Source organism: Streptomyces sp. NPDC002156 (assembly GCF_053593675.1).
In genome coordinates, this window is sequence record NZ_JBSFDA010000054.1 from 1 (window position 1) to 56,493 (window position 56,493).

General features: G+C 70.2%; 49 protein-coding genes and 6 pseudogenes (1 of these 55 only partly in view). 25 read left to right on the forward strand and 30 right to left on the reverse strand.

The genetic code is table 11. From position 1 onward, the window contains the following. A partial coding sequence (locus tag ACWCRB_RS22285) for a 2-oxo acid dehydrogenase subunit E2 (RefSeq protein WP_450997696.1) occupies window positions 1-1,119 on the forward strand: 1,119 nt, incomplete at its 5' end. A gap of 26 nt (window positions 1,120-1,145) precedes the next feature. Here the strand turns inward: ACWCRB_RS22285 and ACWCRB_RS22290 are convergent. Further along, window positions 1,146-1,760, reverse strand: a complete 615-nt coding sequence (locus ACWCRB_RS22290; RefSeq protein ID WP_450997697.1) for a TetR/AcrR family transcriptional regulator — start codon at window positions 1,758-1,760, stop codon at window positions 1,146-1,148. A 145-nt stretch (window positions 1,761-1,905) separates the two neighbouring features. Between ACWCRB_RS22290 and ACWCRB_RS22295 the strand changes: the two genes are divergently transcribed. After that, window positions 1,906-2,604, forward strand: coding sequence for a TetR/AcrR family transcriptional regulator (locus tag ACWCRB_RS22295; protein WP_450997698.1), 699 nt, complete (start codon window positions 1,906-1,908; stop codon window positions 2,602-2,604). A gap of 6 nt (window positions 2,605-2,610) precedes the next feature. Here the strand turns inward: ACWCRB_RS22295 and ACWCRB_RS22300 are convergent, their stop codons facing one another. The 7 genes from ACWCRB_RS22300 to ACWCRB_RS22330 all read right to left on the reverse strand — a co-directional run bounded on the left by ACWCRB_RS22300 (window position 2,611) and on the right by ACWCRB_RS22330 (window position 10,236). Further along, on the reverse strand, window positions 2,611-3,315 hold the full coding sequence (locus ACWCRB_RS22300; protein ID WP_450997699.1) for an SDR family NAD(P)-dependent oxidoreductase: 705 nt from the start codon (window positions 3,313-3,315) through the stop codon (window positions 2,611-2,613). A gap of 17 nt (window positions 3,316-3,332) precedes the next feature. Next, window positions 3,333-4,487 carry a thiolase family protein gene (locus tag ACWCRB_RS22305; RefSeq protein ID WP_450997700.1) on the reverse strand — a complete coding sequence of 385 codons (1,155 nt, stop codon included), beginning with the start codon at window positions 4,485-4,487 and terminating at the stop codon, window positions 3,333-3,335. Beyond that, on the reverse strand, window positions 4,484-4,918 hold the full coding sequence (locus ACWCRB_RS22310) for a Zn-ribbon domain-containing OB-fold protein (protein ID WP_450997701.1): 435 nt from the start codon (window positions 4,916-4,918) through the stop codon (window positions 4,484-4,486). The genes ACWCRB_RS22305 and ACWCRB_RS22310 overlap by 4 nt, the downstream gene beginning before the upstream one ends. 24 nt (window positions 4,919-4,942) lie before the next feature. Beyond that, a complete protein-coding gene (locus ACWCRB_RS22315; protein ID WP_450997702.1) occupies window positions 4,943-6,061 on the reverse strand; it encodes an acyl-CoA dehydrogenase family protein in 1,119 nt (372 codons plus the stop codon). Then, on the reverse strand, window positions 6,058-8,679 hold the full coding sequence (locus ACWCRB_RS22320; protein ID WP_450997703.1) for a putative PEP-binding protein: 2,622 nt from the start codon (window positions 8,677-8,679) through the stop codon (window positions 6,058-6,060). The genes ACWCRB_RS22315 and ACWCRB_RS22320 overlap by 4 nt, the downstream gene beginning before the upstream one ends. Next, window positions 8,676-9,308, reverse strand: coding sequence for a hypothetical protein (locus tag ACWCRB_RS22325; protein WP_450997704.1), 633 nt, complete (start codon window positions 9,306-9,308; stop codon window positions 8,676-8,678). Before ACWCRB_RS22325 ends, ACWCRB_RS22320 begins: the two co-directional genes overlap by 4 nt. Window positions 9,309-9,402: 94 nt before the next feature. Beyond that, on the reverse strand, window positions 9,403-10,236 hold the full coding sequence (locus ACWCRB_RS22330) for an enoyl-CoA hydratase/isomerase family protein (RefSeq protein ID WP_450997705.1): 834 nt from the start codon (window positions 10,234-10,236) through the stop codon (window positions 9,403-9,405). A gap of 137 nt (window positions 10,237-10,373) precedes the next feature. Here ACWCRB_RS22330 and ACWCRB_RS22335 point away from each other — a divergent pair, with 137 nt between their 5' ends. The 3 genes and pseudogenes from ACWCRB_RS22335 (at window position 10,374) to ACWCRB_RS22345 (ending at window position 12,465) form a co-directional block, all read left to right on the forward strand. Further along, entirely contained in the window at window positions 10,374-11,591 is a 1,218-nt protein-coding gene (locus ACWCRB_RS22335; RefSeq protein ID WP_450997706.1) for an acyl-CoA dehydrogenase family protein, read from the forward strand. 155 nt (window positions 11,592-11,746) lie between these two features. Then, entirely contained in the window at window positions 11,747-12,193 is a 447-nt protein-coding gene (locus ACWCRB_RS22340) for a nitroreductase family deazaflavin-dependent oxidoreductase (protein WP_450997707.1), read from the forward strand. Between the two features lie 199 nt (window positions 12,194-12,392). Continuing rightward, window positions 12,393-12,465: pseudogene (locus ACWCRB_RS22345) on the forward strand. Here ACWCRB_RS22345 and ACWCRB_RS22350 read toward each other — a convergent pair. The 5 genes from ACWCRB_RS22350 to ACWCRB_RS22370 all read right to left on the reverse strand — a co-directional run bounded on the left by ACWCRB_RS22350 (window position 12,447) and on the right by ACWCRB_RS22370 (window position 18,610). After that, window positions 12,447-13,694: a cation:proton antiporter gene (locus ACWCRB_RS22350; RefSeq protein WP_450997742.1), complete on the reverse strand. Its 1,248-nt coding sequence runs from the start codon at window positions 13,692-13,694 to the stop codon at window positions 12,447-12,449. The pseudogene ACWCRB_RS22345 and the gene ACWCRB_RS22350 overlap by 19 nt on opposite strands. Window positions 13,695-13,771: 77 nt before the next feature. Further along, entirely contained in the window at window positions 13,772-14,047 is a 276-nt protein-coding gene (locus tag ACWCRB_RS22355; RefSeq protein ID WP_450997708.1) for a phosphopantetheine-binding protein, read from the reverse strand. After that, a complete protein-coding gene (locus tag ACWCRB_RS22360; protein ID WP_450997709.1) occupies window positions 14,044-15,609 on the reverse strand; it encodes a tryptophan 7-halogenase in 1,566 nt (521 codons plus the stop codon). Before ACWCRB_RS22360 ends, ACWCRB_RS22355 begins: the two co-directional genes overlap by 4 nt. A gap of 152 nt (window positions 15,610-15,761) precedes the next feature. Further along, complete coding sequence (locus tag ACWCRB_RS22365) at window positions 15,762-17,381, reverse strand: (2,3-dihydroxybenzoyl)adenylate synthase (protein ID WP_450997710.1); 1,620 nt, start codon at window positions 17,379-17,381, stop codon at window positions 15,762-15,764. Between the two features lie 140 nt (window positions 17,382-17,521). Continuing rightward, window positions 17,522-18,610: a methyltransferase gene (locus ACWCRB_RS22370; protein ID WP_450997711.1), complete on the reverse strand. Its 1,089-nt coding sequence runs from the start codon at window positions 18,608-18,610 to the stop codon at window positions 17,522-17,524. Between the two features lie 238 nt (window positions 18,611-18,848). On the opposite strand from ACWCRB_RS22370, the gene ACWCRB_RS22375 reads away from it, so the two are divergent. Further along, the gene (locus tag ACWCRB_RS22375) at window positions 18,849-20,297 is read left to right on the forward strand and encodes an MFS transporter (RefSeq protein WP_450997712.1); all 1,449 of its coding nucleotides are present in this window, start codon (window positions 18,849-18,851) and stop codon (window positions 20,295-20,297) included. A 54-nt stretch (window positions 20,298-20,351) separates the two neighbouring features. On the opposite strand, the gene ACWCRB_RS22380 is transcribed toward ACWCRB_RS22375, so the two are convergent. Continuing rightward, entirely contained in the window at window positions 20,352-21,110 is a 759-nt protein-coding gene (locus tag ACWCRB_RS22380) for a TetR/AcrR family transcriptional regulator (RefSeq protein ID WP_450997713.1), read from the reverse strand. A gap of 540 nt (window positions 21,111-21,650) precedes the next feature. Here ACWCRB_RS22380 and ACWCRB_RS22385 point away from each other — a divergent pair. The 8 genes from ACWCRB_RS22385 (at window position 21,651) to ACWCRB_RS22420 (ending at window position 31,583) form a co-directional block, all read left to right on the forward strand. Further along, the gene (locus tag ACWCRB_RS22385; RefSeq protein WP_450997714.1) at window positions 21,651-26,279 is read left to right on the forward strand and encodes an amino acid adenylation domain-containing protein; all 4,629 of its coding nucleotides are present in this window, start codon (window positions 21,651-21,653) and stop codon (window positions 26,277-26,279) included. Continuing rightward, window positions 26,276-27,043, forward strand: a complete 768-nt coding sequence (locus ACWCRB_RS22390; protein WP_450997715.1) for a thioesterase II family protein — start codon at window positions 26,276-26,278, stop codon at window positions 27,041-27,043. Before ACWCRB_RS22385 ends, ACWCRB_RS22390 begins: the two co-directional genes overlap by 4 nt. Further along, window positions 27,040-27,852 carry a 2,3-dihydro-2,3-dihydroxybenzoate dehydrogenase gene (locus tag ACWCRB_RS22395; RefSeq protein WP_450997716.1) on the forward strand — a complete coding sequence of 271 codons (813 nt, stop codon included), beginning with the start codon at window positions 27,040-27,042 and terminating at the stop codon, window positions 27,850-27,852. Before ACWCRB_RS22390 ends, ACWCRB_RS22395 begins: the two co-directional genes overlap by 4 nt. Before the next feature lie 72 nt (window positions 27,853-27,924). Beyond that, window positions 27,925-29,148: an isochorismate synthase gene (locus ACWCRB_RS22400; RefSeq protein ID WP_450997717.1), complete on the forward strand. Its 1,224-nt coding sequence runs from the start codon at window positions 27,925-27,927 to the stop codon at window positions 29,146-29,148. Between the two features lie 32 nt (window positions 29,149-29,180). After that, a complete protein-coding gene (locus ACWCRB_RS22405) occupies window positions 29,181-29,789 on the forward strand; it encodes an isochorismatase family protein (protein WP_450997743.1) in 609 nt (202 codons plus the stop codon). A gap of 104 nt (window positions 29,790-29,893) precedes the next feature. Further along, window positions 29,894-30,313, forward strand: a complete 420-nt coding sequence (locus ACWCRB_RS22410; protein WP_450997718.1) for a hypothetical protein — start codon at window positions 29,894-29,896, stop codon at window positions 30,311-30,313. A 624-nt stretch (window positions 30,314-30,937) separates the two neighbouring features. Further along, a complete protein-coding gene (locus ACWCRB_RS22415) occupies window positions 30,938-31,150 on the forward strand; it encodes an aldehyde dehydrogenase family protein (RefSeq protein ID WP_450997719.1) in 213 nt (70 codons plus the stop codon). A 13-nt stretch (window positions 31,151-31,163) separates the two neighbouring features. Continuing rightward, on the forward strand, window positions 31,164-31,583 hold the full coding sequence (locus tag ACWCRB_RS22420) for a carotenoid oxygenase family protein (RefSeq protein ID WP_450997720.1): 420 nt from the start codon (window positions 31,164-31,166) through the stop codon (window positions 31,581-31,583). 128 nt (window positions 31,584-31,711) lie between these two features. On the opposite strand, the gene ACWCRB_RS22425 is transcribed toward ACWCRB_RS22420, so the two are convergent. From ACWCRB_RS22425 to ACWCRB_RS22435, 3 genes and pseudogenes are all read right to left on the reverse strand, one after another. After that, the gene (locus ACWCRB_RS22425) at window positions 31,712-31,834 is read right to left on the reverse strand and encodes a hypothetical protein (protein ID WP_450997721.1); all 123 of its coding nucleotides are present in this window, start codon (window positions 31,832-31,834) and stop codon (window positions 31,712-31,714) included. Between the two features lie 32 nt (window positions 31,835-31,866). Continuing rightward, window positions 31,867-32,562, reverse strand: a complete 696-nt coding sequence (locus tag ACWCRB_RS22430) for an alpha/beta fold hydrolase (protein WP_450997722.1) — start codon at window positions 32,560-32,562, stop codon at window positions 31,867-31,869. 44 nt (window positions 32,563-32,606) lie between these two features. Further along, window positions 32,607-32,847, reverse strand: a pseudogene (locus ACWCRB_RS22435) (hypothetical protein); the annotation flags it as partial. 425 nt (window positions 32,848-33,272) lie between these two features. Between ACWCRB_RS22435 and ACWCRB_RS22440 the strand changes: the two are divergent. Further along, complete coding sequence (locus ACWCRB_RS22440; protein ID WP_450997723.1) at window positions 33,273-33,683, forward strand: hypothetical protein; 411 nt, start codon at window positions 33,273-33,275, stop codon at window positions 33,681-33,683. A gap of 27 nt (window positions 33,684-33,710) precedes the next feature. Here ACWCRB_RS22440 and ACWCRB_RS22445 read toward each other — a convergent pair. The 3 genes and pseudogenes from ACWCRB_RS22445 to ACWCRB_RS22455 form a co-directional block, all read right to left on the reverse strand. Beyond that, window positions 33,711-34,037 (reverse strand): annotated as a pseudogene (locus ACWCRB_RS22445) (hypothetical protein); the annotation flags it as partial. 314 nt (window positions 34,038-34,351) lie between these two features. Continuing rightward, complete coding sequence (locus ACWCRB_RS22450; protein WP_450997724.1) at window positions 34,352-34,744, reverse strand: hypothetical protein; 393 nt, start codon at window positions 34,742-34,744, stop codon at window positions 34,352-34,354. 143 nt (window positions 34,745-34,887) lie between these two features. Then, complete coding sequence (locus tag ACWCRB_RS22455; RefSeq protein WP_450997725.1) at window positions 34,888-35,067, reverse strand: hypothetical protein; 180 nt, start codon at window positions 35,065-35,067, stop codon at window positions 34,888-34,890. A 29-nt stretch (window positions 35,068-35,096) separates the two neighbouring features. Between ACWCRB_RS22455 and ACWCRB_RS22460 the strand changes: the two genes are divergently transcribed. The 5 genes from ACWCRB_RS22460 to ACWCRB_RS22480 all read left to right on the forward strand — a co-directional run bounded on the left by ACWCRB_RS22460 (window position 35,097) and on the right by ACWCRB_RS22480 (window position 42,351). Next, window positions 35,097-35,294, forward strand: a complete 198-nt coding sequence (locus tag ACWCRB_RS22460; RefSeq protein ID WP_450997726.1) for a hypothetical protein — start codon at window positions 35,097-35,099, stop codon at window positions 35,292-35,294. Window positions 35,295-35,465: 171 nt separating this feature from the next. After that, window positions 35,466-38,210 (forward strand): AAA family ATPase, encoded by a 2,745-nt coding sequence (locus ACWCRB_RS22465; protein ID WP_450997727.1) that lies wholly within the window; start codon window positions 35,466-35,468, stop codon window positions 38,208-38,210. Between the two features lie 111 nt (window positions 38,211-38,321). Continuing rightward, window positions 38,322-39,182 carry a hypothetical protein gene (locus ACWCRB_RS22470; RefSeq protein ID WP_450997728.1) on the forward strand — a complete coding sequence of 287 codons (861 nt, stop codon included), beginning with the start codon at window positions 38,322-38,324 and terminating at the stop codon, window positions 39,180-39,182. Between the two features lie 39 nt (window positions 39,183-39,221). Continuing rightward, window positions 39,222-41,312 (forward strand): patatin-like phospholipase family protein, encoded by a 2,091-nt coding sequence (locus ACWCRB_RS22475; RefSeq protein WP_450997729.1) that lies wholly within the window; start codon window positions 39,222-39,224, stop codon window positions 41,310-41,312. A gap of 538 nt (window positions 41,313-41,850) precedes the next feature. Beyond that, window positions 41,851-42,351, forward strand: coding sequence for a peptidylprolyl isomerase (locus tag ACWCRB_RS22480; protein ID WP_450997730.1), 501 nt, complete (start codon window positions 41,851-41,853; stop codon window positions 42,349-42,351). A 669-nt stretch (window positions 42,352-43,020) separates the two neighbouring features. Here ACWCRB_RS22480 and ACWCRB_RS22485 read toward each other — a convergent pair. Next, on the reverse strand, window positions 43,021-44,139 hold the full coding sequence (locus ACWCRB_RS22485; RefSeq protein WP_450997731.1) for a fatty acid desaturase family protein: 1,119 nt from the start codon (window positions 44,137-44,139) through the stop codon (window positions 43,021-43,023). 7 nt (window positions 44,140-44,146) lie between these two features. After that, complete coding sequence (locus ACWCRB_RS22490; RefSeq protein ID WP_450997732.1) at window positions 44,147-45,202, reverse strand: ferredoxin reductase; 1,056 nt, start codon at window positions 45,200-45,202, stop codon at window positions 44,147-44,149. Between the two features lie 87 nt (window positions 45,203-45,289). Between ACWCRB_RS22490 and ACWCRB_RS22495 the strand changes: the two genes are divergently transcribed. Both ACWCRB_RS22495 and ACWCRB_RS22500 read left to right on the forward strand, forming a co-directional pair. Continuing rightward, window positions 45,290-46,429, forward strand: coding sequence for a PucR family transcriptional regulator (locus ACWCRB_RS22495; RefSeq protein ID WP_450997733.1), 1,140 nt, complete (start codon window positions 45,290-45,292; stop codon window positions 46,427-46,429). Window positions 46,430-46,834: 405 nt separating this feature from the next. Continuing rightward, a complete protein-coding gene (locus ACWCRB_RS22500; protein ID WP_450997744.1) occupies window positions 46,835-47,173 on the forward strand; it encodes a thioredoxin family protein in 339 nt (112 codons plus the stop codon). 36 nt (window positions 47,174-47,209) lie between these two features. On the opposite strand, the pseudogene ACWCRB_RS22505 reads toward ACWCRB_RS22500, so the two are convergent. After that, window positions 47,210-47,479: pseudogene (locus ACWCRB_RS22505) on the reverse strand (transposase); the annotation flags it as partial. A gap of 100 nt (window positions 47,480-47,579) precedes the next feature. Beyond that, on the reverse strand, window positions 47,580-48,305 hold the full coding sequence (locus tag ACWCRB_RS22510) for an SDR family NAD(P)-dependent oxidoreductase (RefSeq protein WP_450997734.1): 726 nt from the start codon (window positions 48,303-48,305) through the stop codon (window positions 47,580-47,582). A gap of 45 nt (window positions 48,306-48,350) precedes the next feature. Here ACWCRB_RS22510 and ACWCRB_RS22515 point away from each other — a divergent pair, with 45 nt between their 5' ends. Beyond that, window positions 48,351-48,878: a MarR family winged helix-turn-helix transcriptional regulator gene (locus ACWCRB_RS22515; RefSeq protein WP_450997735.1), complete on the forward strand. Its 528-nt coding sequence runs from the start codon at window positions 48,351-48,353 to the stop codon at window positions 48,876-48,878. On the opposite strand, the gene ACWCRB_RS22520 is transcribed toward ACWCRB_RS22515, so the two are convergent. Continuing rightward, window positions 48,850-49,398 (reverse strand): hypothetical protein, encoded by a 549-nt coding sequence (locus ACWCRB_RS22520; protein WP_450997736.1) that lies wholly within the window; start codon window positions 49,396-49,398, stop codon window positions 48,850-48,852. The genes ACWCRB_RS22515 and ACWCRB_RS22520 overlap by 29 nt on opposite strands. 135 nt (window positions 49,399-49,533) lie before the next feature. Next, entirely contained in the window at window positions 49,534-51,210 is a 1,677-nt protein-coding gene (locus tag ACWCRB_RS22525; protein WP_450997745.1) for a RecQ family ATP-dependent DNA helicase, read from the reverse strand. Window positions 51,211-51,641: 431 nt separating this feature from the next. Between ACWCRB_RS22525 and ACWCRB_RS22530 the strand changes: the two are divergent. Further along, window positions 51,642-51,952: pseudogene (locus ACWCRB_RS22530) on the forward strand (transposase); the annotation flags it as partial. A gap of 418 nt (window positions 51,953-52,370) precedes the next feature. After that, window positions 52,371-52,877: an ATP-grasp domain-containing protein gene (locus ACWCRB_RS22535; protein ID WP_450997746.1), complete on the forward strand. Its 507-nt coding sequence runs from the start codon at window positions 52,371-52,373 to the stop codon at window positions 52,875-52,877. Between the two features lie 1,241 nt (window positions 52,878-54,118). Here the strand turns inward: ACWCRB_RS22535 and ACWCRB_RS22540 are convergent. The 4 genes and pseudogenes from ACWCRB_RS22540 to ACWCRB_RS22555 all read right to left on the reverse strand — a co-directional run. Beyond that, window positions 54,119-54,532 carry a hypothetical protein gene (locus ACWCRB_RS22540; protein WP_450997737.1) on the reverse strand — a complete coding sequence of 138 codons (414 nt, stop codon included), beginning with the start codon at window positions 54,530-54,532 and terminating at the stop codon, window positions 54,119-54,121. A 475-nt stretch (window positions 54,533-55,007) separates the two neighbouring features. Beyond that, window positions 55,008-55,492, reverse strand: a pseudogene (locus tag ACWCRB_RS22545) (TrmO family methyltransferase domain-containing protein). A gap of 75 nt (window positions 55,493-55,567) precedes the next feature. Beyond that, a complete protein-coding gene (locus ACWCRB_RS22550) occupies window positions 55,568-55,795 on the reverse strand; it encodes a hypothetical protein (protein WP_450997738.1) in 228 nt (75 codons plus the stop codon). Further along, window positions 55,792-56,493, reverse strand: the 3' portion of a protein-coding gene (locus ACWCRB_RS22555) for a Tat pathway signal protein (RefSeq protein WP_450997739.1). The gene runs 462 nt beyond the window's last position; the window shows 702 of its 1,164 coding nt (coding positions 463-1,164); its start codon lies off the right edge, out of view — the gene reads right to left on this strand; the stop codon is at window positions 55,792-55,794. Before ACWCRB_RS22555 ends, ACWCRB_RS22550 begins: the two co-directional genes overlap by 4 nt.

Consider the following 56,493-nt stretch of genomic DNA (forward strand, 5'->3'; position numbering starts at 1 on the left):
GCCCCCGGCGGCGGTGCGGGTGCGGGCGTCCCGCCGACCCTCACCGGCACCGGTGCGGCCCCCGGCATCGGCGGTGTCGGCGCGGCGTCCTTCGTCAACGGCATCGGTGGCCGGCTGCTGTCCTCGCCCAACGCCCGGCGCGTCGCCGTGGCCGCCGACGTCGACCTCACCGCCGTACGCGGGACGGGGCCGGGCGGGCGGATCGTCTCCGAGGACGTGGAGGAGTTCCTCGCGGCTGTCCCCGACAACTTGGTCGCGGCGGCCCCACAGGGCGGTACCTCCTACTCGCCGCTGGTCCGCAAGCTGGCCAAGGAACGGGACATCGACCTCTCCGAGGTGAACGGCACCGGGCCGGGCGGCCGGATCCGCCGGTCCGACCTCGACGCCGTCACGCCTGCGCCTGTTCGCCGGAACGCGGCGCCTCCGCAGGCCGGCGACGTCCTTCCGCTCACCGGAATGCGCGGCACCATCGCCCGCAGGATGCACGCCAGCCTCCAGGAGATGGCACAGCTGACGCACGGCTACGAGGTGCGGATGGACGCCGTGGTCTCCCTGCGGGACCGGCTCAAGGAGGAGTGGGCCGACAGCGAACTGCCGGTGCCCAGCCTCAACGACTTCCTGCTGAAGGCCGCTGCCCTGGCCCTGCGCGAGCACCCGCTGCTCAACGCGACGGTGCGGGAGGACGGCGTCCATCTGCTCGAAGGCGTTCACCTGGGCTTCGCGGTGGCCGTTCCGGGCGGCCTCATGGTCCCGGTGATCGAGGACGCGGTGGCGCTGCCGCTGCCCGAGATCGCCCGCCGGTCGAGGGCCCTGGCCCAGGCCGCGCGCGAGGGGCGGATCTCCCCGGCCCAGCTGGAAGGGGCCACCTTCACCGTCACGTCCCTCGGCGGATACGGCGTCGACTTCTTCACTCCTGTGATCAACCCCGGCAATGTCGCGATCCTCGGAGTGGGCAGGCTCAGGGACGGCGTCGAGTGGGTGGACGACCGGCCGCTGCGGACGCGGGTGCTCACCCTGAGCCTCACCTTCGACCACCGTGCCGTCGACGGGGCGCCGGCCGCCGAGTATCTGCGCACGGTCGGTGAGTTGCTGAGCAGGCCCCTCCGCCTGCTGGTGTGAGCCGAGATCTGCTGAGGCCGCCAGGCCTACGAGGCCTGTGCGGCCGGGTCCGCGATCCGCTCCGCGAGCTCGCCGACCTCGCGGACGAACGAGCGGTGCCCCAGCGACCGGTAGACGTCGTCGCCCCGGACCTGGGAGATCGCCGCGGTCTCCAGCAGCGCCAGCAGGCCCAGGCCGACCACCGCCGCCTCGGCGTCGGAGACGGTGTCGCGGGCCTTGCGGGTCAACCGCACCAGCTCGTCCAGCAACTCCGTACGGCTCTCCTGACGCAGCGCCTCCGAGTCCTGGCTCATACCGGCCGACGACACGAAGAACACGGTGGCGGCGGACCGGTGCTCGCCCATCCAGGCCAGCAGCGTGGTGACGGACGTTCCGATGTCCGAGCCGGGTTCGTGGGCCTGTGTGATCGCCTGCAACTGCTCGCGCAGCGCGGCGGCGAACGCCCGCATGGCCTCCGCCAGGACCTGGTCCTTGGAGGAGAAGTGGTAGTACACCGCCGCCGAGGTCATCTCCGCGCGAGCGGCGATGTCGGCCACCGTCACCTCGTCCGGCGGCTGCGTGGCGAACAGCTCCGTGGCCGCCTCGATCACCCACTGCTTGCGCGAGGGGCGGTGAGCGGCTCGGGTTCCGGATGTCGTCATGCTGTCAAGTATGCCGGGACCTCGGTGCGCCAGAGGCCAATGCGCAGCAGGAATTATGCGGACGGGCGGTTGGAGTTACTGGATACACTGGTCAGTACGCAGGGCCCACGGACACGGGGGTTCACGCCAGTCGGCAGGGAGCATGATGGCCACCACGAAGAACGGCAAGCAGCCCGCCCACCGACCCTCGCGTCGGCAGCACATCATCACCGCCGCCGTGCGTGTGTTCGGCCGCAACGGGTTCGCGGAGACCAGCATCCAGGACATCGCCGACGAGGCTCATGTGGTCCCCACGGCCGTCTACTACCACTTCGACGGCAAGGAGGAGCTGCTCGAACTCGCCATGCGCCGGGTCTTCGACCAGCTGAACGCGGTCGTGGAGGCGGCCCGGCCGGAGTCCGAGCCGGGTGACGCGGAGGGCCTGGTCCGCGTCATCGACGCCGTGTGGGAGTGGGTGGAACAGAACCCGGACGAGGCCCGGCTGTACCAGGTCCAGGTCGCCTCCGCCAACGGCAGCGTGAAGGTACTGCGGGACGAGTTCGAGCAGCGGCACATCCAGCGTGGCTACGACTATCTGCCCGAGGGCACCACGCGCAGCCCCCGGGCGGCGAAGGCCCGGCACGCGGCACAGGCGCTCGCGGTCCGCACACTGATCAGTACGACCATGCTGGTCACCGCGCTGCGGGCGGAGGGGGGACCACTGTCCCAGCTGCCCTCCCGGTCCGTGCTGGAGGCGGTCAGGGAGCTGGCGCTGCGCATCGTCGCCGCCGAGCAGAAGCCGACACAGCCGGCGCAGTCGAAGCAGCCGACTCAGTCGGTGGAGCCGGCCACGGCACGGACCTGAGACGGTTCACCAGGGCAGCGGCCTGCGCTCGGCGAACAGCCCGCCCGTCGTCCCGTCGCCCTCGGGAAGGGTCGCCAGCCAGACCGGGGTGTCCGCACCCTCCTCCGGCCCGCGCGGGGCGGACGGGCCGCCCATGCCGCTGCGGGTCCAGCCGGGGTCGGCGGCGTTGACCAGGACACCCGTGCCGGCCAGCTCGGCCGCGAGCATCCGGGTCAGTGCGTTGAGCGCCGTCTTGGAGATCCGGTAGGCGGGGTGCCGGCCGGAGTCCATCAGCGTCAGCGAACCGTACGAGCTGGTGAGGTTCACGACCCGGCCGTAACCGGCTTCCACCATGCCCGGGACGACGGCCTGCGCCACGCGCCAGGCGCCGGTGAGGTTCGTCTCCAGGGTCGCGCGCAGGATGTCCTCGTCGATGTACGGGGGCCGCAGTTCCCCGTCCAGGGACACTCCCGCGTTGTTCACGAGGACGTCGATCCCGCCGGTCAGCTCCCGGTACTCCCGGACCGCTTCGGCGACGCTCGTCGCGGAGGTCACGTCCAGGGCCAGCGGCAGTGCCGTCGGGCCGATGGCGCGGCACGCTTCCTCGGCCGCCTTCCGTTGCCTCGCCCCGACCAGGACCCGAAGTCCCCGGTCCGCGAGCTGCCGGCCGATCTCCAGGCCGATGCCGCGTGCCCCGCCGGTCACCAGCGCGGTTCTGTCACCCTGCCGCATGTCTCGCCCGCCGCCTCTCACACCGTCAGGACCGAGCACGCGCTGATGCCGGGCGCCCCGTACACATGGGTGAACCCCACCCGGGGCGCGCCCGGCACCTGCACACCGGGCGCCCGGCCCTGCAACTGCCGTACGACCTCGTGGAACTGGCGCAACCCGGAGGCGCCGACGGGCTCGCCGCCGGCCAGACAGCCGCCGTCGGTGTTGACCGGTATGCGGCCCGTGGGGTCGGTGGCCCCGGCGGCCAGCAGTTCCTCCTGCTCGCCGTGGCCGCACAGTCCGGTCTCCGCCAGGTGGATCAGCTCCGAGCCGCTGTCGGTGTCCTGCAACTGGGCGACCTGTACGTCGGCGGGCCGGACTCCGGCCGTTCGGAAAGCCGCCTCCGCGGCGTCGACGCTGGGGCTGCGGTGCGGTCCCGGCGGCAGCCAGGGCGAGAACACCTCGAACGAACCGAACCGCCGGGTCCGGAAGGCCAACGACGCCAGCCTGACCGGTCGTTCGCACAGGTCGAACGCACGGTCGCCGAGCGCCAGCACCAAGGCAGCGGCACCCTGTCCGGGCGAACAGAACATGTACTGGGTGAGCGGAGGACTGACTTCGGCGGAGTCCAGGATCTCCTGCTCCGTCAGCGGCTTGCGCCGCCAGGCCAGGGGGTGGTGCGAGCCGTTGCGGAAGGCCCGCGCGGCGACCATCGCCAACGCCCGCTCCGAGATCCCGTGTTCGTACAGGTACCGCTGGGTCTTCAGCGCGAAGAACTGCGTCGTGAGCATCATGCCGGTCTCGGCGTACCAGTCGCCCAGGCCGTAGCGGGCGGCGGAGACGTGGAACGCACCCCGTTCGTGCTTGTCGAACCCCACCGCCAGTCCCAGGGAGGCCTCGCCCGCGCGCAGTGCGTTGGCCACCGCGAGCACGGTGGAGGCACCGGTCGCGCAGCCGTTCTGCACATTGACGAACGGCACGCCGGTCAGGCCCAGTCGGCCCACCAGGGTGTCGGGCTTGCCGGACACGTCGGAGCCGCCGGCCGCGTAGCCGATGTCCTCCCAGCCGACACCGGCGTCGGCGAGTGCCTCGCGTATCGCACGCTCGGCCATGTCCATTCCGGTGACGCTCTCGTCGCGGCCGAAGGGATGCATGCCGCAGCCGACCACGTACACGTCGTCGGGCCGGCTCATCGCTCCCCGCCCGGCTCCGGGCGGAACGCGAAGGTCATCACGTCGGTTCCGTCCTCGTCCCGGTACGCGGGCAGCGTGGTCAGCCGGACCGGCAGACCGATCCTGATCTCCGCGCGGGGAACCGCAAGCAGCGCCTCGACCAGCACCTCACCGAGGTCCACATAGCCCACGTGGTACGGCCGGTGGCCGTCGACGGGCGGCCGGTACGGCGGTTTCGGCGCGAACGCCTGGAGCGTCCACGACCACACGCGCCCGCTCACCGGCAGCACGTGCGCGGACATCACCCCGCCCGAACACCTGGGGCACGAGTCCTGCCGGGGGAAGACGACGGTGCGGCAGCCGGAGCAGCGGGCGCCCGCGAGACGTGGTGCGTCCCCGCCGTCGAACTCCTCGTCTTCGAACAACGACTTGTCGATGAGCCTGGTGGTCATGTTCCGTCCCTCCTTTCTTCCACGTCACCAGCCCAGCAGCCCGGCCAGCCGTTCACGATGGTGTGCGGCGCCACCCAGCAGGACCGCGTCGGACTGGGCGCGCCGGAAGTACAGGTGCGCGTCGTGCTCCCAGGTGAAGCCCATCCCGCCGTGGAGCTGCACGCACTCGGCGGCGACGGAGACGAACGCCTCGCCGCACCACACCTGTGCCACCGCAGCCGCCTCGGCCAGCGCCTGTGGCGAGCCGTCCACCAGGACCGCGCGCACGACGGCCGACCGGGCGGCCTCGACCTGGAGCAGCATGTCGGCGCAGGCGTGCTTGACCGCCTGGAAGCCGCCGATCGCCCTGCCGAACTGGGTACGGTCGCGCACATGGGCCACCGTCATGTCCAACGCGGCCTGTGCTCCGCCCAGTTGCTCGGCGGCCAGCGCCACCAGGGCCACGTCCAGGGCGCGGGAGACGACGTCCGCCCCCTCGCCGCCGGCGGTCAGCGTCCGGACCCGGGCGCCGGAGAAGGTGATCACCGCCTGGCCCCGGCTGAGGTCCAGGGTGGGTACCCGGCGCACGGTGACCCCCGGCTCGCGCGGGTCGGCCAGGAAGAGGTCGACGCCGTCGGTCCCGGCCGCGGCCACCACCAGCGCCTGGGCGTCGGCGCCGTCGAGGACGAACGGCGCGGTGCCGTGCAGCAGGGGGACGCTGCCCTGCCACGAGACGGCCACCGGCACGGCGTCGGCCCGCCATGTCCCGTCGGGCGCGGCCACCGCCAGGGCGTGCACGGTGCCATCGGCCAGCCTGGCCAGCGCCTTGTCGGCCGTACCGCAGCCGGCCAGTACCTGCCCGGCCAGCACGGTGGAGGACAGCAGCGGGACCGGCGCCAGGGTCCTGCCCAACTCCTCGCAGACGACGGCGATCTCGGCGAGGCCGCCGATGCCTCCCGCCGCCTCGGGCAGACCGAGGGCCGCGAGGCCGACCTGCCCGCCGAGGGCCTCCCACAGCCCGGCGTCGATACCGGGAGCCTCCTCGGACAACCGCCGTACCGCGGCGGTGCCGCCGGCGTCCGCGCACACCGACCGAACGGTCTCGCGCAGATCCTCCAGCTCGGTGTCCGACAAGGCAGTGCTGTCGGTCACGGTGCTTGTCATCGTGCGCTCCCGCCGTCGCCGTACCGCTCCCGCAGGGCACTGTGCGCTGCCGCCATCCGGGCCACCGGCACGCGGTGTGCGGAACAGGAGACGTAGTCGAGACCGAGGCCGTCGCAGAACGCGATCGACTCGGGATCCCCGCCGTGCTCACCGCACACGCCCAGCTTGATGCCTGGCCGCACCGCCCGTGCCCGCTCGACCGCCAGGGCGATCAGCGCACCGACCCCGTGCGGATCGAGGCGGGCGAACGGGCTGGCGGTCAGGAACCCGCGCTCCTGGTAGTTGGCGAGCACCTGGCGCTCGACGTCGTCCCGGGAGAACCCGTAGGTGAGTTGCGTGAGGTCGTTGGTGCCGAAGGAGAAGAACTCGGCGTGCTCGGCGAGTTCGCCGGCCAGCAGCGCCGCCCGCGGCGTCTCGATCATCGTGCCGAGCCGGTACGGGACCTCCACCCCGGTACGGGCGGCGACCGCGTCGGCGGCACCGCGTACGTACGCGGCTGCGGCGGCCAGTTCCTCCGGCAGGCTGACCAGCGGGATCATCACCTCCAGCTCCGGCCGGACGCCGGTGGCGGAGACATCGGCCCAGGCAGTGAAGAGCGCCTCGGCCTGCGCCGGGTAGAGCCTCTCGTGCAGCAACGCCAGCCGCACCCCGCGCAGCCCGAGCATCGGGTTCGCCTCGCGCAGCGCGGCGGCCCGCTGCTCCTCGGCCGCGTCCAGGGCCTGCCCGGGGGCGGGCAGGAACTCGTGCAGCGGGGCGTCCAGCAGGCGCACGGTCACCGGACGGTTTCCTACGGCGGTCAGCAGCGCCGTGAAGTCCTCGTGCTGGGCGCGCTCCAGCGCGACCAGCGCCTCGTCGCGGGCGGCCGGGTCGGCGGCCAGGAGCACCCGGCGGATCAGCGGCAGCCGCTCGCCCAGGAACTGGTGTTCCGTACGGCACAGCCCGACACCCTCCGCGCCCAGGGCGAGGGCCGTCTCCACCTCGGCGGCCGTGTCGGCGTTGACCCGCACGCCCAGCCGGCGCGTGTCGTCCGCCCACTCCAGCAGCGTGGACAGTTCCGGCGGCGGTCCGGCCACACTGACGCTCAGCGTCCCCGCGTAGACGGCGCCGGTACGGCCGTCCAGCGAGACCGGGTCGCCCTCGCGCACCACCCGCTCCCCGAAGCGGACCGTCCCGTCGGCCGCGTCCACGCGCAGCCCCTCGGCGCCGCACACCGCGGGCTTGCCGGCGCCCCGTGCCACCACGGCGGCGTGCGAGGCGATACCGCCGCTGCCGGTCAGTACGGCGACGGAGGCCAGCATCCCGGGGACGTCCGCCGGGTTCGTCTCGGCGGCCACGAGCACGACCCGCGTACCGTCGGCGGCCAGTTCGAGGGCACGCTCGCTGGACAGCGCGACCGCTCCGGTCGCCGCCCCCGGCGACGCGGGCAGCCCCTTCACCAGGAGCTCCTCCCCGCCGGTCAACCGCAGTTGAGGGTGCAGCAGTTCCTGCACCTGCGCGGGTGTGATCCGTCGTACGGCCTCGTCACGGCCGATCGCCCCGTCCCGGGCCAGGTCCGCGGCCAGACACACCGAGGCCCGGAGCGGCGGGCGGGGCTGCGCCGAGGCGGCGAGCAGCGAGATCTCGTCGTCGCGCACCTCGAAGTCGACCGACACCGGCGCGCGCAGATGGCGCTCCAGGGTGAGCAGGGAGTGCTCAAGGAGCGCGGTGCCGCCCGCGAGCCGTTCCAGCGGCTCACCGGAGTGCGGCGGCGGGGCGCTGCGGCGCACACCCCGGAAGAAGGAGCCCCGGGGGGAGAGGCGCCCGGTCTCGGAGTCGCGGCTGACGGCCGTGCCGTAGCCCGAGTGGTCCGCAGGGCCGATGCGCAGGGCCTGCACATGCAGGGCGACGGCCAGCTCGGCGGGGAGCCGCTGGGACCGGCGGGACCTTCTCGCGCGAGGCGAGTCCCACCGGCCGAGGAGGGCACGGGCGGCCAGCGCGAGCTGCTGCGCCGGGTCGTCGGGGAAGGGCCGGGAGCCGTGCTCGGCCACCAGGGACAGAAGCACCTGCACCCGTGCCCGTGCCCCGGACGTGTCCAGAAGGGCGTCGTCGAGCACAACGGCGGGCACGCCGAGGGCGTACTCGGCGATCATGCGCACGGTGGTGGCCCACACCTCGTACAGGGCGTCCGCACTTCCGATGACGGCGCACAGGTCGTCGGCACGGCCGGGGACGATGCCGAGACAGGCCAGGTCGGGCGGCAGTCCGGCGATCTCGGTAGGGGCACTCGCCGACAGACGCAGCAGCAGCGGCCGGGCCGCGTCCCCGATACGCCGCCCCGAGAGCTGTTCGACCAACTCGACGGCGGCTTCGGCGGTGCCGGTCTCGCACAGCGACGCGGCGGCGCCGGCGGGCACGGTGAGCCCCGGCACGACCGGCAGCCCCAGGGCCACCAGCCGGTCCATCGCCGCGCCGTGCGCGCCCAGCTCGTCGGCGTCGAGGCCCCGGCTCCGTCCCTGCCCGTAGGGCACCAGGGTCCGGCCGGGAGCAGCGGTGGTTGCTGCGGTCCCGGGGGTCCCGCAGGGCGCGAGAGGCTCCCCGGACTCTGCGAGCGGGCCCGCCTCGCTGTCGATGAGGCTCAACCCCGGCTCCCTGTGACCAGTTCCTCTTCGCGGGCCTCGTCCTCGGCCCGGCTGATGCCCAGCACCAGCAGCAGCTCCTGGTGCAGCCGCATCCACACGGTGTGGTACGAGTCGCACAGCGGCGAGGCCAGCCACGCCGGCGCGCCGTCGTCGAAGCGGTCGAGGGCTTCCTCCAGTGCCGTCAGGTACTGCCCGCTCCCCGCGAGCACCTGGTCCAGCCGGCGCAGCACAGGCTGGATGGCCTCGTGCACGTCTTCCAGCGACTCGCGCACCCCGGCGTCGTAGACGTCGTCGGAGTGGTCGTTGGCGGTGCCGTCGGGGCGGCACTGCCACGCCGTGCACACGTCCCGGATCTTCCGGTTGACCGGCAGGAACGCCTCGTACGCCGCGGTGATCCGCTCCTCCTGCTCGGAGCCGGCGGGAACCCGCAACAGCTGCGCGGCCGCGGCCTTGGCACGCTCGGTCGGCAGCACCACCGGCCCTTTCACCATCGCCAGCCCGGCATCGACCAGCGGACGGTGCTCGGACTCCGGCCGACCGCGCCACATGCCCCGCAGAACGAGGTCGACGACGGCCTCCGTGCGGGGCTCGTCGGGTGCGTCCGGAAGGTCCACGGCAGCAGATTGCATCGCCACACCTTTTCCCCGGTTCTGTGGTGACCGGTTCCTCGGATCTGTGTTGCCCGGAGGTTACGCCCAGGCGGGCCTGTTAGTGAAGAGGCACTCAAGAAACACTTCGAGACTCCCGGCCACCGGCCCGGCTGTCACCCGCCTTCGGGCGACCCCGGGCGGCGAGGAACGACACCATGCGGTCCTGTGCCTCCGGGCCGTCCGCCAGGGCGGCGATCGACCGTGCCTCCTCGGCGAGGTGGTGGCGCAGTTCGTCACCGGCACCCGCGCGCAGCAGGCACTTCGCGGCGCGCAGTGCGCCGGTGGCGCCGGCGGCCAGATCGGCCGCGGTCCGGTGTGCCGCCCCGTCCAGTTCCTCGTCGTCCACGCACCGGGAGACCAGGCCCCACCGTTCGGCGTCGTCGCCGGTCAGGACGCGGTTGGTCAGGATCAGGTCCGCCGCCCGGCGAGGGCCCACCAGACGCGGCAGGAACCACGACGCCCCGCAGTCCGGCGTGAGTCCGATCGCCGTGTACGCCAGCCGGAACCGCGCGGACCGGGCCGCCAGGACGATGTCGCCCACAAGGGCGAGACCGATCCCGCCGCCCGCGGCCGCGCCCCGCACGGCGGTCACCAACGGCACCTGGAGTTCGTACAGGGTCTGTATCGCGGCGTGCGCGGCGCTCGCCACCGCGTGTACGTAGGTGCCGGTCTCCGCGCGGCCGGCGAAGGCGCGCAGGTCACCGCCCACGCAGAAGCTGTTGCCCGCCGCCCGCAGCAGGACCGCGCCACCCGGGTCCGCGGCCACTTCGCAGACGGTGTCCCGCAGCGCCTCGGCCGTCCGCAGGTCCAGGGCGTTGCCCCGCCCGGGGTCGTCCAGCCGCAGCTCGACGACCCCGTCGGGGTGGCGGACGATCCGGACCGGGTCGGTGCTCACGGGCAGGCTCATGGGTGTTTCTCCTGTCGACTTCCGGCCGCAGGGCGCTTCCCTTCGCCGGACGCTTCCCGGCAAGATACTAAAGACGCTATACAGTTTCTAGAACGCGACGGGAGCCGATGCCCGTACGCCTGCCGGCGGGAGGCCCCGTGCCCATCCAGTTCGATGTCGATCCGACTGTCGCTCAACTCGCCACGTCGACGGCCGAGTTCGTGCGCGAGGTGGTCATTCCGGCCGAGCGTGAGTGCGGCGGGTCCGTGCACGACGCCCCCGAGGCACTTCGGGAGACCCTGCAGAAAGCCGCCCGCGAGGCAGGTGTGTTCGCCCCGCACATACCGACGCGGTGGGGCGGACACGGGCTCGACCTGCGCGGGCAGGCGGTGGTCTTCGAAGCGGCGGGCTACTCGCTGCTCGGACCGCTGGCGCTGAACTGCGCGGCCCCGGACGAGGGCAACGCGCACCTGCTCGAGAAGGTGGCCACCGAGGAGCAGAAGCAGAAGTACCTGCGCCCGCTCGCCACGGGTGAGACACGGTCCTGCTTCGCCATGACCGAACCGGCTCCGGGAGCGGGTGCCGACCCCCGCTCCCTGCGGACCACCGCGACCCGGGTTCCCGGCGGCTGGCGCATCGACGGGCACAAGTGGTTCATCACCGGTGCCCAGGGAGCCGGCTTCGCCATCGTCATGGCCCGGACCTCCGGCAGCCCCGGTGACCCGGGCGGCGCCACCATGTTCCTGGTCGACGCCGGCACGCCCGGCATGCGCATCGTCCGGAACATCGAGACCCTCGACGAGTCGCTCTTCGCGGGGCACAGCGAGATCGTCTTCGAGGAGTGCGTGGTGGGGGAGGAGCAGGTGCTCGGCGCCGTGGACCACGGCTTCCAAGGTGCCCAGGTCCGGCTCGGTCCCGCCCGTATGACCCACTGCATGCGGTGGCTGGGGGCGGCCCGCCGGGCCCAGGAGGTCGCGCTGGAACGGGCGGGGAGCCGGATGGCGTTCGGCTCGGCGCTGGGTGACCTCGGCATGGTCCAGGGGATGCTGGCCGACTCCGAGATCGACATCGAGGCGAGCCGCGCCCTGATCCTGCGTACCGCCTGGGAACTGGACACCGGCTCCGCCGCCGCCTCACAGCTCACCTCGGTGTCCAAGACCTTCGTGGCGGAGGCGGTCAACCGCGTGGTCGACCGGGCGGTGCAGATCTGCGGAGCCCTCGGCATCTCGACCGCCGACGCCCCACTGGCCCGCCTGTACCGGGAGGTACGGCCGTTCCGCATCTACGACGGCCCGTCGGAGACACACCGTTTTGCGATAGCGCGCCGCGCGGTGCGGCCCTACCGGCAACCGCACACGGGTGCTGCCGACGGCTGATGACGGCGTCGATGCGCGTGAACTCGGGAAGTGTCTCCGCCGGAGCGGGAACAAGGACCTCGGCAATCCCCGTTCTTGCTGGTCAGGAACGCTTTTCGTTTACCTGGTCACCACTCGGGCACCACTTTTGGTGACGTGACGATGGGGTGGATGCGATGCCTCTTGAGGGCGAGTACGTGCCGAGTCCGGCGCAGTGGGTGCGCGATCAGGTCGAGTTGTACGAGAGTTCGGGCGGCACGCAGGGCTCGACGCTCTGGGACACGGGCCTGCCCGTCGTCATTCTCACGACGCGCGGTGCGAGGAGCGGCAAGATCCGCAAGGTCCCGTTGATGCGCGTGGAGCACGAGGGGCGGTACGCGGCCGTGGCCTCGAAGGGCGGCTTCCCGCATCACCCGGTCTGGTACTTCAACGTGAAGTCCGACCCGCACGTGGAGCTCCAGGACGGGCCCGTACGCCAGGACATGACGGCACGTGAGGTCACGGCGGACGAGAAGGCCGAGTGGTGGGAGCGCGCGGTCGCCGCGTATCCGCCGTACGCCGAATACCAGGAGAAGACCGACCGCGTGATCCCCGTCTTCGTCCTGGAGCCCACACACGGGTAGGAGTCAGAAGCACTCTCCTATTATCTGGCCGCCAGTCGGACAACATACTTCGTGAAAGCGCGAGGCCAAGGGCTGCCTGGTACAGCGCCATGCGGATGCCTTCGCCATTGCTGCGCCGACCGCAGGTGCGCGACACAGTCATCGGGGATCCTGGCCTCATCCCGGCGGCGGCCTACTTGTGCTGGGCTGCGGCAAACCGCGGATCGGAGAGGTTCACCGACCCCGACGAGTTCCGGCTCAAGGGGACGCAGGTTCAAATCCTGTCGTCCCGACGGTGCGAAGGGTCTTCGCGGGCGAGAGTCTGCGAGGGCCCCTTTTGCGGTCCGAGGCCCAGGCCACCGGCCGGGTGTCCGATCGGGGAACCGTGTCCGTCGGCCCTGCGGATCCAGGTCAGGAGCGGGCCGGTCATGGCGGTGGTGATGACGGCCATGATGACGAGCAGGGCGTACCAGCGGTCGTCCAACAGACCCGCCTCCTTGCCGACGTTGAGGGCGATGAGTTCGGTGAGTCCGCGGGTGTTCATCAGCGCGCCGACGAGTGCGCTCTCACGCCAGGTCCGGCCGCTCAGCCTCGCCGCGAGCGCGCAACCGCCCAGTTTTGCCGCGATCGCTACGGTGAGCAACGCCGGCAGGAGGAAGGCGTCGTCGGCTCCGAGGCCGCCGATGTCGACGGACCAGCCGGTGGTGATGAAGAAGACGGGCAGCAGCAGGCCGCCCACGCGCTCCGTCCACGAGACCAGTTCGGGGTCGGGCGTCCCGTCGGGCCGGCGGGGCATCAGGAGCCCGGCCAGGAAGGCGCCGAACACGGCGTGCAGCCCGAGTGCGCTGGTGGCCCACCCGGACAGCAGGGCCACCGCGACGAGCGGTCCGTCCCTCAGGCCCGGAGCGACGGACGTCATGCGCAGGACCGGGCGGGCCACGGCGAGCATTGTCAGGAGGTAGCAGGCCAGCAGGCCGAGCAGCACGGCCGGCGGGCGGCCTCCGGGGCCGGCGAGCGCGACGACGCCGGCCAGCAGCAGCCACCCGGCGACATCGGTCAGGGCCGCGGACGCCGTGGCCACCGTGCCAGGGACGGTTCCGGCCAGCCCGCGGTCCTTGATGATGCTGGCGAGGACCGGCATTGCCGTGATGGAGAGGGCGACCGCGAGATAGAGGGGAAACACCCAGCCGTCCCCGGTCCCGGCCGGTGCGGTCCCCGCATGGATCGCGAACCAGCCCAGCGCCGCTCCCGACGCGATGGGGACGGCTAGCGCGGCGACGGAGACGGCGGTGACCGTGCGGCCCTGGTTCCGCAGCAGAGACGTGTCCAGTTCGCATCCCACGGAGAACATGAACAGGACGAGCGTCACCTGTCCGAGGACCCCGAGGTAGGGGAGGGCCGTGTCCGGTACGAGCAGCGAGCTCGGGTCGGAGGGAACCTGCCCGAGAACGCTCGGGCCGAGCGTGATCCCGGCGAGTACCTGACCGATGACCGGTGGCTGCCCGAGCCGCCGGGTGAGCATGGAGAGCAGGGCCGCGAGCGCCACGACCGTTCCGGTGGCGGCCAGGACGCTCGCGGCGATCCGCTCGGACTCGGAGATCACTCCTGTTCGAGCCGGCGAGGAAGGTCCAGTGCCTTCCACCAGCCGCTCAGGGTCGGATTCGCGGACAGTTCCTGGAGGGTGACCTCGACGCCGTGGCGCCGCCACAGCACCATGAGGTGCATCATCCTTATGGAGTCGAGGCCGAGGCCGACGAGGTCGGCGCTCTCGTCGATCTCCGTGATGTCCCCGATGCTCTCGATGTCCTCACCCAGCGTCTCCGCGAGGTCTGCCAGCACCAGCTCCCGGGTCAGGGTCCGCTGCGGAGAGGTCATGCCGCGGGGCCTCCGTTCGCGAGCACCGACTGCTCGATGCCGTCCACCGACGGTACGGCCCAGGCGAGGCCGTCGGGCGAGGGAACCAGCCCGTCCGGGAACAGAGGGCGTTCCAGCGCGGACGTTCCGCCCAGGGAGGCGCGCGCCTGGATCTCGTTCATGCCCTTCATCACCTCCGACACGACACGGGTGCCGAACAACTCGCCCATCTGCTCCCCGCTCTCGGTCTGCGCGGGCCCGGTCCTGGTGACGGCGTCCGCGAGGTCGCGGGAGGAGGAACCGAACCGCTCCTTCAAAGCGGTCTGGTCCACGAGCGCCGACTCGCCGGAGGAGACACCGCCGACCAGTTCGACGAAGGCGCGCAGATCGGTGGCCTCGGCCCGGGACACCTTGCGGGCCTGCCAGAAGTACGACTCCTCCGAGTGCTGCATGTCGTAGAAGGCGAGCAGGAACTCGTAGAACACGCCGTACTCGCGGCGGTACCGGCGCTCGAACTCCCCGAAGGCGCGCTCCTCCTCCAGGGTGCCGGCGAGGGCGCTGTTGATCGAGCGGGCGGCCAGCAGCCCGCCGTAGGTGGCGAGGTGGACGCCGGTGGAGAAGACGGGGTCGACGAAGCAGGCGGCGTCCCCGACGAGGACCATGCCGGGCTGCCAGAAGCGTTCCATGGCGTACGAGTAGTCCTTGCGGACGCGGAGTTCTCCGTACGGCCCCTCGGTGACGCGCGTGGCCTCGGACAGGTAGTCCTTGATCATGGGCGCGCGCTCGATGAACTGGTCCATGGCGGCCTGCGGATCGCGGGAGAGGACGCCGACCTGGGAGCGGTTGACGACCGCGCCGACGCTGGTGAGGGTGTCGGTGAGGGGGATGTACCAGAACCAGCCGTCGTCCCACGCGCAGCACAGGATGTTGCCCTTGTCGGGGCCGGGCAGCCGTTTGCCACCCTCGTAGTAGCCGTACAGAGCGACGTTGCGGAAGAAGTCGGAGTAGTTGCGCTTGCCGACCGTGCGCGCCAGCTTGCTGTTGCTGCCGGAGGCGTCGACGACGAACTGCGCGGTGGCCTGGCGGAGTTGGCCGTCGTGGTCCGTCCAGCGCAGGCCCGTCACCCGGTCGCCTTCGGTCGACGTCGTCACCGCAGTGCACTGTTCGCGTACGTCGACGCCGAGGCGGCGGGCGTTGTCGAGCAGGATCTGGTCGAACTTCATCCGCTCGACCTGGTAGGCGGTGGAAGTGGGGCCGGACATCAGCGGCGAGTAGGCGAACAGGAAGTTCCAGGGCTCGGGGTTGGAGCCCCAGCGGAAGGTCCCGCCGCGCTTGGGCATGAAGTTGGCCTTCTCCATCTCCTCGGTGACCCCGAGGAAACGACATATCCCGTGGATTGTCGCGGGAAGCAGGGACTCGCCGATCTGGTGGCGGGGGAAGGACTCCTTCTCCAACAGCAGGACGCGGTGGCCCGCCATGGCCACGAGAGCGGCCGTGGTGGAGCCGCCAGGTCCACCGCCGACCACCACGACGTCGAAGGACTCCGGCGACCCGGGCGCGGAGGAGGTTGCGGGCATGGTCATGTAGAGCTCTCCCTGGGGGCTGGCGTGCGTGCGGAGGCGCGCGGAAACGACGAGGCGTCACGAAGGTGACGGGACTCGCGGTCGAGTGGCCGCGGTGAGACCCGGACGAGGGTTGTGGTGCGGGGCGACGGGCTGACGACGAGAGCAGAGCCCTACCGCGAGGAGGCCGGCGCGGTGCGCAGGTCCTTCTTGGACACCTTGCCGACGCCGGTCAGTGGAAAGGAGTCGACGAACCTGAACCGGTCGGGAACCTTGTAGGCGGCGATGCCGCGCTCGTGCAGGAACGCGGTGAGTTCGGCGGTGCTCGGCGCGGCACCACTGGGGATGACATAGGCACAGGACCGCTCGCCGAGGAAGACGTCGGGCAGCGCGACCACGGCCGCGTCGTGCACGGAAGGGTGGGCCAGCAGGTGGTTCTCTACTTCCTCGGCGGCGATCTTCTCGCCCCCGCGGTTGATCTGGTCCTTGGCCCGGCCCTCGACGGCGAGGTTGCCGTCGGGGCGCAGCCTGACGAGGTCTCCCGTCCGGTAGAAGCCGTCCGGAGTAAACGTTCTGGCGTTGTGGTCGTCGGCGAGGTAATAGCCGCGGATGGTGTACGGGCCCCGGGTGAGGAGTTCGCCCGTCTCGCCCTCGGGCACCTCCTGGCCCGATGCGTCGACGATGCGGAACTCGTCGCCCGGAGAGACGGGGCGGCCCTGTGTGTGCACGACGACCTCTTCGGGATCGTCCAGGCGCGTGAAGCAGATCAGTCCCTCGGCCATGCCGAATGCCTGTTGCAGGGTGCAGCCGAGCGTGGGCCGGATCCGTTTGGCGACCTCCGCGCTGCACTTGGCACCGCCCACCTGGAGGACCCGCAGGCTGGACAGGTCGTGCCGGTCGGAGACGGCTTCCAGCCAGATCAGGGCCAGGGGCGGAACGACCGAGGTGTGGGTGACGCGTTCGGCGGCGACGAGCGGAAAAGCCACGTCCGGGCTGGGTAAGGGGGCGAGGACGCAGGTCGCACCCACGGTGACGGCGCCGATGACTCCCGGTGAGACGAGCGGGAAGTTGTGCGCCATGGGCAGCGCGGCCAGGTAGACGCTGTCCTCGTCGAAGCCGCTGATCTCCGCGCAGGTCCGGGCGGTGTAGAGGTAGTCGGCGTGGGTGCGCGGGATGAGTTTGGGCAACGCCGTGGTGCCGCCGGAGAGTTGGAGCAGGGCCACGTCGTGCGGGGCGGGGCCGTTCGTGTCGCCCGGTGCGGGGTCGTCGTACAGGGTCTCGAGGGGCAGGCAGCGGCTGTCGCCGGGTGAACTGCCCGCGGCCAGTACCCACTTCAGGCTCGGTACGGCGGCCCGCACCTGCTCGGCCAGGCCGAGGAAGTCGAACCCCTCGTCCGAGGCGGCCACCACGAAGGCGACTGCCTCGGTGGAGGCGCACAGGTGGGTGATCTCGCTGCTGCGTAGCGCGGGGAGGGCCATCACGGGAACGGCCCCGATCCGGAACAGGGCGAAGCACACGTCGTGGAACTCGGCGACGTTGGGGAGCTGGACGACGACACGGTCGTCCCTGCGTATGCCCAGCCGAAGCAGACCGGAGGCCAACTGGTCGGCACGGTGGTCGAGTTCGGAGTACGACACTCTGAGGTCTCCGGACACCACAGCGGTTTTCGAACCGTGGCGCCGGGCTTGCTCGCGCAGTACCGAACCCAGGGTGTCGTCACCCCAGAATCCTGCTGATCGGTAGCGCTCGGCGAATTCCTGTGGCCAGGTGGGACAGCCAGGAAGCACTTGCATCACCTCTTGTCCGAACCTCTCCGCACGAGGGGAGAGATGGCGGGACGAGGTCGGCGTCGACCTCGGTGGAGGTGGTGATGGCAAGGGCCACCTTAGTTAGCCCTCGGTACCCGGTCAACAACTGACAGCGATTTGACAGGTCATCGGGACTTCCCCGGCTGTTCCGCCGACTCCCGTACGCACTCGATGAGTTGACGGCCCGAAGAGGTGCGGCCCACGGTGGCGGCCCGCAGCCCGGCCGCTGCCGCCAGCGTGGCGAAGTCGGCGAACGAGCGCTCCCGTCCGCCGAGTGTGACGAGCATCCGCAGGTCCACGTCCGTGCGCGGGTAAGCCACCTCCTCGTCGTCCAGGACGGGTTCGACGATCAGCAACGTCCCGCTGTCGCCCAGGGCTTGGGCACAGCGTTCGAGGATGGCCGCCGCCTTCTCGTCGTTCCAGTCGTGCAGGACGCGGGAGAGCACATAGACGTCGGCGTCGGCGGGCAGCGGGTCGAAGAAGCTGCCGGGGCGGACGGTGGTGCGGTCGGCCACCCCGGCCTCGGCGAGCACCGGGCCGGCCTGGGCGGTTGTCTCGGGCAGGTCGAGCAGCGTGCCGTGCAGCGTGGGGTGGGCCTGAAGGATCGCGGCCAGCTGGCGGCCGTTGCCGCCCCCGACGTCGACCACGTGCGTGACGCTGTCCCAGGCGTAAGCCTTCGCCAACTCGTCTGCTCCGACGCGCAGTTGACTGCTCATGAGGGCGGCGAAGGCGGCTTGGCGGTTCGGCTGCGCGGCGAGGTCCTGCCAGAAGTCCCGGCCGAACAGCGCGTCGAAGGCGGGACGCCCGGTGAGGACCGAGTCCAGCAGGCCGCTGAACGCCTGGTCCGAACGGCCGAGTCCGCCCCGCAGGTCGAGCCAGTCCCGCAGTCCCGACGGGTGTCCGTCGCGCAACAGTTCACCCAGCTCGGTCATGGCGAAGGAGCCCGGCTCGGGTTCGGTCACCACTGAGCGGGTCACGAGATGGCGCAGCACGCGCTGCAGCGCGTCGGGGTCCGCTCCGGTCCGAGTGGCGAGGTCACCGATGGAGGCACGGCCGCCGTCGAGCAGATCCGGAATCCGCAACGTGGCCACGACCCGTACCGCGAACGGCGTGACGACGTCGGCCAGGGAGTAGAGACGGGCCAGCAGATCGCCCTCCTCGGGGGCGCCGAAAGCGTGGGCGAAACGCTCGCCCGGGTTCTCGTGGGTGCGCATGTGTGCTCCTCGAAGGTCGCGGGGGAGTGGTGTGCCGCGGCGAGGGCGTCGATGCCGGCCCTCGGCCGGGACGACGCGCCGATCTGGCGGCGCGGCGATGTCAAACCCTGACGGCGGGCGGTCCCGACGGCAACGGGGTCCGGTGATCTGCCTGGCTTGAACCGAACCTTGCGGACAGTGTCCGCAACTTTTAACCTGCGAAGGAGACGTGAGTCGGATCGCACACAGAGGAAGTGACGTGACCACCCAACAGACACAGGTGGAGAGCCCGGCCGGGGCGGGGTCCGGCGGACGAGGAGTGGTGGCCGCGCTGCTCCTCGCTGCGTTCGGCGCGAGCCTGGCGCAGACGGTCGTCGTCGCGGCCCTGCCCAGCCTGCAGGGCGACCTCGGTACGTCGTCGACCGGTGTGGCCTGGGTGCTGACCTCGTTCATGCTGGCCAGTGCCATCGCCGTACCGATAGCCGGCCGGCTCGGGGACGCGCGCGGGTACCGGCGGGTGCTGGTCGGCTGCCTGGTCTCGTTCGCGGTCGGTGCCCTGGTGGCGGCGCTGGGCACTCATGCCGGCTCGCTGGGTGTGCTCATCACCGGCCGGGTGCTTCAGGGAGTGGCGGGCGGCGTCTTCCCGCTCGCGATGGGCATCGTGCGCACCTCCGTCGCCCCCGCGCGCATCCCACGGGTGGTGGCGGTGCTGAGCGCGATGTTCGGGGTCGGTGGCGCGGCCGGCATGGTGATCGCGGGGCCACTCGTGGAGGCCTTCGGTACGGAGTCCCTGTCGTGGCTGACCGTCGTCCTCGCGGCTGCCGCGCTCGCCGGTGTCCGGTTCCTGCCGACCGGCAAGGGGGCCGCCGGCGGTCGAATGGACCTTGCCGGTGCCGCGGTTCTGTCGGGTGCGCTGGTCTGCCTCCTGCTCGGGATCAGTGAGGGGAACACCTGGGGTTGGAAGTCGGCCGGAATCCTCTCCCTGTTCGTCGGCGCCGTCGTCCTGCTGGCGGTGTTCGCGGCGGTCGAACTGCGCTCGGCGGACCCGCTGGTCGACCTCCGGCTGCTGAAGGTGCGTGCGTTCGCCGCCGCCAACCTGATCGCCTTCATCGTCGGAGCGGCGATGTTCGGCTCGATCACCCTGATCCCGCGCTTCGTCGAGACGCCCGAGGCGAGCGGCTACGGCTTCACCCTCTCGGCCGCCGGTGCCGGTCTCGTGATGCTCCCCGTGGGTGTGTTCACTCTGATCGCGAGCCCCTTGTCCGGTCGTCTGACGGAGCGGTTCGGGCCGCGGATGCCGCTGTGCGTCGGAGCCGCGTGCGCCGCTGTGGCCTTCATCTGGCTCGCCGCCGCCCATGACAGCGTGTGGGACTTCTATCTGGCCGGAGTGCTGGTCGGGACGGGATACGGGCTGGCGTTCGCGGCGCTGGGCAATCTGGTGGTGGGCTCGGTCGAGCCCCGGCACACGGGTGTGGCGGTCGGAGTGAACACCATCGTCAGGACGGTCGGCGGCGCCCTGGGTGCCCAGATCGCGTCGGCGCTGCTCGTGGCCTCGCCCTCCCCCCGGATCCCGGCCCTGCCCGACGAGTCCGGCTACACCCGGGGATTCGTCCTGTTCGGGCTCGTCGCCGCGGCAGCGCTCGTCGCCACCCTCGCCCTGCCGCGTCGGGCCACCGCGTACACGCGGCCCGAGGCGGCGGACGCCTGAGGTCGTAAGCGAGCGGTCCTCGCGTACGGCGGGCCGGGCGATCCCGTACGGAGATCAGGTGCTCTCGCAGAGAGGGCAGCCGAGGGTATGTTCGTCCTCCGGGTCGGCGCCGGTCGGATGGGGCCGGGAGGAGCGGCTGCGGCGCTGAGGAGCGGACCGCAGCCCTCCGATGAGGAGCTCGATCTCCGTCTCGTAGATCTCCTCCGCGGTGACCGTCTGCAGATGCGGGCCGATCTCCCGAAGCCGTGGCCACGCCTCCGGCGGGTGCGCCATTGCGGCGGCGGTCATCCGTTCGGCCCGCTCCGGGCTGGTCAGGGCGGAGTGCAGCTCGCGGTGGACGCGCCCGACCAGCACGTCGATGACGGACTGGTAGTAGCGGGCCGCCCAGTGGGCGTCGAACCCCGCGTCGTCGAGGATGGACAGAATGGCCTCGGTCAGCTTCAGCACGCTGGGGCCGCGGTTGCCGCGCGTGACGATCAGGTCGGTCAGGCCCTTGTAGGCCAGCAACTGGGAGCGCATCGCGTGGGCCAGCGTGCGCAGCCGTTCCTCCCAGGAGCCCTCGTCCGCCTCGGGCACCGCCAGGTCGCGGTCGGCGATCGCGTCCGCCACCAGGTCGAGCAGGTCGTCCTTGTCGGAGATGTGGCGGTACAGCGCCATGCGGGAGACACCGAGCCGGTCCGCGAGACGGCGGATGCTGAGTGCCTCAAGGCCCTCGTCCCGGGCGATGTCGAGCGCCGCCACCACGATCTGATCGCGGTTCAGCGTGCCCCAGGGCAGCGGGGATCGGGTGTGCGTGCGTTCCTGCCGGTCCATGATGGGGAACGTACCGGACCTCCCGGTGCGGGGTGACCCCCGGGGCGGGGGTGGGCGCGGCTGCGGGAGCGGCGCGCGTGACGAGAAGAAAACTCCCAGAGGCAACTTGCGGACGGCGTCCACGTCTCGTACATTTGCTCGCGGTGATGGCACACCGTGCTCAACTCCCTCCCTTTCACCGCAGCTTGTCGACCGCTCGTCCTATTGGCCGGTGAAGACCGCTCCCGTATGTGGGGAGTGGCACATGCTGCGACAGAGTGTTTGACTCCGGGACCGGGATGTCTCGGATACGCGGCAGCCTTCTTGCCTGTTCTCGCGATATTCGACTCTGTTCTCACGTTCTTCCGTGCTGCTTTCGACCTGGGGTCCCAGCCGAATTCACGCCGGAAGGTGTGAGCCGTGCTGAATTCCCGCTCCGCGACTGGCCCTCTGCCGCGCCGTCGTGCGGACCGCACGCCGTCGTGGCGATGGCGCACGCCGTCGTTCCGGGGGCGGACACCTTCCCCCGCACACGTACTTCACGTACCCATGGAGTGACGCATGACCGAGATCATGTCCCGAGATCAGACCGAATGGGAGGCTGTCGTCCGCCGGGCCGTGGCCGAGTACGTGGACACCACGGTCGACGAGGTCGGGCCCGACGACAGCTTCATCGGCCTGGGCCTGGACTCGCTCGCCATGATGCGGGTCGCCGCGCACTGGCAGAACCAGGGCATCGAGGTCGCCTTCGCCGACCTGGCGGCCAGGCCCACCCTGCGTGGCTGGGCCGAGGTGCTGCACCGGCTGACCGGTCGAGGCGCGGAGCAGGAGAGCCCGCGACAGCCGGTGGACCCGGCGGAACCCTTCGCTCTCACGCCGGTGCAGCAGGCGTACTGGGTGGGGCGTCGTGACGGCGTGGAGATGGGTGGTGTCGGCTGCCACGCCTACTTCGAGTTCGCCTGCGAGGACGTGCGTCCCGAGCGGCTCGACCGGGCCGTGGCCGCTCTGATGGACCGGCACGACATGCTGCGGGCCACCTTCCTCGACGACGGGCACCAGCAGATCCTGCCGCCCGGCCGGTGGCCCGGCCTGACCATGGACGACCTGCGCGACCTCTCCGACAACGACCGCGCACTGCGGCTGACCGAACTGCGCGACGAACTCTCCCACCGGCGCCCGGCCGTGGAGCGCGGTGAGGTCTTCGGCGTACGGCTCGCCCTGTTGCCCGAGGGGCGCAGCCGGCTCTTCGTCGACGTCGACCTGCTCGTGGCCGATGTCCTCAGCGTCCAGATCGTCCTGTCCGACCTGGCGAGCCTGTACGCCGACCCGGACACGGCCCTGCCGGGGATCGGCACCAGCTTTCCCGCCTACCTGGAGGAACAGCACAGCCGACGCGACCCCGAGAAGGCTCGCGCCTACTGGCAGCAGCGGCTCCCCGACCTGCCGCAGGCCCCGCAGCTTCCGCTGGCCACGGATCCCGGCCGGATCACCGAGCCCCGGTTCGTGCGGCGGTCGGGGCGGCTGACGGCGGACGAGTGGCAGCGCGTACGCGACCGGGCCCGCGCCCACGGCATCACTCCCTCCATGGCGGTCGCCACGGCCTTCGCCCGCGTCCTCGCGGTGTGGAGCGGCCGGCCGCGGCTGCTGCTGAACCTGCCCCTGTTCAACCGGCGCAGCAGCCACCCCGGAGTGCCGCATATGGTGGCCGACTTCACCGACCTGGTTCTGCTCGACATCGACCTGGCCGGTGACCACGGTTTCGCCGACCAGGCCCGGCGGGTGCAGGAACGTTTCCAGGAGAACACCGCCCACGCCGACTACTCCGGCGTCGACGTGCTGCGCGATCTCGCCCGCGCCCGCGGTGGCGCGTTCACGGCTCCCGTCGTGTTCGCCAGCAACCTCGGCCGCGAGCTGGTCGACGAGCGGTTCCGCCGCCATCTCGGCGAGCTCGACTGGATGATCTCCCAGACCCCGCAGTGCTGGCTCGACCACCAGCTCTACGAGGACGACGAGGGCATGGAGGCGGTCTGGGACGCGGTCGACGCGCTCTTCCCGCAGGGGCTGCTCGACGACATGTTCGACACCTATCTGCGCCTGCTGCGGCAGCTCGCAGCCCAGGACGCGGACTGGGCGCGGCCCGCCTTACCGACCCTGCCGGAGCGGCAGACGCGGGTGCGCGAGGAGGCCAACGCCACCGCCGCGCCCGTCCCCTCGGCGCTGCTGCACGAGGGTGCCCTCGCCCAGGCCCGGCGCACTCCCGAGCGGCCCGCCGTGATCAGTGGCGACCGCGTGCTGACGTACGGCGAACTGGCCGCGCGGGCGGCGGGCGTGGCCGAGGCACTCCTGGCGGGCGGCTGTGCGCCGGGAGACCGGGTCGGCGTCCTCATGGACAAGGGCTGGGAACAGGTCGTGGCGGTGCTCGCGGTCCTCTCGGCAGGCGGCGCCTATGTCCCGCTCGGCCCGGAGCAGCCGCCCGAACGACGGGACCGGATGCTCGCGGACGCCGGGATCCGGCAGGTGCTGACCCAGTCCTGGCTGGTACTCCCCGACAGCGAGACGCTGGGCCGATGTTCCCGCGTGGAGGTCGACCTCCACGCCCCGGCCGGCGCCGCCGCACCAACCGGCGGCCGATGTTCCCCGGACGACCTCGCGTACGTGATCTACACCTCCGGATCGACCGGTACGCCCAAGGGCGTGATGATCTCCCACCGCAGCGCCGTCAACACGATCGAGGACATCAACCGCCGGTACGGGATGGGCGGACAGGACCGAGTCCTCGGTCTCGCCGGACTCGGCTTCGACCTCTCCGTCTACGACGTCTTCGGGCCGCTCGCGGTCGGTGCCGCCCTTGTCCTGCCCGACCCGGAGCGCCGCGGAGACCCTTCCCACTGGGCGGAGTTGACAGCCCGTCACGGGATCACCCTGTGGAACTCCGTCCCCGCGCAGCTGGTGATGCTCGATCACTTCCTCGACGGCGCCCCGGAGTTGACCCTTCCCACCCTGAGGCTGGCGATGCTCAGCGGTGACTGGATCCCGGTCACCCTGCCCGACTCCATCCGCGCCAAGCTGCCGTCCCTCGTCCTCCACAGCCTCGGCGGCGCCACGGAGGCCGCCATCTGGTCGATCGAGCACCCCATCGGCAAGGTCGACCACGACCGGCGCAGCATCCCGTACGGCAAACCGCTCGCCAACCAGCGCTTCCACGTACTGGACGACGGCCTGCGCCCCAGCCCCGAGTGGGTGCCCGGCGAGCTGTACATCGCGGGCACCGGACTCGCCCTCGGCTACCTCGGCGACGCCGACAGGACCGCCGAACGGTTCCCCCTCCACCCGGTCACGGGCGAACGCCTCTACCGCACGGGCGACTTGGGACGCTACCTGCCGGACGGGTCGATCGAGTTCCTGGGCCGCACGGACTCCCAGGTCAAGATCCGCGGGCATCGCATCGAACTCGCCGAGATCGAGGCCGTACTCGAACGGCATCCAGATGTCACCGAAGCCCGTGTCGTGGTGGACGGAACCGACGCGTTGGACCGCCGGCTCGCGGGCTTCGTGACCCCGGCGCGCGCGGCCGATGCTCCGGCGGCCGGATCGGCCGACCTGCGTACGACCGCACACGCCGAGGCGATCCGAGTCGCGCACCTGTCCGACCCGGAGGGACTCAGCGCGTTCGCGCGGACCCTCGAACAGGCGGTGCTGCTGTCGATCGCCGAGGCCCTGCACCAGCTGCTGCCCGGCGTGTTCGTTCCCGGCGTTCCGGGGCTCACCGGCGACCAGGCGGCCGAGCGCGCGGGCGCCGACCCCCGGCACCACCGGCTGCTCCGGCGCTGGCTGACCGCACTCACCCGCGCCGGCCTGATCCGCCGGGAGGAGGCCGACGGCCGCTACCACTCGCTGCGCGCGGTGGCGCCGGCCGAGGCCGAGGCCGTGTGGGACCAGGTCCTGAAGACCCCGGACCTGCGCCTGTGGCCCGAGGACGTGCTGCGCCTGTTCCGGACCGGCGCACATCATCTGCCCGCCCTGATGCGGGGCGAGACCGACCAGGTGCACCTGCTGTTCCCCGAGGGCAGCTCGAAGACCGCGATCGCCGCCTTCACCGAGAGCCTCGTCGTCCGCTACCTGAACCGGGCCGTGGCCACCGTCCTCGGTGAACTGGCCCGGCGGCACGAGGGCCCCGGCCCGCTGCGGATCCTGGAGATCGGTGCCGGCGTCGGCGGCACCAGCGCGGACGCCTTCGAGAGCCTCGCCGGCCACGACGTGGAGTACCTCTTCACCGACGTCTCGCCGTTCTTCCTCGACGAGGCCCGGCAGCGGTTCGCGGACCGGGACTTCGTGCACTACGCGCTCTACGACATGGAGAAGGCACCCTGGACGCAAGGGCTGCGGCCCGGCTCGTACGACGTCGTCGTGGCCGCGAACGTCCTGCACAACACCCGTGATGCCGGCGAACTCCTCGTACGGATCCGGGAGTTGCTCGCCCCGCAGGGGTACCTGGTGTTCACCGAGCTCACCGACGAGATACCGGAGATGCTGATCTCCATGGAGTTCCTCGCCGGGGCCGCGGACCATGGCGGTGACTTCACGGACGCACGCGCGGGATCCGACCGCTTCCTGTTCTCCTGTGCCGAATGGCGGGATCTGCTCGGCGCGGCGGACGCCACTGACGTGTTCAGCCTGCCGGAGGAGCCGGACGGCCTGGCCGGGCTCGGCCAGAGAATGCTGGCCGCCCGCTTCAAGGCCGACCGGGCACGGGTGTCGGCGGCCGGGCTGCTGGAGCACGCGGCACGGCAACTGCCCGGGCACATGGTCCCCGAACGACTGGAGATCCTCGACGCGATCCCGCTGACCGCCAACGGAAAAGTCGACCACGCCGCGCTGCGTGCGCGCCTCGGGGCCGGCGGACCGGGTGAGGACACCCGCGGGCACACACCGCCCCAGGGCGACCTGGAGACACGTGTCGCCGGGCTGTGGGCCGACTGCCTGGGACTCCACGAGGCGCCCCGCGACCGGGACTTCTTCTCCCTCGGCGGTGACTCGCTGCTGGTGACCCGGCTCGTCGGCCGACTCCGTGCCGACGTCCCCGAACTCGCGGGGCACGACTTCGACACCGTGCTGCGCGCCCTCATGGACCGCGCCACGGTGGCCGGTCTCGCCGCCCTCGGTGCCGGGGCGGGGGAGGGCGCGCGATGACCGTGCCGGCGTCCACCACCCAGCCCCTGCTGACCTGCCACGCCCATCACGGCCCGCCACCTCGCGTGCGCCTCGTGTGCTTCCCGCACGCGGGGGCGCCGGGCACCTTCTTCACGTCCTGGGCGTCCGCCCTCCCCGCCGACGTGGAGCTGGTGACGGTCCGTTACGCACCGCACGTGCCGGAGGAACGGCTCACCGACCTCGCGTCGCGCGTCGCCCGGGAACTGTCCGCGCTGCCCCGGCGGCCCTCGGCCCTGTTCGGGCACAGCATGGGGGCCGTGGTGGCGTACGAGACGGCCCGCAGCTGGGAGCGCCACGGCCGGGCCCCGCTGCCGCTGTTCGTCTCCGGCTCGCCGTCCCCCGGGGCCCACCGCGCCGACGACCTCCATCTGCGCACCGAGGACGAACTCGTCCTCGTACTCCGCCGGTTGGGCGGCACCGCGGCGGAGATTCTCGACGACCCGGAGCTGCGCGCGGTGTGGCTGCCCGACATTCGCCGGGACTTCCGGCTCCTCGACGGCTACCTGCACACCGAGGGCCCGCCGCTGCGCTCCGCGGTGACCGCCCTGACCGGACGGGAGGATCCGGAGGCGCCGCTCGACAGCGTCCGGCGCTGGCGGGCGTACACCCGGTCGTCCTTCGAGCTGTGCACCTTCCCCGGCGGCCACTTCTACCTGGTCGAGGAGAAGGACAGGCTCGTCGGCGAGGTACTGCGGCGGCTCACCCCAGGCGGTGCCGGAGCGGCCGGACAGGCGGCGCCATGACGCACGAGAACGCTCAAGTGGACCGTTTCCACGAGGAGTTCGCCGACCATGTGGTCCTCGTGACCGGGGCGGCCGGCGGCATCGGCGCCGCCGTCGCCCGGGGCTTCGCCGGCGGCGGTGCCCGGGTCGCCCTCGCCGACCGGGACAAGGCGGGTCTCGAGGCGCTCGCGGCCGACCTCGCCCGGCAGGGCCGTACCGCTCTGGCCTGCCCGCTGGACGTGCGGGACGCCGTGGCCGTGGAGGACGCCGTCGCGCGGGCCGAGCGGGAACTGGGCCCCGTCGACGTCCTCGTGAACGGTGCCGGCATCGTCAGCGCCCGCTCCGTCGTGGAGACCACCGAGCAGGACTGGGAAGACGTCCTCGGGGTCAACGCGACAGGTGTCTTCCATGTCTCCCGTGCCGTGTCGCGGCGCATGGTCTCCCGACGCCGTGGCGTGATCGTCACCGTGGCGTCGAACGCCGCCGGAGTGCCCCGTGCGGGCATGGCCGCCTACGCCGCCTCCAAGGCCGCGGCAGCGCACTTCACCCGCTGCCTCGGCCTGGAACTCGCCGTGCACGGGATCCGGTGCAACGTCGTCGCCCCCGGCTCCACCGACACCCCCATGCAGCGGTCCCTGTGGGACGAGGAGGCAGGCGACGCACCGGTCGTCGCCGGCGACCCGGCCACCTACCGGACCGGGATTCCCCTCGGGCGCATCGCCACTCCGCAGGACATCGCGGACGCCGTCCTCTTCCTCGCCTCCGAGCGCGCACGCCACATCACGCTGCACGACCTGTACGTCGACGGCGGCGCGACCCTGCGGGCCTGAGAGGCCCGTTCCGGGGGCGCCGCCCCCCATTCCCGCCCCGGAGGAACGGGCCTCCGCGCGGGAGGAAGCCGTATGTCAACCGCTCACAAACGGAAAGGGGCCACTGTGCCCGCACCAGGAACGCCACTGCCCGGCGGCCGCGTTCGTGACCGTGACACCGAGACGGCCCCGACCGCCGCTCCACCCACCGCGATGTTCCACTTCGCCTCTCCGGACACGGAGTTGACGGTCGACGACACCTCTTTGCCCGATCCGGGGACCGAGTCCGTCGCCGCGGTCGTCGAGCGGCTGAGTGTCTTCGTCGGCTGCGGGCACCCGGAAGCGACGGCCGTCGGCATGCTTCCCTTCCGCCCCGACGAACCGCCCCGGCTCACCGTCACGACAAGAGCCCACCGATTCCGAACGGCCCCGGCCCACCGGCCCGCCTCCGTTCCTCGACCTCGAATCCGGTCGGCCCGGCCCGAGCCGGGCGAGGAGCACTACCTCGCCGCCGTACAGGAAGCACTGCACAGGCTGGACGACGGGAAACTCGACAAGGTCGTCCTGGCGCGAACCCTTCGCCTGCTCGCCGACGCCCCTGTGGACGTCCCCGCCCTGGTCGAGTCGCTGCGAGGCCGCAACCCCCACAGCTACGTCTTTGCCGCCCCACTGCCGGGGCCCGGGACGCTGGTCGGCGCGAGTCCCGAGCTGCTGGTCGCGAAGAAGGGCCGTACGGTCCTCTCGCATCCGCTCGCCGGCACGGCTCCCCGCAGCGCCGACCCGGCCCAGGACGCCCATCGCGCCGAGGCTCTGCTCGGCTCGGTGAAGGACCTGCACGAACACGCCCTGGTGGTGGAGGCCGTCACCGCCGCCCTGCACCCGTACTGCAGGGACATCGACGTACCGGCCCGCCCTTCGCTGACGCGCACCGCCACGCTGTGGCACCTGGGCACCCCAGTCCGCGCGGTGCTGCGTGAGCCCGCGACCACCTCCCTGGAACTGGCCGCCGCACTGCATCCCACCCCGGCCGTCTGCGGAACCCCCGCCGACGCGGCGCGGGATCTGATCGGTGAGCTGGAACCCTTCGGCCGCGGCTTCTACGCGGGGGCTGTCGGATGGTGCGACGCGCGCGGAGACGGGGAATGGGCGGTCGCCATCCGCTGCGCCGAAGTCGAGGGCCGATCGCTGCGCCTGTTCGCCGGGGCGGGCATCGTGCCCGGCTCCACGCCGACGGGCGAACTCGCCGAGACCGCCGCGAAGTTCCGTACTCTCCTCGACGCCCTGGGACTGACGGGCGAACCCTTCGAAAGGACCTGACCGTGCCCATCCCCCCGATCCCGCCCTACCCCATGCCCGGTGCGGACGAGCTTCCCTCGAACGTCGCCGGCTGGAACCCCGATCCACGGCGCGCGGCGCTGCTCGTCCACGACATGCAGCGGTACTTCCTCGCGGCCTACCGGTCCGACCGGTCCCCGGCGGATGCCCTGCTGGCCAACGTCGCGGAACTCAAACGGCGATGTACGGCCCTGGGCATGCCGGTGGTCCTCAGTGCCCAGCCCGGTGACCAGCCACCCTCCGAGCGGGCCCTGCTGCGCGACTTCTGGGGACCCGGCATGGGGAGTTCCCCGGAACACACCGCCATCGTCGACGAGGTCGCGCCCGCAGACGGGGACATCGTCGTGACCAAGTGGCGCTACAGCGCATTCGTGCGCACCGGCCTGGCCGATGTTCTGCGGGAACGCGGCCGGGACCAGCTCGTCGTCTGCGGTGTCTACACATCCATCGGCTGCCTGGCCACCGCCTGCGACGCCTTCATGCGGGACATACAGACCTTTCTCGTCGCCGATGCGACGGCCGATTTCACGGCCGACTCCCATCGCGGCGCCCTGAGTTGGGCGGCTCGGCAGTGTGCCGTGGTCGACACGACCACCTCGTTCCTCAAACAACTGGAGTCCTGACAGGTTCCCGAAGCCGAGGCGAGGAAAGTTGCGGACAGTGTCTGCTAGATTTAGGCATACCTAACCTACCGATTCCCCGCGATCACATGGAAAACGGGTGACGTATGCCTACTGAGACCCTCTGGGACCGGTGGCCTCTGGTGGAGGTGCACGGAGGGACCGCTTCGAAGGGCGAGCACCACGCGGCCGTGCTCGAAGCACTGGAGACGGCGCTGAACCGGGCAGAGCCCTTCGCTCTCGTCGTTTTCCAGCCCGCGATGGCCAAGGACGAGCCGATGCGCGCGCCCAGGACGGGACTCGTGCGCTTCCTGCGGACGAATCGCGGAGTGATGGGGGAACGGTGCCGAGGCGTGGCGATCGTCACCGACCCGGCGATCCTGCGCAGGGCGGGGAAGTTGGTCAAAGCGGCCCCGCTGATCCTCGGTTGTCCCGCCTCCGCGTTCGTCGACGCGGAGACCGCCCGCGACTGGGCGAACGACCGCGTACGTCCACAGCCCACCGGGACAGGAGACAGCTCGTGCTGATCGCGATAACCGCGCTTTGTGTGGCGGTTGCCGGATGGATCCGCCGACTGCGGGGACGTGACAAGGCCGTGACGAAGGAGACACCGGCGGCAGCGTCTCCCGAGGCCACTCCGGAAACGCCTCTGGGCGGATCCGCGGCGCAGTAGTCAAGAAGTCGTGGGTTCACCTCCTGGCGTCCCCACGGTGTGCGTACACCCCTGTGCCAGGGCGACGACTTCCTGGCGGGCGACTTGAGCTTCCTGTTCGTTGAACGACGTGTCACCGTACGGATCCACCCAGCCGAGTTTGCCCGAGTCGTGCCGGTCGACGGTGCTCAGCACTCCCGCCAACGTTTCACAGCAAGGTGTCCCGGGACGACCCCTTTCGCGTTGGTCGCCCAGAGTGCGGTTCCAGCTCGATCCCCATGATCCCTCCTTCGGCCTCGGACACCGGAGCTTCGCAGAGATCATTTGTCAGACACGACCCAGGACTGGATGGTGCTGTCCCTCGTGCCCGCAACGACGTCGACCAAGCGGCGCCCCCGCACCGCGATCAGCGGCGGCGTCGTCCTCGCCCGCGTCTTCGAGGAGGCGGGCTCCGCGCTGGTCGTGATGGAACGACGTCGACCTGGACAAGGCCGCCTCGGTGGGGGCCTGGGGCTTCTTCGCGCACGCCGGCCAGATCTGCATGGCCAGCGGCCGCCACCTCGTGCACGCCTCGGTCGCCGACGAGTACACGGCCCTGCTCGCCCAGCACGCGGACGCACTCGCGGTCAGCGACCCGACCGCGGAGGAGGTCGCCGTCGGACCGCTCATCGACGGCGGACAGCGAGACAACGTGCACCGCGTCGTCTCGTAGACGATCGCGGCCGGTGCTCGGCTCGCCGCGGGCACCGAATGTCCGACGGACTGGCCCGCCACGACCACCTCCTCGACCGCACCACCGTCGTCGAAGGCCCGACGACCTGACCAGCCCCGCCGAACCGGTCTTCGTCGCCCGTGAGAACGCCCGCGCCGAGGACGACGGCTATCTCCTCGTTCTGTGGTGGAACCGCGCCACCAACCTCAGCGAACTCCTCATCCACGACGCCGGCGAACTGCGCCGCACCCCACTGGCCCGGGTCAAGCTCCCCAGCCGCGTGCCCTTCGGCTTCCACGGCAGCTGGGCCGACCACCACACCCTGGACCGCGCCATCGCGGCCCACCGGGGAGACGACCGACAAGGCCGGGTGTTCGCCCTGCTCTGCCGGACCGGCGGACGCGGCTCAGGTGATCCGGCGCCGATGACCTGATCCGCCGGAAAGGCGCCGGCCTCGACTCAGCCGACGAGCAGGTTCGCCATCCGTACCTGGCCGCGTGCCGCCAGGCGGCGATCGCCGTGGTAGCCGCGGGCCTGGACGGCGCGGTCCTTCCCGTCGACTCACACGTCCGCGTGGACGGGCACGTCGGCGCCCGGCTTCTCGCGCAGCTTGGCATGGTCGATCGTGCCGATGGGCACCATGGGCGCCCTCGCTCTTGGCGGCTGCCTCCCGGCCGCGGACACTTCCTCGCCCCCGCTGGCTGACGCTGACTCGATCAGCCGTGGATTGCGTTGAGGACCGCGGCAAGTTTTTCGGGCGCACTGATCATGGCCATGTGGCCGGTGTCGAGATCGATGACGTCGGGCTGAAGCAGTGCGATGGATCGCTGCTGGAGTTCCTCGACGTAGCACTGGTCACGCGTGAGGTGCACGTACGTTCGGGGGATGTCGCGTCTGTAGCCGCTCAGGTCCACGGCCTCGCTGAGCAGGGCGGCCGAGTCGTCGGCCAGCAGGTCCAGGGTGGACGCGGCGGTCGCCTCGTCCATGTCGTTGCACAGCATCGCGGCGGCGCCCTCGCGGGTCTGGTGGTAGACGCCGCCGGCGATGGACTGCTCCACCAGACCCCGCACTCCGGGATCGATCTGGTCGAGCACCCGGGATCTGTCCGCCGGCACCACGGCCGACACGAGGACGACGTGGCGGATCCGGTCAGGGATGAGGTCCAGGACACGCGGGACCGTGACGCCCGCGAAGGAGTGACCGACCAGCACCACGTCGCGCAGATCCTTCGCTTCGACGTCTTCGCGGACCGCGTCGGCGCAGTCCGCGAGAGTGACCGTGCCCAGGTCGGCTTCGGCCCTGGTCCCGCGCCCCGGAAGGTCGACCGCCAACGCTTCCGCACTTAGATGGGGGATCAGCTCGTCCCAACAGTTCGCGCCGAAGCTTGCCCCATGGATGAGAACGAACGCCATGATTGACCTCCTCGTCAACGATGCCAATCGAACCTTAATTGAATTCAGTTCTGCTGTGGAGGCTTGCGGCGCACCAAGGGAGTATGTGCGAGTTGCCGTGAGCCCCGCTGAGCCCCGCTGAGTCCCCGGCGCCCATGCCTACGGTCTGTCTCGCGCCATTCCGGCCGCAGTCCAGCCAGGTTTCGTGGTGAGGACGTACGCGGCGCCGCAGGTGAGCAGCGCAGGCACGAGTCCGACTGTGGTCACCGCCGCCCCGGCGAGCAGTCCGCCGAGAGGGACTGCGCTGCCGGGTTCGAGGCGCGCGCAGGGAGTGCGAGGTCTCGCGTGCGGTCGGGGGCACTCCGGTCGCGATCTGCCGCGGGATTTCAGTGGCGCTATGGGCGCGCCTGATGATCCAGATGCCGTCCTCGCGGCGGTCCGGCGGCGCACCATCGCGCTGACGGGCGAGGCCCTGCTATCCGGGCCAGTCGCTCCCGATGCTACGGGTTTCCCCCAGGCAGCGGCCAGGGCGGTCCCACCGATCTCGGCATGCCGGTGATCGCAAGGCCACGGTGACGTCGCTGTCCTGTCCCAGCACAGAGATCATCTGTGGCGGCATGCCGCATAGCGGCTGGTTTCCGCGTTCAGGAATGCCTGGCGGTCTGTTCCGCAGCCTCGTTGTACTGCGACGCTTACCCCCCGTGTCACGTCCGCAGCCGAGGTAGCGTGAGATGCATCCTGATCTTGGATCACTATGGACCGCGGCCGGAGTGGTCTCCGGCTTCCAGGTCACCGGATTCGCTCTACGGATCAATAGAGAGATTGATGTCAGCGGCAAAGGCGACATCACGTGGCTGCCTCCCGCAGACATCCTCAACTTGCTGTCGATCGCTGTAACGATGCTCGGGGTGTTCGTCGCACCTGTTCTTGGCATCGGCGGCACAACCGTCCCAGTTAAGGCGTTTGGTCTTTCTGTCCTCTTGCTCGCGGGATACCCATTCGCACTCGCAGGCCACTACGACCTGTTCAACCCGCGAACGTATCGCTCATGGACGTACTGCCCGAGGCAGGAGCGGATCGTCCTCTCCGTCGTTGGTGTCTCGGCGATCACCTACACCGCTCTTGCGGTACTCCGCCAGTAACAGGACGGCGAGTGGGGATCCACCGATTCAACCGGCAATCCGGCAATCCGCATGAATCGGATGACTTGCCTGCGGCGAGGCAACTGCCAGACTCGCACCGCCAAGCCGTAGTCCGGATAATCGTTGGCCATGGCCTTCGAGGCGACCGCCGGGCGGCGCAGCAGTCCGCCGGCCGAACCGGCGGGTGAGCCCGGGCACCTGCTCGGCGAAGGTCTTGCGCGGACAGGAGTTCTCCGCGCAGACGCATCGACGCAGCCGTAACGACACCACGACGAACTTGCCGACCGGTGGCAGATCACGGGGAAATCGCAGGTACGAACCGTGTATTCGGCCCGACCAGCACCCGCATCCCGGACACTCGTGTCGGTCACCTCGACCGACTCTACGAACTCGCCCTCCAACGAGGGGAACAGCAACTCATCCAGCTGCGGCCGTACTTCGTTCACGGCGCAGCACTGTCGACCACAGAACTCACTGATAAAGCCAACGGGGCGTTTCCATGGCTCGGAGTACGCCCGGTTCTGGGAGAACCCCGGAGCCGAGGCGGAGTTCGAGGCGATTGTGGACCTGCTGGCGCGGGGCTGCGGGCGTAGGGGCGCTCGGGCACGCGAGCGTACAGGTATGTGCCGCGACGGCCGGTTGCCGCCGCGGCACATGTCGTGCATGCCTTACGCAGTGAAGAGGAACGGCTCGCTCTTCGCGTTGGATACGTCGGTCAGCACCCCGGCGGTGACCTTGAGTGTGGCGACCGCTTGGAGGAGGTCGCCTTCACCGACTCCGGTGAGGGCGTTGAACGGGATGCGGATCTGCTCGCTGCGCGGCCCGTTCACAGGCTGTGCGGGCTGGTCGTACGTCTGGAGGCCGACCCGCGTGAGCTGACTCTGGTTGCCGACCGACGCCCAGATCTGGATGCGGCTGATGACCGCGTTCAGTGACGCCCCCACCTCGATGTCCGCGACGACATCGAAGTCACCCGCGGTGGCAAGGGTGTCCACCGTGAAGGACGTACCCTTCTCGACCACCGACAGATCCTTGATCCTCGCGTCGTACTCTCCGGGCATAACCGGATCTCCTTCCCCGTTGGTGTTGGGTTCCCTCACCGTAAAATCGCCGGTTGACGGATCGCCTCGGGGGAATCCCCAGGGTTGCCAGGACGAATGGGCGAGGGTAGAGCGGGTTCATCCCCCTCGGGTAATTCGTGACTTCACAACGGGGGCTGTGTCCTGCCATCCACGCAGCGCATGCCGGCCCAGAGCACCGCCGCGAGCGCTCTCAGCGCGGTGCTGGTGGCCGGTGTGAGCGTCCTCGCCCATTTCGCCCTGGTGAGGGGCAGGGCGACGGAGTTCGTACCGGTGGCGGGGAGTCTTGCCACTGCCGTGGTCATCGGGCTGCCGCTGACCAACGGTTCCCGGCTTGGCGACCGTGGTCCTCGCGGTCATGTTGATGGCCGCCGTCTTTTGGCTCACCGACCTGGTGGCCACCTGGACCGGGGCCCGGTCCGTCGGGACGCGTGAACTGCCGCCCGTACGGGGCGTGGTGTTCGCGACCTCGGTCGCGGCCGGGCACCGGCTGCGCGGCCGATCGCCATCGGTGTGCTGCCCTGGTGCGTGACCCGGCTGGGCCTGCGGTACGCGGTCAGTACACGGGATCGGTACGACGCGCTGTACGCCGTCCGGGTCCGGTTCAGAGAAGGCGGTGAACCTCCTCAGCCCTAGTCGCCCGAAGTGGCCCGTCGTTCATCAGCCGCCCCGCGCCCGAGGCTCGGTCGTCCTACCCTGAGCCATGCTGTTCGGACGGCACGCACAGACCGAGAGGATCGGTCTGCTGGTTCAGGACGCCCGCAAGGGCAGAAGCCGTGTCCTCGTGCTGCGCGGCGAGGCCGGCATCGGCAAGACCGCGCTGCTGCGACTCGGCGCCGACGCGGCACAGGAGCAGGGCACGCGCGTGCTGTGGCTACGTGGCTGGGAGCCGGAGAAGCACCTCGCCTTCGCGGGTCTCTCCCAGCTCGTGCGGCCCGCCGCCCACCTCATCGACCGGCTTCCGGCACCCCAGGCCGAGGCCTTGCGTGGAGCTGTCGCCCTCGGGCCCACACGGCCCGCGGACCGCTTCGAGGTCTGCGCCGCCACACTGAGCCTGCTGGCCGAACTCGCCGAGGAGCGGCCACTGCTGGTCGCCGTCGACGACATGCACGCCTTGGACCCGTCCTCCGCCGAGGCCCTCGCGTTCGCGGCCCGTCGGCTGATGGCCGAGGACATCGGCATGCTGGTCACAACCCGGCCGGATCCGGCGGTCGACTCGCTGACGGTCGCTCTCCCCGCGCTCGAAGTGGCCGGGCTGGAGGAGAGCTCGGTCGGCGAACTCGTCGCCGACCGCACCGGGGTGAGACCCCACGAGGATGTACTACGTTGGCTCGCACTCCGCAGCGCCGGCAACCCGATGGCGCTGATCGAGCTGGTGAACGGGCTCACCGGACTTCAGCTGAGCGGGCACCGCCCGATGCCACGCACACTGCAGGCCGGGGCCACCGCGGGCGCGCTGTTCGCCGACCGCGTCGCGACGGTGGGGCCCGCCGCCCGGACCCTGCTGCTCCTCATGGCCGCGAGCACCTCGATCGAGGTGGGTGACGTGACACGCGCCGCGCGGCACCTCGGCGTACCGCGGACGGCGTTCGCCGACGTCGAGGGCAGCGGCCTGGCGTCCTTCGCCTCGCACGCGTACCACTTCGCCCATCCGCTGGTCCCCTCGGCTGTGCTGGCCGGCGCGTCCTCCGAGGAGGTCCGGGCCGCCCATCGGGCGCTCGCCGCGACCTGTGCACAGCCGGGACGCGCCGGGGAGCGGGCCTGGCATCTGGCCGAGGCGACCCTCGGCCCGGACGAACAGGTGGCGGCGGCGCTGGAGGAACTGGCCCGCACCACCGAGTCCCGCAGCGGGTACATGGCGGCCGCCGCCGCGTGGGAGCGGTCGGCGGCACTCAGCGTCAGCGAACCCGATCGGGCCCGACGACTCACCGCGGCGGCCAAGGACGCTCTCCTGGGCGGGCGCAACACCCACGCCCGGGAACTCCTCACCCGGGCCGACGCCCTGGTCGAGGAAGCCGGACTGCGCGCGGATATAGCGGCCGGCCTCGGTCGCGTCGAACTGTTCACGGGGCATCCCGCCCTGGCACACCGGTTCGTGTTCCGGGCGGCCGAGGAACTGTGCGGCACCGATCCACGGCGTGGCTCCGAGCTGTTCGCCGACGCCGCGATGGCGTCGCTGCTGTCCGGAGATCCGACCGGCGCCTTCGAGGCGGCGATGCGCACGGAGAAGCTGCTCGACGGAGCGCAGTCCCCCGCGACACTGGTGGCCGGCCTGATCCGGGGCATCACGATGTTGCACCTGGGGGAGGGCGCAGCGGGCAGAGAACAGCTGCGGCGCTGCCTGGAGGCGGTGCGCACACAGGGCGGTGAGCTGCCGACCGAGTACGTCGTGCTGGCAGCCGCGACCATGAACTGGACCGGGGAGCACGAGCTGGGCCGACGTACCGTCAACTCGCTGCTGGAGCGGCTGCGGGTCTCCGGAGCCCTGGGCATGCTGCCCTTCGCGCTGTACGTGTCCTCCTACGCGAACGTGTTCACGGGCCGCACGGAGGCGGCACGGGCGGCGGCGACCGAGGCCGTCGAACTGGCAGGGTTCACGGACAACGAGTTCTGGCAGTACCTCTCCCTGTCCGCCCTGGCCCACGTCGAGGCGGTACGCGGCGACGCCGAGGCATGCAGGCGACACGGGCAGCGGGCGCTGGCGCTGCGGCGCGCCGACACCGACTATCCGCGTGACGCGAACGAAGCCCTCGGACTGCTGGAACTGAGCTTCGGCGACTACTCGGAGGCGCTGCGCCGATTACGCGAGGGAGCGATGTCCACATCCGCGGACGATCCCGACACTCTCCTCGACAGCAGCTTCGACGCGATGGAGGCACGGATACGCTGCGGACTTCCGCTGTCGCCGGGAGCCCTGGCATCCGTGGCACAGCATGCCGGGCAGGTGCACATTCCCCTGCACGCCGCGATCGCCCTCAGGGTACGCGGTCTGGCCGCCGAGGAGGGGGCGGAGGACTGCTTCGAGCAGGCCCTGGCACTGCACGCCGAGGTGTCCTGCCCGCTGGAGACCGCCCGGACGCGGCTCACCTACGGGGAACGGCTGCGCCGCGCGGGGCAGCGAGTGAGGGCACGGGAGCAGCTGCGGGGCGCTCTGGATGCGTTTGAGCGGCTGGGCGCCGTGGTCTGGGCGGAGCGCTGCCGCAGAGAACTGACGGCGACCGGGGAGACCGTCCGGGCCCGGTCGAAGCCGTCCGGGCCCGAGGACCTGACGCCGCAGGAGTTCCAGGTCGCACAGGCGGTCGTGCGGGGAGCCACCAACAAACAGGCGGCCTCCGCGCTGTTCCTCAGCCCGAAGACGGTGGAGTTCCACCTCGGCAACGTCTACCGGAAGCTGGGGGTCCGCAACCGTACGGAACTCGCTCACCGGTATCCGGGGCTGCGCGAGTGACCCGCTCTCGGAGTCGATGGCGTCGGCTTCCGGGGCAGGGGATTTCCCGGAAGCGGGCCGCCGCCGGTTCTTCCTAGCGTGAAAAGCCCTGCGCACAAGGAGGAACCGGTCATGACCAGCGACGAGACCAGCAGCCCGGCGGAGCGCGGCAACCGCGCGGACGCGGAAGACGCCGGAACGGGGTGGGACTTCACCGCGCGGCTGACCGCACTGCGCGAACAGGCCCTGCGGCTGCTGGAGGAACTGGAGCAGCGAGCGGAACCCCAGCCGCCCGCCGCGCAGGACATCCGGCCCGCGCGAGACACCGCGTCGAAGGATGCCTCCGCCGTCGCGACGGCCACCGGTTCCCCCCTTGTCGCGGGAGCGAGCAACTCGGCCACCGACACGACGTACCTGGACGCGAGCGGTGCGAGCGGCGCCCTCTACGTGGTCGGCGACCCGGGCGGCGTCACAGGGGTCGGCTTCAGCCAGCCGGGCCTGCGCGGCTACGGCTACGGCAGCAACGCCGTGCACGGGTACGCCGTACCGCCGAACGCCCAGGCCGGCGTATGCGGGGAGAGCCCGTCCGGGGACGGCGTGTACGGCTACAGCACACAGGGGCGGGGCACGCTCGGCGTCAGTCTGCGCGGTATCGGCGTACTGGCCTTCAGCCGGGACCGGGAGGCCCTCAACGCGTACAGCGTCGACGGCGACGGCATCCGCGCGGCGACCCGCTCGAGCGCGGCAGCGGCGGTCCTGGCGGAGAACGGTTCGGAGTCCCCGGGCGGCTTCGCGGTGGTCTGCCTGGGCCAGTCCGGCACCGGAATGTACGTGTCAGGGGCCCATGCGGCGGTTCAGCTCGGCCGCTCGCAATCGGTCGGCGCACCCACGACCGGATTCCACAACGCGGGCGAGCTGGTGCTGGACGCGAATGCCGATCTTTACCTGTGCAAGACCACCGGCGTGCCGGGTGTCTGGAAGTTCGTGGCCTGACAGCGATTCACGGTCCACACAAGAAGGGGGAGTTGAGGGATGACAGTCGCCATATGCCTCAGTGGTGGAGGGGCCAGAGGGGATTTCGAGGTCGGAGCGCTGCGCCTGCTCTACGACCGGGGCATTCGCCCCGACATCCTGGTGAGCACCTCTGTGGGGTCGGTGAACGCCGTCAAACTCGCCGAGGGTGAGGATCCGGCCCACCCCGAGCGGGGATTGAGCGGCCTGGAACAACTGTGGGCGTCGCTGCGGACGAACGCGGACATGTATCAGGAGGAGGCCTGGCTGTCTCACCCGGACATGGATACCCGGGTCCGTGATCTGCTGACGGGGCGGTCCGCCAACCTTGGAATCTCGGGACCCGCGTCGGACAACGGCACGTGGGGTGAACTCGCGTTCATCGCGAACTTCTTCTACGACGCCGCGTTCCTCTTCGGGGACGGAATAGCGCTGCTCAAGTCGCTCCGCCTGGTGACGGAGGCGAAAAGCCTCTACAACCTCACTCCCATCCGCGACCGCCTCTACTCCAGGCTCGACCTCGACGCGATCGCGGCGTGGGCCGCGACGGGCAGGAAACTACGGATGGCCACGGTCGCCCTGGAAAGCGGCAGTCTGCGCTATGTGACCGAGAGCGGCGCGGTCCTGGAGCGCGACGGCTCACCGGCTCAGTGGGCGGGAAGGCTGACCGCGGCCTGTCGCGCACTGGAAAAGGAAGTCGATGGCCGGCAGCGAAACCTCCGCGATCAACAGGCTCTGCTGCGAACGGCCGCGCCGAACGAGAAGCCCGACATCATCGAGAACAACATCCGGCCGGCCCAGAAAGCACTCAACGATGCCCGGCTGGCGCTCGCGGACTGCTTGGCCGCTCAGCCTCCGGTACCGCTCGTAGTGGACATCCGCGAGGGCGTCCTCGCCTCGGCGAGCATCCCGGCACTGTTCCGTACGGTGGCCTTGGGTGACGAGAACTATGTCGACGGCGGGGTGCGCGAGATCGTCCCGGTGCAGGCCGCCGCGGACGCGGGGGCCGAGGAGATCTATGTGGTGAGTGCGTCACGGCTGACCGTCGAGCCTGAGAAGCCGCGCACTTTCACGGGCGCCGGAATCACCGACGTGCTCGGCAGGGCCATGGTCGAGATCGTCCTCAACGAGATCTCCGTGGACGACCTGTCCGTCCGTCCGAAAGCCGGCAAGAGCGCACCCCGTACCGTGGTGATCGCCCCGGACGTCGACATTCACAACCTGACCACGATCGATCCCGGTCTGATCCAGATCAATCGGGACTACGGCTGGATGCGGGCGGCGGACACACTCGACGGGGTCGACCACGACAGCGCACGCTGGCGGACCGCGACCGACATCGCGCTCACGCGGCTCGACACCTGGCGCGCCGAGAACCTCCGGTACGGACAGCCCGACCCCACGCGCCCTGCCGACGGCACCCCCACTCCGCGCACCGACGCCCAGGTCACGATCGATGCCGGGAAGCAACGACTCAAGGATGTGCTGGCCGCCCGCCGTGCCGCCGGCGGCCCCGTACCCGACGGCATCGACCGTTGGAGCGTGACCTTGGAACTGCACCCCTGGGTGGGTCAGTTGAACGACGCCGCGTTCGTCACGCATGCGGTGCCGGCGAGTGTCGGCGCTCATGACGGGTTCTCCGCGACGTTCACGATGCGCAACACGGGCACCACGACATGGCGGCCCGAAGAGCAGTACCGACTCGGAACCCAGGCTCCCCAGGACAACACCACGTGGGGGACCAACCGTGTCGAACTGCCGGCATCTGTCGCACCTGGTGAGGAAGTGACCTTCGCCGTCGACCTCAAGGCACCTGCGGCTTCCACGACCGTGCTGCAGTGGCGCATGGTGCGGGACGGAGTGGAATGGTTCGGTGCGGCCACTCCGTCGCTTGCAGTCACCGTGACCGAACCTGCCGCATGCGGGAAGTTGCGAGCCGACATCGCCGCGGCCGACAGGGACATTGACGATCTCCGGCGACTCCGGGACAGCCTGGACCCGAAGGACCCCGCAGACCGGGCTGAGCGGAAGGACCTTGTCGAACAGATCGGCGAGGTGCGGAAGAGGCTGACGGAACTCCGCACCTTGAAGGCCCAGATGGGATGTCGATAGGGATGCCGACAGGGTCCGGCGGTGCCGCGTCAGCCATCCGTGGGATCCACCGTCGCCTGATGTTCCTCCACCTCTGTCTGCTGATGCGGCACAGCCGCTCACGTCCCGAACGGGCGCGGTCAGTCTGCGCCGTGATGACGTCCATGCCTCCGCCTTCGCTGGCGAACGTGCTGGACTGGTGGCGTCCCGTTGCTCTATCGATCTCGGTGAGCGTGAGTTCGAGGTCGTCGACTCGGTCGGGTGATCTTCTGGCTGGCTGAGCATGGAAGCGGGGCCTCCCGCACAGCTCGTGGATGTCGAATCCAATCGAGCAGCAGGAGGCCCTTGGTGCTGCAGTCTTCCGTGCGCCACCGGCTGGAGCTGTCCCGGGCGACGTGCACACCGACCTTGACCACCGGCTGGGGCCGTACCAGCGTGACGTTCACCGCTTCTGTGGTGCTGTCCCGCCCTGCCGGTTTGGGAGGCGATGGTGGTGCCGGGGGTGACGGAGCCGACGCCGAGTCCCGCGGGTCTCAATCCATGGTGGAGAATCGCTGCCATGAGTGAGAACGTCTACTTCCAAGTTTCCGCGAACGGTGAGGACCTCGGGCGCATCGTCTTCCGGCTGTTCGACGACGTCGTGCCGAAGACCGCCCGTAACTTCCGTGAGCTGGCCACCGGCCAGAACGGGTTCGGCTACAAGGGTGCGCCCTTCCACCGGGTCATCACCGAGTTCATGCTGCAGGGCGGTGACTTCACCAACGGCAACGGCACGGGCGGCAAGAGCATCTACGGTGAGAAGTTCGCCGACGAGAATTTCCAGCTCAAGCACGACCGGCCGTTCCTGCTGAGCATGGCCAACGCGGGTCCGAACTCCAACGGCTCGCAGTTCTTCATCACCACGGTGGTGACCTCGTGGCTCGACGGCAAGCACGTCGTCTTCGGCGAGGTCGTCGAGGGCACGGACGTCGTCAAGGCGATCGAGACGCTCGGCAGTTCCTCCGGCGCCACCGCAAAGAAGATCGTCATTGAGGAGAGCGGCGTCGTCCCCACCGTCTGATCATCGTTCGTCTGGGGCGCCTGTCCAGCGCCCCAGACGGGTGTCCACGTGCGCGTGCACCCCGGTGCTCCGGCAGGCTGTCCGGGGTGGCCGAAGAGCGCGACGTCGCCGGGGGAGAGGTCGGGCCTGGCGCGGTACCAGCGGGCCGGGTGCCGCCAACGCCCGGTACCGTCCTGGCGACGCCGACTTCCGCCACCAGCGACGTCACTCGACACCTGTCGCGCACGGTGTCCCGCGTCGGTGGTCGACGGGCACAGCGCCCACGGCGCCGACTCCCACACAATCAGCTCCCCGTCCAGCGCTGTAGCGTCCGGCAGCTGCGCAGTCCCGGCGACCACCTCGGGGAAGGCCGGCCCCATCTCGGTGCCGCGCCCCGAGCGCAGTAGCACCCGCCCCGCGTCGATAGAGACCAGGGCCTGCCACCTGTCCCACTTCGGCTCACGCGCCCACCGCGGCAGCAGCGCAGGGTCGGACATGAGGGGGCGGCGAGTATCGGTTCCGGCAGTGTCCACGTCACAGCCCATGTCTTCCACCCGGCCCGCCCGTCGGCAGACCGAGTGCGCGTACACACCCGCGTCTGATGTCGCGGCCGCCTATCGTCCGCAACGGATCTCACCGAACCTGGCGGTGCCGCCGGTACGGCCGAAGGATCTGAACCAGTACCGGGAATCAGGCCGCGACGAGTTCCTGCTCGCGGTCCGGTGTCTTGACCTTGGGGTTCTTGTTCGGCAGCGAGAGCCGGACGACCTTGTGCCACGCGGAGAACACCTGCTTGGGCAGCGGTCCGGTGACGTACTCCAGCTCGTACTTCTCGAACAGCGCGCGCACCTTCACCGCGACCTCGGCGTACCGGTTGCTCGGCAGGTCCGGGAACAGGTGGTGCTCGATCTGGTGCGACAGGTTGCCGGTCATGAAGTGCATGGCCCTGCTGCCGCTGATGTTCGCCGAGCCCATCATCTGGCGCAGGTACCACTGGCCGCGCGTCTCGCCCTTGATCGAGTGGCGCTCGAAGACCTGCACGCCCTCGGGGAAGTGCCCGCACATGATCACAGAGTGGGACCAGATGTTGCGGACCAGGTTCGCGGTGAACGTGGCGGCGAGCGTGGTGAGGAACGACGGGCCCGACAGCAGCGGGTGGATCACGTAGTCCTTGAGCACCTGCTTGCGGATCTTGCGGCCCACGGCCTTCACCCGCGCGCGGAACTCCGGGTTGTTGCGGCGGCGCTTGTGCAGGTTCTTGCCGAGCTCCAGGTCGTACGCTGCGATGCCGTACTCGAAGAAACAGGCGTTGAGGAAGTTCCACAGCGGCTGGCCGAGGTGGAACGGGTGCCACCTCTGGTCCTCGTCGACGCGCATGATGCCGTAGCCGAGGTCGTTGTCCTTGCCGATCACGTTGGTGTACGTGTGGTGCAGCTCGTTGTGCGAGTGCTTCCACTGCTCGGACGGCGAGACGTGATCCCACTCCCAGGTGGTGGAGTGGATCTTCGGGTCCCGCATCCAGTCCCACTGGCCGTGCAGGATGTTGTGGCCGATCTCCATGTTGTCCATGATCTTCGCCACGGACAGACCGGCGGTGCCGAGCAGCCACGCGGGCGGGAAGATCGAGAACAGCAGCACGCCCCTGCTGACCAGCTCGAGCTTGCGCTGCGCCGAGATGACCTTACGGATGTAGGCGGCGTCCTTCTCGCCACGGCTGGCGATCACCTCGTCGCGGATCGCGTCCAGCTCGCGGCCGAGCTCCTCGATCTGCTCCGCGGTCAGGTGGGCGGTGGGGTCGATGGCGGTCACGGTGCTCCTACCGTTCGATGTCGCAGGGGCCCGCCGCAGCGGACACACAGGTCTGGATGAGGACGCCCGGCTCGGCCTCGGTGATCTCGCCGGTGCGCAGGTCGCGGACGGCGCCCGCCTTGAGCGGCGTGACGCAGCCGAAGCAGATGCCCATGCGGCACCCGGAGGGCATGAGCACGCCGGCCTCCTCGCCGATGTCCAGCAACGGCGTGGCGCCGTCCGCGCCGACCCTCTTGCCGGTGACGCTGAACGTGACCTCGCCGCCGTCGCCGGCGACGACGATGCCGGGGCGGAAGCGTTCGGTGTGCAGGCGCTCTTGTACGCCGTGCTCACTCCAGTGCTCTTCGGCGGCGTCGAGCAGGCCCGCGGGCCCGCAGGCCCAGGTCTCGCGCTCGGCCCAGTCGGGCACGAGTTCGTGGAGACGGGCGATGTCGAGCTTGCCGTCCGTGTCGGTGTGCACCTCGGTGAGCCGCAGCTTCTTGTCCGCGACCAGGTCGTGCAGTTCGTCGCGGAAGATCACGTCTCGCGGCTGTGGCGCGCAGTGGACCATGACGACGTCGTCGAACTCGGTGTCGCGCAGCATGCCCATCACGGGCGTGATGCCACTGCCGGCCGTCAGGTAGAGGACCTTGGCGGGCTTGGCCTGCGGCAGCACGAAGTCACCGGTCGCCTGGTCGAGCTGGATCAGCGTGCCCGGTCTGGCCCTGCGGACCAGGTGGTTGCTGACCTTGCCGTCCTCGATCGCCTTCACGGTGATCGTGACGCGGCCGTCCTGGCGGTGTGTCGGCGAGGTGAGGGAGTAGGCACGCCACAGGCGCACCCCGTCGACGTCGACCCCGATCCGCACGTACTGACCGGCCGTGTGGCCGCGCCAGCCCCGTCCCGGCCTGATCACGATGGTCGCGGCGTCACCCGTCTCGGGGTGCACGGCCTCGATGCGCCCACGCAGGTCGGCGCCCGCACGCAGCGGGCTGACCAGGTCGAGGTAGTCCGACGGCAGCAGCGGCGTCGTGACCATCTCCAGCAGTTTCCTCGCCCTGCTGCGGAGGGCTGTACTCGTCATGGCTCCAGCTTGCTGCGCCTCAAGGAGTAAAGTCCTGACCGTAGGACGTGAATCTGGTCGGCTGAATTGTTCGCAGGGAACAAAAACGTGAGTTATGCAGTCCGGAGGGCCAGTGAACTGGTCCTGGATGAGACGACGGTCACCGCACTTCGGGCCGCGCTGAAGAGCACCGCCGACGAGGTCGTCCAGGCGATCATCGACGAGGTCCCTCCCTACGCCAACGCCCTTTCGGGCCACATGGGCGGAACCATCCGCCGAGCCGTCCGCACCGCCCTGGGGCACTACCTGGACCTCGCGAGCGGGAACACCACGGGCGGGGACGCCGGTGACGCGGCCTACGAGCTGGGCCGCGGCGAGGTCCGCGACGGCCGTTCGATGGACGCTCTGCTCAGCGCCTACCGCGTCGGCGCCCGCGTGGCCTGGCGATGCCTGGCAGCGGGTGCCGTACCCGCGGGTCTGCCCGCCGCCGAGGTCGCCAAGTTCGCCGAGCTGACCTTCGCCTACATCGACGAGCTCTCCGCCGCGAGCGCCGCGGGCCACGCCGACGAACTGGCCGCCCGGGGCAGGGCCTACGAGCGCCACCTGGAACACCTGGCCCGGGACCTCCTCGCCGGCGCGAGCCCGGACGTGCTGCTGGCCTCTGTTCAACGGGCCGGGTGGCAGCCTCCGGGTTCGCTGACCGCGGTCCTGCTGCCCGCAGCCCAGGCCCGGCCTGCCTACCGCGCGCTCGACCCGGGCACCCTCGTCCTCGACGATCTGCCGGACTCCACCGGTGTGCTGTTCGTCCCCGATGCCGACCGATCACATCTCTTGCGGCAGCTGACCGACCGCACCGCCGTGGTCGGCCCGGCCCGGCCATGGACTCGTGCGTCCGCCTCGTACGCACGAGCCCTACGAGCGCGCTCCCTCTCCTCCGATATTCGCGACACCGAGGACCACCTGCCCGAGCTGGTGCTGAGCGCCGACATGGACGCGCTCGAAGACCTGCGCGCCCGAGCCCTCGCACCGTTGCGAACCTTGCCTGTCGCGACCGCACGGCGGCTGGAGGAGACGTTGCGGGCGTGGCTGCTGCACCAGGGCAGGCGGGACGAGGTGGCGGCGGCGTTGTTCGTCCATCCCCAGACGGTCCGGTACCGAATGTCGCAGCTGCGGGAGCTGTATCCGGATCTCGCATCGCCACACCGGGTCCTTGAACTGACGCTGGCGGTCGGTCTTAGGGCCGGCTGAGACCGGGGGCTGATGTGAAGACCGGACAAGGCCCCGGGAAGCCCGTCGGGGGCGCTGTCTCTGAGAAGGGCGGCGGCGGATACGGCTCGCCTGGATCCGGTGGACGATGCGCACCGGCCCGCTCGTCGACGCGCTCATCGAGCATCTGGTCGATGAGCTGGGCCGCTACGCCCTGGAAAACAGCTTTCATGCCGTCGTGGAGGGTGCTGTCCCGGCACGAGCTGACCCACGGGCGCGCGGCGGGCTGCAGCTGGGTGACCGGTGGGGTGGCCAGGCCGGGTCACCAGGGACCGGGGGCCGGGCCGCTCGCGTCGGGGACCACCGTGGTTCTGCGACGGCCCCGTGCCTCTCACCGCGCGAGGGATGATGAGGATGGAATGACGGAATGTGAGATCAGGAGCTTCCATGGCGAAGCGAGTTCACCAACCCCGTGAGGACGCGGAGTTCAATTTCATCCTCGGGATGAGCGCAGTTCCGGTCCTCGCGTACTTCACCGGGACATGGCCCAAGGCAATCGAGCCCTGCCGGGTGATGGACCTCGTCGTGGGTGGCATCGCCGACGACTACACGGGCCGCCTGACGGCCGTCCGTGCCGACATCACGCGTTGTCCGGCTGCGACCGAGCGATACGGGATCACCGGAGCCCCGTCCTACGTCCTGCTGAAAGAGGGAGAGGCGGTGGCGCACGGCACGGGGCCCATGACCATCACCGAGGTACGGAAGTTCTTGGACGGCCACCTCTGAGCGGCCGCTGCGGCACGTGGCCGCGACGCCCGTCACGACGTCGTCCCCGCACTTGCGCTCGATCGCCCGCGAAGAGCGGACCCCGGTGGTGTAGCCGTAGACCAGCAGCCGCAGCATCAACCGAGGATCGTAGGGTGGGTTGCCGCGCCGCTCGGTGTGGGACGCGCGGATCGCCGTCGGGTCAAGCACCTCGTCGACCAGCTCGGCGACGAACCGGGCCAGATGTGCCTGGGGCAGCCAGTCGTCCAACGGCAATGGCATCAACAGCATCTGATCCGGCGTGAACGCCCGGAACGTCTTGCCCAGCGGCATGAACGGGCTTCCAACCTTTCGGTGCGACGACACCGGCATCAAGGAGCCGCTCGCGAACCGGCGGCGGTTCGGCTCCGTCTGCCGGGCCTGCTGCTCAGCGCCCGGCCAGGGCTCCACCGTTGATGTGCAGGGTCTGACCAGTGATGTGTCCTGCGGCTGGTGAGGCGAGGAACAGCACGGTGCCTGCAATGTCCGCCGGGGTGCCGGCCCGGCCGTTGGCTGTCTGGGCGAGCAGGGTGGCACGGCGCTGCGGGGGCATGTCGCCCTGGAAGAAGTCGGTGGACTCGGTGTAGCCCGGCGCGATGACGTTGGCCGTGATCCCGTCTTTGCCGAGGTCCTGGGCCAGGGTGAGGTTCCAGGCTTCGACGGCGGCCTTGGCGGATCCGTAGGAACCGGAGCCACCACGGTGGGCCGCGATGGAGCTGACGCTCACCACGGCTCCCCCGTCTGTCAGCCGTGGTCGCAGGGCGGTGGTGACCAGGACCGCGGAGAGCACATTGGCGTCGATATTCGCGTGCCAGGCCGCCGCCAGGCCGACCAGGCCAGACGGTGGCTCGGCGCCGATGTCGGTGTTGCCCCCGGCGTTGTTGACCAGCACGTCCACCTGAGAGGGCAAGGCGTCGAGTGCCGCCTGGACCTGCACGGGGTCGCTCGCGTCGAATGCGACGGCGCGCACGTTCGGGCCCAAGTGTGCCGCGGTCTCCTCCAGCACGTCCTTACGACGCCCGGTAATCACTACCTGGTCGCCCTGCGCGGCGAAGGCCTCGGCAACGGCCCGGCCGATCCCGGTGCCACCACCGGTAACCACGATCTGACGCATCACCACTCCTTGTTTAGACCTAAACGTGTGTGGGACAGTACCACCATGACCACGCCGGACCAGCCCCGCATTGACCGCGCTGAGGAGATCTCCCGAGCCTGGCGACGCGAGCAGCCCGGACTCCCGGTCGACTCGATCGGCATCCTCACCCGCATCCACCACGCCGCGAAACTGCTGGCCGACGAACGCCGCCGTACCCTGACCCAGATCGGCATGGACGCCGCCACCCTCGATCTGCTCAGCACCCTGCGCCGCTCCGGCCAGCCATACCGTTTGTCCACCCGGGAACTCGCCACCCGCTGCCTGATCACACCTGGAGCTGTGACCCAACGGGTGGACCGGGCCCAGCACGAGGGATTCGTCCGCAGGCTGGCTGCGGACCCCGGGACCCGCGCCGTGCCCGTGGAGCTCACTCCCGAGGGCCACCACGCAGTGGAGAACGCGGTCGACGGCCTCCTGAACTACGAGCAGGGCCTCATCGAGGTCCTGTCACCCCAGGACCAGCAGGAACTGGGCCGCCTCCTGGCCGTGCTAGTGCAGGACCTCAACGACCGTGCCCACCACCACACCTGAACCACACCACGGGCAACGGAAGTCGCTCAAGACCGCGAGCGAGGAAAGACTGGAGAGTTACTGACCACGCTCCTAGGTCGGCGCGGGCGCGCAGGGTGTGCGGGTGATCGGCGTCCTGGTGCTCTTCCCGCAGGGCGATCAGTGTGTGGGCCTTGGGTTCTGCTTCGTCGGTCCGGCCCAGGCCATGCAGGGATTCCACCAGCAGGTGGCGTGCGGCCCAGCGGTCGGGGTGACCGTCACCGGGTACGGCGACGATGTCCCGCACGGTGGCGCGGATGAAGTCCTCGGACTCGTGCGGGACGGTGCGGTACGGAACCCAGGCCAGAGTGAGGCGGCGGCTCAGGGTGGCTTCGTGCTCGGCGCCCAGGGCGGTGGTCGCGTGTTCGACGGCAGTGCGGGCGAGTTCGGCGGCCTCCGTCGAGCATTGCTGCTCGCCGAGATTGTCGGCGAGCCTGGCGATCGTGAACAGGGTGTGGGGATGGTCCGGCTCTGTTGGCGGGCATCGTCGTATCGGTCCCACTGTTCTCGAACCAGGAGACGTACGTGGGCTGGGTGCCGGAGCAGTGGCCGTCGTTCGGGGATGTGACCTGCCTGGTCGGTTCGCGGTGAGCGCGGGGCTGTACGCGGTGCTGCGGCGGGCCGACCGGGCCTCCGTCTAGGAAGCGGCTGTGAGCAGGTTCTTCTCCAGGATCACCGGCAGTGACAGGGTTCGGTAGCCGACCGAGGCGAACAGGACGGTGATCCGGTTCTCCTCCTCGCTGAGGACCTCGCCGTCACCCCACTGCGGGTGGTGGACCGCGGTGCCGGGCGGAAACGGGTGGTCGTGGCGCGTGGGCGAGGCGGTCCGGGGGCGGGACAGGCCGGGGACGGCGCCGACTGCGGCGTCGGCGCCGGTGGGCCGCTGTTCGCATCGGTCGCAGTTGCCGCAGGGGGAGTTGAGGCGCTCGCCGAAGTAGCCGAGCAGGAAACGCCGTCGGCAGCCGGTGGTCTCGGCCAGGCCGCGCATCATGTCGACCCGGGAGCGTTCCATGCTTTCGTGCGCGGTGCCCAACTCCATGGCCCGCGTGGCGGTTTCCTCCGCATCGGCCCCGGGGACCGGGGCCACCTTTCCGCGTTCCGTGGTGAGGGCTCCGGCACTCTCCAGGAGGTTGAGGACGGCGGTCAGCCGGCCGGCGGACAGGCCGGTCTCCTCCTGGAGTTCCGTCGGTGTCAGCGGGGTCGCACGGTCCTGTACGAGGCGGGAGACGTCGGCGATGGTGTCCGCGTCCGGGCGGCCGGTGGAGAAGAACTTCTGCAGGCCCAGGTCCTCGACGCGGTAGTGCAGGATGGCCCGGGACGGCTCGCCGTCCCGGCCCGCCCGGCCTATCTCCTGGTAGTAGGCGTCGAGGGACCCGGGCACCGAGGCGTGCAGCACGAACCGTACGTCGGGCTTGTCGATGCCCATGCCGAATGCCGAGGTGGCCACCACCACGTCCAACTCGCCGCCGAGAAAGCGGTCGTGGACCGCGCTGCGGTCGGCCGACCGGCTGCCCGCGTGGTAGGCGGCGGCGCTCAGGCCGAGTTCGCTCAGCTCGGCGGCGTACGCATCGGCGTCCTTGCGGGTGGCGACGTAGACGATGCCCGGCTTGGGCTCGGCCGCAGCCCGCTCCACCACGGCGCGCCGCTTGGCCGCGTTGTCCAGGAAGTGGGTGACCTCCAGGCGGATGTTGGGCCGGTCGAACCCGGCCACCACCTCGTGGGCCTTGCGCATGCCGAGCTGCTCGACGATGTCGGCTCGCACCGGTGCGGCGGCGCTGGCGGTGAGGGCGAGGATGGGAGGGCGCCCGATGCTCTCGGCGGCCTGCCGGAGCCTGAGGTAGTCCGGCCGGAAGTCGTGGCCCCAGGAGGACACGCACTGCGCCTCGTCCACGACGAAGAGGGACGGTCTCAGCGTGGCCAGCCGCTGCAGCACGTCCTGCTTGGCGAGCTGTTCCGGGGCGAGGAAGAGAAACCGGGCCGTTCCGTCGCTCACGCTCTCCCATGCCTGCTCGTTCTGCGCCCTGGACATCGACGAGTTGACGGCGACGGCAGTCTGGCCGCTGCTGCGCAGCAGTCCGGCGATCTGGTCCCGCTGGAGAGCGATCAACGGTGACACGACGAGCGTCGGACCAGGGAGCAGCATGCCCGGCACCTGGTACACCGCCGACTTGCCCGAGCCGGTCGGCATCACCACCATGGCGTCCCTGCGGCGCATGACCGCTTTCATCGCGGTGAGCTGACCGGGACGCAACTCGTCCCATCCGAAGGCCACCCGCGCGGCTCTGCGGAGACGGCGGGCGACGAACAGGCTGATCGGCAAAGGGACTCCCGAAGCGGTTGCGCGCGACCGGGGCGGAACCGGACGGGCGGTGGTGGGTCTAGTGCCCGCCCCGGCCCGAAGCAGTCCGATCGCCAGGCGCGGACTGCGACGGCACGGTCGCGGCAGGCCGGCGAGCGTCACGACTGTCTTCAGGGGCTATTGCCTCGACCGTGTTGCCGGGCACGGCCAGCACGTCTTTGCCCATCTACGCGACGCAAGGAGCCCCGGCTGAGGCTTGCGGAGACCGCCCGGGAACGGCTTCTCGCCCTGGCGCGGGGCCGGTACGAGACGCGGGGCTCGTACGAGAGGGGCGCGGTCGAGGAGTTGCGGCGCAGGACGGGCGCGCCGGGCCCGGCGGTGCGTGAGGGTGCCAGGCATCCCTCACACACTGTGCCGCACCGGTTCTAGCTGCAGGTCCGGGGTGGCGACGGTTTCGCGAGTACCTGACCGGGCCGATGACGCAGAGGGAGCGGAACAAGACGATCACTCGCCTGGCCGGGGCGGAGCTGGTGGCAGGCGCGGAGATACCAGGGGTGCAGCGGCTGCAGTTCTTCCAATCCGAACCGCCCTGGGAGGCCGAGCTGGTCAACGACCAGCGGCTTGAGCTGCTGCGCGAGGAGCCGGCGACGGCTCCGCAGGATGGCCGGGTCACCGTGATCGACGATTCCAGGGACCGCAAGGACGGCATGACGACCGCGCACATGGGCGCCGGCAGCGGCCGGGCCGACGGGGAAAAGAGAAACCATTGGCCCGAGAGCTGGAGGTTCCATAGCGTGTCGGTCATGCCGATGCCCGTCCTGTACTGCCGTGATTCGTTGAACCCTCGACGCGTAGACGAACACTTCGCGCTGGAAGCTCGGGAGGTCCGCGCCTGTGGCGGGGCAGTAGGGCTGATCGACCACGACGCGCTGTTGCAGGGCGACGCGCAGCAGGCAGTTGCACAAGTTCCGGCTGGGCTGGGAAGTGCCTGGTACCGAGGCTGGATGATTCCCAGCGATCGATACGCCGCGTTGGCTGAGGCCCTGAGCCGACGTGGCACCAAGCTGCTCGTGACACCGGAGCAATACCGCACCGCTCACGAACTGCCAGGCTGGTATGCAATGTTCGTCGACATCACGCCCGCGAGCGTGTGGCGTCCTACGAAGCCCGGTGAGATGCTGACCGCCGACGACCTGGCTGTTCTCGCCGAGCCCCTACTGCCAGGCTCGGGAATCGTGAAGGACTACGTCAAATCGCGCAAGCACGAGTGGGAGCAGGCGTGCTTCATTCCCGATCTCGCCGACGCCGTGGAACTGACGCGGGTCGTGCAGCGCTTTGCAGAGTTGCAGGAGGAGTTCCTGGCTGGTGGGATCGTTCTCCGCGCCTTCGAGACGTTCTCGCGGCTTGAGTCCGTCGCGGCTGAAGTGCGCGTGTGGTGGCTGGATGGTGAACCCAGGATGCTGACGCCCCATCCGGATAGCCCGTTTGGGCGCGGGCTGGCGCCCGACCTTGATGACATCGAGCCTGCAGTGCGGCGCCTAGGATGCCGGTTCGTCACAACCGACGTGGCCCTTCGCTCGGACGGGGTGTGGCGGGTAGTCGAAGTCGGTGACGGCCAAGTCAGTGACCTGCACCAGTCGAGCAGCCGAGGCGAATTGGCCGCACTGCTGGTCGGTCCGTAGCACCTGCGCTCCGTCCCTGCACCAAGTCAAGTGGCGTGATCGTCGGGCCTCGAGCGGTGCCTGGGTGAAAGCCAGTCGTCTGTGTCGCGGTGGCGGCCGAGTCCGACTGAGGAGAACTCGTCGACGTGATTGCCCTTGGCAGCGCTGAGTCGCCGCAGCGCCTGAGAGATCGGAGTGCCGCTCGTCGGCGACGGCTCCCCTTCGGTCAGGCGCAATGGGCCAAGGACTAACATGGGCAACCGGTCCTGTCTCCGAGCACACAGTCAGTAGGCGATCAAAGCCTGCTGGCGCCTTCCAGAACCCGTCGAGTTCGGGTGCTCCGACGGACGTGACCACACCGACGAGCAGCACCGGCCGTGATGCTTGCCGAGGAGATGGGCCAATGACCTCCGCAGCCGTGCTAGACCTTTCCCCGGTGCGGGGTTGGTGCTGGACGGGACGGAGTGGGCGGTCGAGCGGCGTGAGCCGCACCTGGGACGGATCCAGTTGGTGAAGGACGACGGGACTCGGGAGCGGGTGAGCTTCAGGTTCCTGACCAACCATCCGCAGCGCTGGCCGTCATGTGTAGACGTCGGCGGCGGGAGCCGACCGGACCCAGCGCAAGGCGTCCGTGGACTTGAAAGCGGGCCAGCTCGAGCTGACCGAGCTGCGGATGGCACATCTGCTGGAAGTAGCGACTGGATTCAGCTCCGGTGACCCGTTCCACCCGGGCCTGGGTGAGCCAAGGCCCAGGTGCGCCCCGGCGACGACGACGCTCACTGAGCGCCGGTACGTGAAGGTGGCGGAGCTTGCGGCGCTGGACCCGCAGCACGCGAAGCTGCTGGGGTTTGGCGTTGGAGACCCACACGCCCAGTTTCACGGCCATCGGCACCGACCGTGATTTGCCCGCTTTGGGCGCGTGGTAGCGGCCGGTGGGCACCTTCCCGCTCCCCCCACTGCGTGAGGGCCGTCAAGCCCCGCTGGAACTCCCGTTCGGCCTTGCTCGGGCCCATCCTACGCTTCACGGCTGGGGCGGGAGATGGGGCCTCAAGAGGCTTGACGCCCAGCTGGGACAGCCGCTCCTGCTGCTGGGTGGATGGCCGTGCCCAGGTACTCGCCTCGCGTTGCTGTGCGAGCCATGAGGTGGTGTTCAGGCACTCGACAGCCTGTGGGTGCTGGCGATGACCTGAGGGGTCGGATCCTTGAATGGGCGTCGTGTGGCTACGCCGAAGCCCGGATTATCAGGGGCTTTACTTGTTTCCTCAGAGCTCTTGGAGGTACACGCTTGCCGCATTGCTGGCATTGGTGTAGTTGTGCCAAGAAAAGTCGAACTCCTTGGTCTGCCCCTTGGGGCAGGCTTTTGCGCTGTAGTCGACACCTCCATCGTTCCAGATGGCGTAGACGCGGGCGCACTCGCCGTCTGCGGCGGTGTCGGTGACGTTGCCGAAGACATGTACCCAGTTGCCGCTGCAACTGACGTTCCAGTCAGCCTCGGCGCCACTGGTCTCCACGTGTCGCACGGTGTTGCATGCGGCAGCATCGGCTGTTCCTGCGGAGGACAGCACCAGTCCGCTACTGAGAAGAGCGACCGACATGGCAGCTAACAGAATGGTGCGGATCTTCTGCATCAGTTCCCTCTCGTCGGCTGTGCCAGAACCTCTGTGACGGATGTTCACGCCCTCGACTGTCCCGCACAGATCGGCACCATGTCTACACATGTTGCGTGACATGGTTTTGGCCCAGCCGCGTGACCTCTGATGTTGTCCCGCCGCAGGTGATCTCCTGGTGGCGGGATGATGGGTTCGTCTGATGCGGGGTCGCGACCGTGAGGTGGGAGAGATATCGCTGCATCCTCATGTCCCTGGTGAGGTGCCCGTACAAACCGCCGAGGGAGTGCATCTCGCGTGCCCGAAGGGCTGTTTGTGCATGCATATTCGTGAGGTGCCGGGTCCGGGATTCACGGACGAGGACTTCATGGACCTGTATCCACGGCGCGGGCGCCCCGGCTGGTCACCCGCCCAGCTGGCGCTCGTACGGCTGCACGGTCCTCGCGCCGGGCGTGGGACCGGTGCTCAGCCACGAGTACAAGCAGATTGAACGGCAGCTGTACGAGTGTGTGAGGAGGTATGCAAGCACTCCATCGGCACTCGGTCAGCGGTCGAGTGCATCTCGCCAGTAGTCCTGGAGCATTTCAGTCGGCCATGATGGCTGTGTGACAGGGCCGTGGGGGAGCATCTCCTGGAACACGGGTACGAAGTCAATAATCGGTGTGCCGTCGACGGCGTTGAGGTCCGTCACGCGGAGGTTGCGCCCGTCCACGCCGAGCAGTCGCGGGAACGACGTCGCGATCCGGGCGGGGCGCCGGTGGTTACGGTGTACGAACGTTCCGGTCGCTGACCACTCCGGGTTGTTGCGAGGACTGCGGGCATGCAGCGCGACGTCGCTGGGCGAGCTTCGGAGAAGTACCAGGTGACCTGGAGATGCGAGAACTCCTCGATCTCCTGCAACGTGTCGTCGGGGTAGTCCGGGCGCAGCCGGATGATGGATTCCACGCCGCCCTGGAAGTCGTCGCCGACCTTCAGGTGGCCTCCGACAACCGTGGCGACGATCGGCACCTCGATGGACTGTGCGGTCACAACTGCCCCTTCTTCCGGTCCAGACGGGAAGTTCGGTAAGTCTCCGCGCCGCGCGCCCCCATCGTCATGGCGCGGTCAGGCTACTCGCTTCAGCACGGCCTTGGCTCGTTCGTCGATCTCCGCCGCCGCGCTGATCCCGCGGTTGCGGTACGGGGAGAGAACCCGCCGCATGTTGATCACCGCCTCGCGGGCTCGGCCGGAATGGACGCCGTTCATGGCGTCCAGGGCTTGGGCCCAAGTGCTGCACGCTGCCTCGACGTTGCCCTGACTTGCCTGCGCGGCGCCCAGGTATCCCAAGGTCACGACGTGAGTGCGACCGAAGGCGCCGGTCTCCCTCGTGTGGACGCTGCGCCAGAACTCGTCCTGGGCCCCTGGAGGTCGCCGAGAGCCCAGAGCGTACGAGCTGTCTCGTGCGCCAGGCTGGCCTCGGAGAAGAACCAGACGCGGACGGGTTCGTCATCCCCGGGCTTTGCCGCTGCGAGGTCGTCCTCAGCCCGGAGGAGGGCTACACGCGCTTCGTGGCGCGGTCCGGCCGTGGCCAGGCTCCGCGCCCGTACGACGCCTAACAGGGCTCGTTCGCGGGGAGTCGCCAGGGTGTACCGCTTGTGTTCGACCGAGGCAGTCGCGATGTCCACGGCTTCCTTGGGGTGGCCGAGATCTGTCGCCTGGTGGGCCATGGCTCGCAGGACGTGGCCGGCCAGCGGTGCGTCCTCGGCCTCGGCCGCCAGCTTCACCGCGAGGGTGAAGTACCGCCGGGCGGCCTCGTGGTGCGACGCGTCGAAGCTCATCCAGCCGGCGACGTACACCAGCTCGGCAGCGGCGGCGAAGAGGCGGCAGCGCGTCTCGTCACTGGCGAAGACACCGCCGACGTACGTCGCGACGTCGTCGTAGATGTACTGGTAGAGGGCTGTCCGGCCGTCCACTCCGCCTTGGCGTTGGTCGCGCTTCGAGAAGAACTCGGTCATCTCCTTCAGCGCGTTGATCTCGGCAGTCCCGATTCT

What these genes read in the sequence shown, in the direction of transcription:
- ACWCRB_RS22290 (WP_450997697.1), bottom strand. Translation starts at nt 1,760, where the DNA reads ATGACGACATCCGGAACCCGAGCCGCTCACCGCCCCTCGCGCAAGCAG.
- ACWCRB_RS22295 (WP_450997698.1), top strand. Translation starts at nt 1,906, where the DNA reads ATGGCCACCACGAAGAACGGCAAGCAGCCCGCCCACCGACCCTCGCGT.
- ACWCRB_RS22300 (WP_450997699.1), bottom strand. Translation starts at nt 3,315, where the DNA reads ATGCGGCAGGGTGACAGAACCGCGCTGGTGACCGGCGGGGCACGCGGC.
- ACWCRB_RS22305 (WP_450997700.1), bottom strand. Translation starts at nt 4,487, where the DNA reads ATGAGCCGGCCCGACGACGTGTACGTGGTCGGCTGCGGCATGCATCCC.
- ACWCRB_RS22310 (WP_450997701.1), bottom strand. Translation starts at nt 4,918, where the DNA reads ATGACCACCAGGCTCATCGACAAGTCGTTGTTCGAAGACGAGGAGTTC.
- ACWCRB_RS22315 (WP_450997702.1), bottom strand. Translation starts at nt 6,061, where the DNA reads ATGACAAGCACCGTGACCGACAGCACTGCCTTGTCGGACACCGAGCTG.
- ACWCRB_RS22325 (WP_450997704.1), bottom strand. Translation starts at nt 9,308, where the DNA reads ATGCAATCTGCTGCCGTGGACCTTCCGGACGCACCCGACGAGCCCCGC.
- ACWCRB_RS22330 (WP_450997705.1), bottom strand. Translation starts at nt 10,236, where the DNA reads ATGAGCCTGCCCGTGAGCACCGACCCGGTCCGGATCGTCCGCCACCCC.
- ACWCRB_RS22340 (WP_450997707.1), top strand. Translation starts at nt 11,747, where the DNA reads ATGCCTCTTGAGGGCGAGTACGTGCCGAGTCCGGCGCAGTGGGTGCGC.
- ACWCRB_RS22350 (WP_450997742.1), bottom strand. Translation starts at nt 13,694, where the DNA reads ATGCTCACCCGGCGGCTCGGGCAGCCACCGGTCATCGGTCAGGTACTC.
- ACWCRB_RS22355 (WP_450997708.1), bottom strand. Translation starts at nt 14,047, where the DNA reads ATGACCTCTCCGCAGCGGACCCTGACCCGGGAGCTGGTGCTGGCAGAC.
- ACWCRB_RS22360 (WP_450997709.1), bottom strand. Translation starts at nt 15,609, where the DNA reads ATGACCATGCCCGCAACCTCCTCCGCGCCCGGGTCGCCGGAGTCCTTC.
- ACWCRB_RS22365 (WP_450997710.1), bottom strand. Translation starts at nt 17,381, where the DNA reads ATGCAAGTGCTTCCTGGCTGTCCCACCTGGCCACAGGAATTCGCCGAG.
- ACWCRB_RS22370 (WP_450997711.1), bottom strand. Translation starts at nt 18,610, where the DNA reads ATGCGCACCCACGAGAACCCGGGCGAGCGTTTCGCCCACGCTTTCGGC.
- ACWCRB_RS22380 (WP_450997713.1), bottom strand. Translation starts at nt 21,110, where the DNA reads ATGGACCGGCAGGAACGCACGCACACCCGATCCCCGCTGCCCTGGGGC.
- ACWCRB_RS22385 (WP_450997714.1), top strand. Translation starts at nt 21,651, where the DNA reads ATGACCGAGATCATGTCCCGAGATCAGACCGAATGGGAGGCTGTCGTC.
- ACWCRB_RS22390 (WP_450997715.1), top strand. Translation starts at nt 26,276, where the DNA reads ATGACCGTGCCGGCGTCCACCACCCAGCCCCTGCTGACCTGCCACGCC.
- ACWCRB_RS22395 (WP_450997716.1), top strand. Translation starts at nt 27,040, where the DNA reads ATGACGCACGAGAACGCTCAAGTGGACCGTTTCCACGAGGAGTTCGCC.
- ACWCRB_RS22400 (WP_450997717.1), top strand. Translation starts at nt 27,925, where the DNA reads ATGTCAACCGCTCACAAACGGAAAGGGGCCACTGTGCCCGCACCAGGA.
- ACWCRB_RS22405 (WP_450997743.1), top strand. Translation starts at nt 29,181, where the DNA reads ATGCCCGGTGCGGACGAGCTTCCCTCGAACGTCGCCGGCTGGAACCCC.
- ACWCRB_RS22410 (WP_450997718.1), top strand. Translation starts at nt 29,894, where the DNA reads ATGCCTACTGAGACCCTCTGGGACCGGTGGCCTCTGGTGGAGGTGCAC.
- ACWCRB_RS22430 (WP_450997722.1), bottom strand. Translation starts at nt 32,562, where the DNA reads ATGGCGTTCGTTCTCATCCATGGGGCAAGCTTCGGCGCGAACTGTTGG.
- ACWCRB_RS22440 (WP_450997723.1), top strand. Translation starts at nt 33,273, where the DNA reads ATGCATCCTGATCTTGGATCACTATGGACCGCGGCCGGAGTGGTCTCC.
- ACWCRB_RS22450 (WP_450997724.1), bottom strand. Translation starts at nt 34,744, where the DNA reads ATGCCCGGAGAGTACGACGCGAGGATCAAGGATCTGTCGGTGGTCGAG.
- ACWCRB_RS22455 (WP_450997725.1), bottom strand. Translation starts at nt 35,067, where the DNA reads ATGACCACGGCAGTGGCAAGACTCCCCGCCACCGGTACGAACTCCGTC.
- ACWCRB_RS22465 (WP_450997727.1), top strand. Translation starts at nt 35,466, where the DNA reads ATGCTGTTCGGACGGCACGCACAGACCGAGAGGATCGGTCTGCTGGTT.
- ACWCRB_RS22470 (WP_450997728.1), top strand. Translation starts at nt 38,322, where the DNA reads ATGACCAGCGACGAGACCAGCAGCCCGGCGGAGCGCGGCAACCGCGCG.
- ACWCRB_RS22475 (WP_450997729.1), top strand. Translation starts at nt 39,222, where the DNA reads ATGACAGTCGCCATATGCCTCAGTGGTGGAGGGGCCAGAGGGGATTTC.
- ACWCRB_RS22480 (WP_450997730.1), top strand. Translation starts at nt 41,851, where the DNA reads ATGAGTGAGAACGTCTACTTCCAAGTTTCCGCGAACGGTGAGGACCTC.
- ACWCRB_RS22490 (WP_450997732.1), bottom strand. Translation starts at nt 45,202, where the DNA reads ATGACGAGTACAGCCCTCCGCAGCAGGGCGAGGAAACTGCTGGAGATG.
- ACWCRB_RS22500 (WP_450997744.1), top strand. Translation starts at nt 46,835, where the DNA reads ATGGCGAAGCGAGTTCACCAACCCCGTGAGGACGCGGAGTTCAATTTC.
- ACWCRB_RS22510 (WP_450997734.1), bottom strand. Translation starts at nt 48,305, where the DNA reads ATGCGTCAGATCGTGGTTACCGGTGGTGGCACCGGGATCGGCCGGGCC.
- ACWCRB_RS22515 (WP_450997735.1), top strand. Translation starts at nt 48,351, where the DNA reads ATGACCACGCCGGACCAGCCCCGCATTGACCGCGCTGAGGAGATCTCC.
- ACWCRB_RS22535 (WP_450997746.1), top strand. Translation starts at nt 52,371, where the DNA reads ATGCTGACCGCCGACGACCTGGCTGTTCTCGCCGAGCCCCTACTGCCA.